We start from the raw sequence: 57,671 nt of genomic DNA, 5'->3' as shown, positions 1-57,671 counted from the left end.
TAACACCAAAGGCGCCTCTAGCACCATATACAGCAGCAGCCGAAGCATCTTTCAATACGGAAATGGATTCAATATCTCTCGGATTGATGTTGTTGATGTTTCCCGGTACACCATCAATTAACACCAATGGGGCCGCATTCGCGGAGTTGATGGATGCGAAACCACGGATATTTATGGAACCTTCACCACCCGGGCGTCCATTCGAGAAATTGATGTTTAAGTTCGGAACTGCACCCTGTAATGCTTGCGTAGCATTGGATACGGAACGATCCTCTAAAATTTTGGAGTCGATTTGTGCCACAGCTCCAGTAAGATTTACTTTTTTCTGTTTACCATAACCCACGACAACCACTTCGTCCAATGACTCGTTGCTAGATTCTAGTACAATTCGGGAATACTCTTCTTGAATATTGAGGGTTTGAGGAGTATAACCCACCATAGAAAAACGTAATTGATTTCCTGTGGAGCCAGCGATCTCGAATTCGCCATTTTCATTTGTCTGGGTAGAAGCGGACGAGCTCAAATTGCGGACAGAAACTCCGGTGATAGGCTCACCTGTGGCATTTGTGATTTTACCGCGTAGAAGGTTTTGGCCTTGAATGATTTCCAAATGGTCAATAAAGGCAGGTTTTCGACCTGCTTGTACCGATGACCATGTACAGAAAGACATTCCTAAAAGGATAGGCAGAATAGCATAACTCTTTTTCATGTAGGTAGTTTTAGGATGTTTTTAAAGTTGCAAAGAAATGGTTAGAATGTTTTGATACCATTAAGGATATGTTACCAAATGGTAAAAGGTTTTAGGTAATTGTTGCTACCTAGGTGTAAGGGGTTTAAGGTTTAAGAAATATGTTTAGTTAGTATAAATTTAATATGAATTCTTTCTGCTTGTAACAAAAAATTAATATTTAACATTTCTACGGCATTTTCTATTGTTGTGATAAGGATTAATCTTATGTATCATTTATTGATGCGATAGAAATAAAAATTATTTACCTTTGTGCGATTAAAAATGTCAAATTAAATAGATGCATGTAAATTGACGCAAGTGCATCAAAACGAACGAACAATGAGTTATAACGAAAAGAAAGTAACAATTGAAATGGGTGGCGGGTTAGCTCCCATTGAATTGTCGACTGGGAAATTGGCTAAACAGGCTGATGGATCAGTAGTTTTAAAGCAAGGAGCAACGATGTTGCTAGCGACCGTGGTTTCTGCAAAGGAGCCAAAAGCGGGAACAGATTTCCTTCCTTTATCGGTAGATTACCAAGAGAAATATGCAGCCACAGGACGTATTCCAGGTGGTTTTTTACGTCGTGAAGCAAGACTTTCAGATTATGAGGTTTTGATTTCAAGATTGATCGATAGGGCTTTACGTCCATTATTCCCTGATACCTACCACGCAGATACACAAGTAATGGTTTCTTTGATCTCTGCAGATAAAGAGATCATGCCTGATGCTTTGGCAGGTTTAGCAGCTTCTGCAGCAATCGCTGTTTCTGATATTCCTTTCAATGGCCCAATCTCTGAAGTGCGTGTAGCTAAGGTAGATGGTCAATTAGTGATCAACCCTACGGTATCGGCTTTGGAAAAAGCAACATTGGAATTTATCGTAGCAGGTTCTGCACAGGATATCGTGATGGTAGAAGGTGAAGCCAATGAGATTTCTGAAGCTGAAATGGTAGAAGCAATTGCTTTTGCACATGATGCCATCAAAAAACAAGTGGCGGCACAGGTTGAATTGGCCAATTTGGTTGGATCCCACGATAAGAGAGGTTTCGATCATGAACCTTCCAACCCAGCATTGCGTGAAGCAATCTACGATGCTACTTATAGCCAAGTTTATGAAGTTGCCAAATCAGGTTCTTCGAAACATGACCGTACAGAGAAGTTCGCAGCTATCGGAGCGGCATTCTTCGAAACAATGGGTGAGGAGATCGATGATGATACGAAATTCTTATTAAAGAAATATTACCACGATGTACAGTACGATGCGGTTCGTAATCTTTTATTGGACGAAGGTATCCGTTTGGATGGCCGTGATGTTCGTAAGGTACGTCCGATCTGGACTGAAGTGGATTACTTACCGGCAGCACACGGTTCTGCGGTATTTACACGTGGTGAAACTCAGTCTTTGACATCTGTAACTTTAGGTGCTAAAGACGATGAGCAGATGATCGATGGTGCATTCTTCCATGGATACAATAAGTTTATCCTTCACTACAACTTCCCTGGTTTCTCTACTGGTGAGGTAAGACCTAACAGAGGTCCTGGTCGTCGTGAGGTAGGTCATGGTAACCTGGCCATGCGTTCATTGAAAAAAGTGCTTCCTACGGAAGATAATCCATATACCATCCGTGTTGTTTCTGATATCCTGGAATCCAATGGTTCTTCATCAATGGCAACAGTATGTGCCGGAACATTGGCGTTGATGGATGCCGGTGTAAAAATCAAAGCGCCAGTATCTGGTATCGCGATGGGATTGATCTCTGATGAGAAAACAGGTAAATACGCTATTTTATCCGACATCTTAGGTGATGAGGATCACTTAGGAGATATGGACTTCAAAGTAACCGGTACAGCAAATGGTATCGTAGGTTGTCAAATGGACTTAAAGATCAATGGTCTGAAATGGGAAGTATTGACACAAGCTTTGGATCAAGCAAAAGAAGCTCGTTTACACATCCTTGGTGAAATGGCGAAAACCATCACGGAGCCACGTGAAGATTACAAACCACATGCTCCACGCATCATCCAAATCCTTATCGATAAAGAATTTATCGGTGCGGTTATTGGCCCAGGTGGTAAGATCATCCAAGAAATGCAACGTGAAACTGGTGCAACCATCTCCATTGAAGAAGTGGATAATAAAGGTGTTGTTCAGATCTTCGCTGACAATAAAGAATCTATCGATGCTGCCTTGGCAAGAATCAAAGCGATCACTGCAAAACCAGAAATTGGTGAAGTATATGAAGGTAAGGTCAAAACCATTATGCCTTTCGGAGCTTTCGTAGAGATCATGCCAGGTAAAGACGGTTTATTACATATCTCTGAAATCGATTGGAAACGTCTTGAAACCATGGACGGTGTGTTCAAAGAAGGTGATATGGTAACTGTTAAGTTATTGGATATCGACAAACAAGGTAAATTGAAGCTTTCTAGAAAAGCGTTATTACCAAGACCTCCAAGGGAAGACAAACCTGCAAAGGATCAACCAAAAGAGGACTAATAAACGAATACCTATAGATGAAGGGAGCAACATGTTGCTCCCTTTGTTTTTTACGTAAAAAAGTTTTCCCTCATTAAAAGCCAATATTCACTCATTCAAGAACCCCCTTCCCTCATCGATGGATTTTTGTGCGGCAAAATCAAATAATTTCGACATCATAAACAATAAGTAAACGAAAAACATTATGAAAACGAATTTATTGATGATGCTCTTGGCCGTCATTATTGGCATAGGCGCATGTAAAAAAGGGGATACTGGACCGATGGGTCCCCAAGGTGAAAAGGGAGATCAGGGGATACAAGGGGTAACGGGGGTAAAGGGAGCTGATGGTTCCATGATATTTAGTGGAGCAGATGTTCCAACTGCAGCCATTGGTAAAAATGGCGATTTCTATTTCAGGACGGCAACTGGGGTGTTATATGGCCCTAAAACGGCAGCAGGCTGGGGAAATGGTACCAATCTGAAAGGTGCTAATGGTACGAATGGTACCAACGGTACAAATGGAACAAACGGTTCGAACGGAAAAGATGGGTCACAATTTTTATCAGGTACGGTCATTCCCGATGCGGGTTTAGGGAAAGTAGGCGATTTCTATTTCAATACTGCCCAGATGGTGCTTTATGGTCCAAAGACAGCTACAGGATGGGGTGTAGGCGCTAATTTAAAAGCAGATGCAAGAGTGATGTATTCTGGCTGGAAAACTAGTGTAAGGATGAAGGATTCTATCATGGATGGAACAGTCGCTCGGATTGCACACATTTATGCCCCCCAATTAACGGAAACCGTGATGGCATCTGCAGTTGTATTGATGTATTTGGATTATGGTGGTGGTCCATTTCCGTTGCCCTATACAAGTAGGGCAGGAGGTAGGATGTCTACCATCACCTTTAAATTGAAGAAAAATGAAATTGTGGTTTATCGGTATGTATATGATGGCGGGGCATTGTTGATGCTGGGCTCACAGATTCAATTTCGCTATGTCATTATCCCAGGTAATATGTATATAGGTTTGAAGGAAAGAAATATAGATTTTGGAAATCCAGCTGCCGTGCAGCAAGCTTTGGAAACAATGGACAGGTAAGAAGTGGTTTTTGAAAGATTGCTTCGTCGTGCCTCCTCGCAATGACGTTCCGATATAGGTCTAACTACTAACTACTAACTACTAACTACTGTTATAAAAAAGAGAGGGTGTCAAAATGACACCCTCTCTTTTTTATAACATCATTACATCAGGTATTTCTGCTACCTTTTTGTAATAATCGATAACCTCATCTGCATTGTTCACATAGTTCTCGATCGAGATGGAAGTGTATTTCCCGCCTGAAGAGCTTTTTTCGGAAAACTTAGCGCTGGCATGCGTAAAAATCGCTTTCACCTGCTCCGCTTTGTCTGAATCTGTTTTCACGATAAATTTAAAGGTGTAGATCGTAGGAAATTTCTCTACATCAATCAATTTCTCTTTAAAGTTTTTGTAAAAATCCTGTGGATTATTATCCTGTATATCTTTAATGTTGATGTTGTTGTTAAAATCTGTCATTTTTCAATTTCTCCTTTCCCTTAATTAACAAATTGCATACCCAATGGTTTGGTATGACAAAAGGTTAGTTTTCCATTGAAGTAGGCCAGGATTTCCTTTTTGTTCCGAATTTGAAGTTCGGTTTTTCCGACATCTGGAATTCCAATGTGCCTCCCTTGAGCATTTCCGAATGAGTGATAAACAACTTATCGTATTTCTTGCCGTTCAATTGGATGGAATGGATATACCTGTTCCTGGAAGAATTATCCTTTGCGATAATGTGGAATGTTTTTCCATTTGGCATTTGTATGCTCGCCTTATCCAATACCGGGCTTCCGAATACATATTCTCCATTGACTGGTGAAGCGGGATATAAGCCCATCATGGACCATACAGCCCAGGCACTCATTTGTCCGGCATCTTCATTACCGGCATAGCCATCTGGACGGTCATGGTACATGGAGTCTAAGATCGTGCGGACTTTTTCCTGGGTTTTCCAGGGTTTTCCAATGTAACTATACATATAAGCGATATGATGACTAGGTTCATTTCCATGAGCGTATTGGCCAATAAATCCTGAAGCATCCGGAGATTGGTTTTCCCCAGTCATAATGGATGGCGCTTTGAAAAGGGTGTCTAACATCAGCTCCAATCCATTCTTTTTAGGGAATAATTTTGCTAAACCTCTCACATCGTGAGGTACAAAAAATGAATGTTGCCAAGCATTGCCTTCAATATATTGACTTTTGTCGAAATCGTGTTCCGAATAGAATGGATCAAAAGGTTCAAAGAATTGGCCGTTTTTCAGTTTAGCGCGCATGAAACCCGTTTGTGGGTCAAAATGGTTTATATAATTCTTTGCACGCTTGCTGAAGGTTTTAAAGTCCTCTTGTTTGCCCAGTTTTTTGGCGACCAAGGAAATACAATAATCGTCAAAAGCATATTCCAATGTTTTGGTTACTGAACCTCCGTTCACATCCTGTGGGACATAGCCATATTCGATATAGGCCGGAACTTCACGGATCTTTTGATAGGCACTCGCCAACATAGCCTGATAAGCTTTTTCCTGATCGAGCCCCGGCCAATCTTTGAGGATGGCATCGGCAATAACAGGGATGGAATGGTAGCCGGTCATGGTATTGGTCTCAAAAGTACTCAAGTCCCAAACGGGTAAAAGGCCATTCTCTTCGTAAAAGGCCATCATACTCTGGAGGATATCTGTATATCTTTCCGCTTGCGTAATGGTAAATAAAGGTTTTAACGCTCGGAAAGTATCCCAAAGGGAAAATAGGGTATATCGTTGTCCAGCATTAGGCATTTTATGGGATTCTCCTTTATAATTTTTATAGGCACCATCCGCATCCGAATATAAGGTAGGAGATAGAGCGGTATGGTATAGGGCCGTGTAAAAGATGGTTTTTAGTTTTTCGTCGGCCGATTCTACTTGGATTTTGGACAATTCTTTTTCCCACTTGTTTTGGGCTGAAGTCTTAGCGGCAATGAAATCCCAATCGGGTATTTCGTTCAATGCAGCCAATGCTTTTTCTTCGTTGCTCGTGGAAAGTGCAACTTTTAAGGCAACCTGGTTTTGGTTAGGAAAGGTAAATTGTGCATTTACTGCTTTTACGGGGCCAGAAGTGCTTGTGTTGGTTTGCGAGACGCTGGAAGAGCTGGTTTTTTCCCCATTTAATAAGTAGGTGGAGAAAGGCCTTTCAAATCGGATGGCGAAATAGATATGTTGTTTATTCGCCCAACCATAGGAATATCTTTTTCCAATAATGGTATGCTTATCAATGATCTTTATTTCGGTATCCATCGGTCTATCCCAATTAAAGGCATGGGCAAGATCCAAACGGATGGTTGGCCTGCTGCCGGCAGGAAATTGGTATTGATGAAAACCTACTCGTTCTGAGGCCGTCAATTGAGCAAGGATGCCATTCTCTAGTTTTACTTGGTAAAATCCGGGGCTTGCCATTTCATCCTGATGGGAGAATCTGACCCGGGTATCCAATCTGTTCTGCTCCACTGGGTTCGCTAGGGGCATAATAGCGATATCCAACCAATCACCAATACCTGTTCCGCTGAGGTGCATATGGCTGAAGCCCGCGATGGAATCGGCAGAAATATGGTAACCGCTCACCCAGTCCCAGCCGCTCTTACCATTATCTGGTGATAACTGAACCAAGGAGAATGGAACGGTCGCTCCAGGATAGGTATGGCCATGGCCGCCGGTACCTATGAAAGGATCCACGTATTTGCTGAGCTCTTGAGCCTTTAGACCCAACGTGCCCATTAAAAGGCCAGTTAACAGTGGTAAAAATCGTTTAGAATATATGATCATAATGCAGTTTATTTCGATTTACAGCTTTTCAAATATAAGCTTTTAAATCAATTTAAACCCTTTTAGCAAATTATTTAGCGATTAATTTAGCATTTATTTGCTAAAATTTAGCTGATTTTATATATTTGGTTTGTATAACATCAACAATAACCTACAAACATGAAGAAGCGTATTTTGATCTCAGACATAGCCAAAAGCTTGGGCGTATCCGTTACGACCGTATCCTTTATCCTGAATGGGAAAGCGAAGGAAAAGCGGATCAGTGAAGGATTGACCAAGCGTGTATTGGATTATGTGAAAAAGGTCGGGTATAAACCAAATCAATTAGCACAGAGTCTGCGGACTGGCCAATCCAAGATTTTAGGATTGATCGTAGAAGATATTTCCAATCCATTTTTCTCCAATGTAGCTAAGTATATCGAAAGGATAGCGTATGATAACGGCTACCACATCATTTATTGCAGTATGGACAATGATGTAACAAAGGCTAAAGAACTTATACAGCTATTTTACGATCGTCAAGTAGATGGTTATATCATTACGCCGCCTGAGGGTTTGGAAGAAACAGTGGCTAATCTGATAAAAAATAACGTCCCAGTTGTTTTATTTGACCGTTACATCCCAAATTTGGAAACAAATTATGTGGTATTGGATAATTTCAATGGAGCTTTTACGGCCACCAAGCACCTGTTGGAAAATCCTTCCAACAAGCGGGTCGGTTTTGTTTCCCTTTTTTCGAACCAGACCCAGATGCGAGACCGTTTGGAAGGTTATATGAAAGCCATTGACGATTTCCAACAGCAGGCCTACATCAAAAAGATCAAGATTGATGAAGACGAGGCATCGTCCATCGAACAATTGCACGAATTTATCGCATCCAATAAACTGGATGCTGTATTATTTGCCACGAATTATCTGGCAATCCATGGGTTGAAGGCCATCAAGGAATATAAAATGAAATTACCCCATATGGTCGCCTATGATGACCACACTCTTTTCAGCTTATATGAGCCGGGAATTTCGGTGGTCACCCAAGATACTGCAACCATTGCCAATGAACTTATCCATACACTCTTGAATGAAATTAAAGGAAAGAACAAGGAATTGCAGAAAATTACCATTCCAAGTGAACTGTTGGTTCGCGGATCTTCCGTTATTTCTGAGGAGGCGCTGGAACAAACTTCATAGAAATAGAATTCACACAATGTCTCGTGTTTTTGGAGGTGAATCCTTCTCCTTCAAAAACATGGCCTAGGTGGGCATCACATTTCGCACATAAAATCTCCACTCTTCTTCCGTCTGCATCGACCTCCCTGCGCACAGCACCCTTGATTTCATCATCAAAACTTGGCCATCCACAATGGGATTCAAACTTATCATCTGATTTGTACAAAGGGGCATCGCAGCGTTTGCACACATAGGTACCTTTCGCTTTATTGTCCAATAGTTTTCCTGTAAAAGGTCTCTCGGTACCTTTTTGAAGGATGACGTACTCTTCTTCAGGGGTTAGTTTGTTGTATTTTGTTGTGTCGTTCATAGCGATTTTGGTTTTGGGCTGTTGCGACTGCGCACAACCGGTAAAAACAAATAAAAATAAAATGCAAATTATTATTCTCATAGTACCACTAAGTTAGGGAATAATTGGGAGTAAAAAATCAGATTAGTGTTAATTATTGGCATGTAGGACAACAAATGCAAAGCTATTTAGAATGATTATAAATTGATAAATTAAGTCATCAAATTGTCAGTGATTGCTTAATAAGTTATACTTTTGTGCATTGTTTTGTACGGTATTGTGTACCTATAGTAGAGAGTCAACAATTAATTATTACACATAAAATAGTATAAAGTGCTAAATATGAGAAATATCTCATCCGTTTTAGGAAGACTTGCGAAGTCAATATCAGTAAGTTTGGTATTGTTATTTGCCGTTACTACTGCTGCGCAAGCGCAGGATGCTGCGAATGGTGCTGCGCTATTCAAAGCGAATGCATGTCAGTCATGTCACACGTTAGGAAGGAATGGCGTTGGACCTGACTTGTTAGGGTTGTCAGAACGTCGTGAAATGGGTTGGATTGTGAAATGGATTCACAACCCACAAGGTATGATCGATGCTGGAGACCCAATTGCATTGGAGTTGAAAGGGAAGTACCCAACAGTGATGACTCCATTTGCGAGTTTATCTGAATCAGATATCGCTGACATGGTAGCTTATTTGGACGCAGAGAAGGTTAAAGCTGAAGAGAAGAAAAATTCTCCTGCTGCTGCCGGTGCTGCTGCAAGTTCGGATGCAAACACCATGATGATCATCGGATTGGTTGCCTTATTTGTGGTTGCCATTGCCGTTATCTTCGCGTTGAACAGAGTGACCAAAACTTTGGAGCGTGTTATTGCCAACAACCAAGCAGCTATTGCTGAGGCACAGGCAAGACATGAAGAGGCAGGCGAAAGCAATACAGCTAAATTTGCTCAAGCATTCCTTAAGAATAAGAAATTGGTATTCTTCGTGGTATTGATGGTGGTAGGTCTTTTAGGAGCTGCAGGATGGAACACGATGTGGAACGTAGGTGTTCACCAAGGTTACAAACCTGTTCAGCCTATTAAATTCTCGCACCAGATCCACGCTGGGGTAAACCAAATCGAATGTCAATATTGTCACGGTGGTGCATTCAAATCTAAAAATGCATCTATTCCATCTGCGAATGTTTGTATGAACTGTCACAATACGGTAACAGCATCTGACCATTACGATGGACAAACATCACCTGAGATTGCGAAACTATACCGCGCGGTAGACTGGGATCAAGAAACCAGAACTTACGGTACCAATACTAGACCGATCGAATGGGTTAGAATTCACAACCTTCCTGATTTTGCGTATTTCAACCACTCCCAGCACGTTGTTGTAGCGGGTGTTGAGTGTCAAACATGTCACGGTCCTATTCAGGATATGGAAGAAGTTTACCAATACTCACCACTAACCATGAAATGGTGTGTTGACTGTCACAAAGAGACTGAGGTTAATAAGGATAATGCTTATTACGATCAATTGATCGAAGCTCACGAGAAATTGAAAAAAGGTGAGAAGATGACAGCAGCGATGATCGGTGGGTTAGAGTGTGGTAAATGTCACTATTAATGAATTAATTTAGAAATACAGAATCTTATATATAGCTTAAATGGAAAGCAATAAAAAATATTGGAAAGGCTTAGAAGAGTTAAATCAAACACCTGCATTTGTTGAAGGAAGCAAGGGAGAGTTTGCTGAGTCTATTCCTGTAGAAGATGTGTTAAACGAAGCTGGTTTAAGTACAAAGACTCCTCGTCGTGATTTCTTAAAGGCTTTAGGTTTCGGTTTGGGAGCTGTTACATTAGCAGCTTGTAACCGTACGCCAATTCATAAGGCTGTTCCTTATGTGATCAAACCAGAGGAAATCACTCCAGGTATTCCTAACTTCTACGCTTCATCCTTCAATGGTCAGAGTGTAATCGTTAGAACACGCGAAGGACGTCCTATCTCGTTAGAAGCTAACCCAAATGCTGTTGGATTAAATCAAGGTACAGATGCGAGCACTTCGGCTTCGGTACTTGATCTATACGACATGTCTAAATTACAGGCTCCACAGATTGGTGGCAAGGATGTAAGTTGGGCACAATTGGATAAAGCGGTTGTAGACGCATTGAATAAAGCACAGGCTGCCGGAAAACAGATCACGATTGTTTCGGATACAGTAAACAGTCCGTCGACTTTGGCTGCCATTGCTGCACTTGCTGCTAAATACCCTGCAACACAACATGTTCAGGTTGATGCAGTTTCTTACAGCGGTATCATCGAAGCAAACAGAGCTTCTTTCGGTAAAGCTGTTATCCCTTCTTACCATTTTGACAATGCACAAGTTGTTGTATCCGTTGCAGCAGATTTCTTGGGTTCTTGGTTAGCTGGTGAGGAGCATACTCAAGATTATATCAAAAACCGTGACCATAAATCATTGAAAGGTGGTAAAATGTCACGCCATATCCAATTTGAATCTGGTCTTTCGATGACTGGTTCGAATGCTGACGTTCGTGCAGCGATCAAACCTTCTGAAGAAGGAGCAGTATTGATCGGCTTGTACAATGCCATCACAGGTTCTTCCATCGCGGGAGGTACTACGAATGCGAAAGCAACCACTATCCTTAAATTAGCTGCTGCTGAATTAGTAAAAGCTAGAGGAGCTGCAGTTGTTGTTGCAGGATCAAACGATATCAATACGCAAGTATTGGTCAACGCGATCAACTCGGCATTAGGTGCTTACGGATCGATCATTGATTTGGATAATTATTCTAAACAATATCAAGGTTCGGATGCCGCATTCCAACAATTCTTGACAGCAGCAAAAGCTGGACAAGTAGGAGTGGCTTTCTTCTTAAACAGTAACCCAGTATATAACTACTTCAAAGCAGAAGATGCAAAAGCAGCAATTGCGAAAGTAGATTATACGGTATCCTTCGCTGATAGAGCTGATGAAACAGCATCAGAATTGAAAGCGATCGCTCCAAACTGTACTTTCTTAGAGGCTTGGGGTGATGCATCAGCAAAAGAAGGATTATTCACGATCATCCAACCAACGATCAACCCAGTTTTCAACACCCGCCAAGCAGAGCAATCTTTATTGACTTGGGCAGGTGTGAACAAATCCATTCATGATTTCGTAAAAGAAACTTGGGAAACCACTATCCTTGCAGGTACTGGAAAAGCTTGGAAAGATGTATTACAACAAGGTTTTGTTTACAAAGGATCAACTACAGGATCTGCTTATGCATCAAACGCTGATGTAAATGCGGCTGCTGCAGCGATCGTAAATGATAGCAAACGCGTTTCTGGCGGTGTAGAATTGAAATTATACGAATCTACTACCTTAAGAGATGGTCGTTATGCAAACAATGCTTATTTACAAGAATTGCCTGATCCAGTATCCAAAGTAACTTGGGACAACTATGCTGCCATCAACCCTGTTGATGCGGAGGAATTAGGAGTTAAAGAAACAGGAAAAGTTACTGTTGAAGCGAATGGCTACAAAGTAGATCTTCCTGTGATCTTGCAACCAGGTCAAGCAAGAGGTACTGTTTCAGTAGCTGTGGGTTACGGCCGTACGAAAGTAGGTAAAGCAGGTAATGAGGTAGGGGTGAATGCTTATCCATTTGCTAGTCTGGTTAATGGAACTATCCAATTGTCTGCAAAAGCGACAGTTTCCAAAGCATCAGGCATCTACGAATTAGCTCAAACACAAACACACCACACGATTGAAGGACGTAACATCGTTCGCGAAACTTCATTCGCTAAATACTTGAAAGATCCTAACTCAGAATCTGGTCGTTTCGCAGATACGCACCAAACTTATGACTTGTGGAACAAGTTTGAACAACCGGGTCACCGTTGGGTGATGGCGATTGACTTGAACGCTTGTACAGGATGTGGATCATGTATCGTGGCATGTAACGTAGAAAACAATATCCCAGTAGTAGGACGCGATGAGGTTCGCCGTCGTCGTGAAATGCACTGGTTGCGTATCGACCGTTACTATACCCTAGAAAATGGAGAAGCTTCTTTAACAAAAGAGAAAGAGATTGCAAAAGCTGACGGCATGGATTACGAAAGTGTAACCGTTGTTCACCAGCCGATGCTATGTCAACACTGTGAGCACGCACCTTGTGAGACGGTATGTCCGGTATTAGCTACTGTACACTCATCTGAAGGTCTTAACCACATGGCTTATAACCGTTGTTTCGGAACACGTTACTGTGCGAACAACTGTCCATACAAAGTACGTCGTTTCAACTGGTTCAACTACTGGAATGATTCTCGTTTTGATAACTATCTGAACAATGAATTCACGCAATTGGTATTGAATCCTGATGTAACTACACGTTCTCGTGGGGTTATGGAGAAATGTTCAATGTGTATCCAACGTATCCAAGCTGGTAAATTACAAGCGAAGATCGAAAACCGTAAAGTAAAAGACGGAGATATTAAGATGGCTTGTCAAGCAGCATGTTCTGCCAATGCTATCATCTTTGGAGATGCTAACGATCCGGAGTCAGAAGTTTCTAAAGCATTACGTAACGAACGTGTTTATTACGTATTGGAAGAAATCAACGTTCAACCAAATATTGGTTACATGACGAAGGTTAGAAACACATTTGAAGCTTAATTTTTTTCTAGACTGAAATTAAAAAACTATGTCATCGCATAACGAATCAATATTAAGAGAACCATTAATTACCGGCAAGGATATCACCTACGCACAAATCACAGATGATATCTTACTTCCGGTTGAGAATAAGCCCAACAAAGCTTGGTGGATCGGTTTTACGGTTGCCGCATTAGGAGCAATGTTATGGGTAGTGAGTGTTGGATACACGTTTTGGACAGGTATCGGCGCTTGGGGATTGAACAAAACAGTAGGCTGGGCCTGGGATATTACCGACTTCGTATGGTGGGTAGGTATTGGTCACGCCGGAACGTTGATCTCCGCAGTATTATTATTATTCCGTCAGAACTGGCGTAACTCTATCAACAGATCGGCTGAGGCGATGACAATCTTTGCCGTTATCTGTGCCGCAACTTACGTTGTTGCTCACATGGGTCGCCCTTGGTTAGCATACTGGATTTTCCCACTTCCTAACCAATTCGGATCACTTTGGGTGAACTTTAACTCTCCATTAGTATGGGATGCTTTTGCGATCTCCACTTATTTCACGGTATCCTTAGTATTCTGGTACTGTGGTTTATTACCGGATATTGCAACTGTTCGTGACCGTGCTACGGGTTTAAAACAAAGAATCTACTCTATCCTTTCTTTCGGATGGAACGGATCAGTGAAAACTTGGCAACGTTTTGAGATCGTATCCTTGATCTTAGCCGGTATTTCCACACCACTTGTACTTTCGGTACACACCATCGTATCCATGGACTTTGCAACTTCTGTAATTCCAGGATGGCACACCACGATCTTCCCTCCATACTTCGTTGCTGGAGCGATCTTCTCGGGTTTCGCCATGGTACAGACCTTATTATTGATCTTACGTAAAGTAATGAACTTCGAGAACTACATTACCATGTTCCACATCGAATCGATGAACAAGATCATCATGGTAACAGGTTCTATCGTAGGTATTGCTTACTTGACCGAGTTATTCATTGCATGGTACTCTGGTTCAGAATATGAGATGTATGCATTCGCAAACCGTGTTGCTGGTCCTTATGCATGGGCTTACTGGGCGATGATGACCTGTAACGTAATCTCTCCACAGTTATTCTGGTTCAAAAAGATCCGTACAAGTATTCCAATCTCTTGGGTATTGTCGATCATTGTGAACATCGGTATGTGGTTTGAGCGTTTTGTAATTATCGTTACTTCTTTGCACCGTGACTACTTACCATCATCATGGGCAATGTTCTACCCAACTTGGGTTGACGTGGGTATCTTTGTTGGATCCATCGGTCTATTCTTCACGTTATTCTTACTTTTCCTTCGTTTCCTTCCAGGTATTGCGATTGCAGAGGTTAAGTTGTTGTTGAAGAGTGCGAGTTTACAACAGAAAACCAAACTTGTTCAAGAAGGTGCATTCCCTGAGGATCAAGTGGAATACTTCAGAAACTCTTTGGATAAGTACGATACAGTAACTGAAGAGGACATTAAGGCATTAAGAAAAAAATAATTTAGCAATGAGCAATACAAAATATATACTAGGAAGTTTTGCGGATCCTGATGAAATGATGCACGGGATCGATAAGTTGCAAGCGAATAACATTAGCATTTACGATTGTTTCACACCAATGCCTATCCACGGTATTGAAGCTAAATTAGGTGTAAAGCCATCACGTTTACCAATTGCAGCATTTATCTTCGGTATCACCGGAACGATATTAGGATTTAGTTTATTATTCTATACAATGGCTTATGATTGGCCGATGAACATTGGTGGTAAACCATCGATGCCGTTGCCAAATTTTGTACCCGTAACGTTTGAGGTTACCATCTTGATCTGTGCGTTGGGTATGGTAGCTACTTTCTTTTTCCGTAACCATTTGTTTCCAGGACGCGCACCACGTGTAATGGACTTGAGAGCAACGGATGACCGTTTTATTATTGCAATTGATGCTAATGAGAATACTGACCATGGTTTGATCGATAACCTATTGAAAGAAGCTGGCGCAGTAGAAGTTAAATACAATGAAAGAAAATATGTTAGTTATGAATAAGAAGAATTTTCTTGGAACTGTATGTGTAGCTGTCGCTTTGTCAGCGGTCGTTTCTGCTTGCGGGGATGGAACAACGCGTAGTGCCGGATGGGAATTCTCGCCCAATATGTATGAACCGCTTGCTTTCAACCCGGATCAGCCAAACCCGAATTTTAAAGATAACAAGACAGCTCAATTACCACCAACAGGTTCAGATCCTATCGGATTTGTACGTTTTGAATATCCAAACACCACTGAAGGATATACACAAGCTGGTTTAGAAGTTAAAAGCCCTCTAGCGATGACAGATGTAAATCTGAAACAAGGAGAAGCTTTATTCTTAACTTATTGTGCAGTATGTCATGGGAAAGATGGGAATGGAGATGGTCAATTGACAAAAGATAGAAAAGTTAATGATTCTCGTGGAGAGCGTGAATTGGAGAAATTCCCTCCGCCACCATCATTCCACAGATCCGCTGGAGCTAAATCGACTAGAGGTACGGTTATGGCTGACCTTTCGGATGGTCAAATATTCCACACCATTACTTATGGATATAACGCGATGGGTTCACACGCATCTCAATTAACTCCAGATGAGCGTTGGAAAGTGGTAATGTACGTACATGAATTACAAAAAAAATAATCTAACATCGATAATATAAATGGGAACTCACAATCATCATCACGATTATAATTTCAGCGAGCAATTTCAATTCGCAGGGATCGCTAAGGTCCTGAGTTTGGTTGCTATCGTTGTAGGAATAGCCGCTATTGCATTTGGCTTACTATCCAGTGACCATATCATGGTTGAGCGTACATATGCCAATTTATTATTGATGGGTTATTACTTTACATGTGTTTGTGCAGCAGGAGCATTCTTTGTTGCATTACAGATGGTAACTCAATCAGGTTGGTCTGCAGGTTTACTACGTATCCCTCAGGCTATGGCAAGCGTACTTCCAATCGCCTCAATCATCTTATTGGTTATTGTTGGCTTAGGCTTAACAACGCATAACCTTTACCACCACTGGCATGCTGAAGGATTAACAGATCCTAACAGCCCGCACTATGATAAATTGGTAGCCGGTAAAGCCGCTTTCTTGAACGTTCCGGGATTCTTGATCCGTCAGATCCTGTTCATGGGTAGCTACGCGATCTTCGCCTTTATCTTAGCAAAATTGTCATACAATGAAGATTTAGAAGGTGGTCTTACATCTTATAAGAAAAGCTTTAAATTATCAGCTATTTTCTTAGTAATCTTTGGTTTCACAACACCTATTTGGTCTTTCGATACCATCATGTCCTTAGAGGCACACTGGTTCTCGACCATGTTCGGTTGGTACAACTTCGCAGCAATGTGGGTAAGTGGACTAGCTGTAATCATTGTGATCTTGGTATTATTGAAGAAAGCTGGTTATATGAACTGGGTTAATGAGAACCACCTACATGATTTAGGTAAATTATTGTTCGGTTTCTCTATTTTCTGGACTTACGTTTGGTTTGCACAGTTTATGTTGATTTGGTATTCTAACATTCCAGAGGAAACAGTTTATTTCTACAAACGTTGGGAACCTGAATACAAGCCTTGGTTTTGGATAAACATTATCATTAACTTTGTGGCGCCTGTATTATTATTGGTAGACCGTGACGCAAAACGTAGATTGAACATGATGTTGTTCGTAGCGATCTTGTTATTGTTAGGACATTGGTTAGATTATTACATCATGATTATGCCAGGTACTGTTGAAAACCACCGTGGATTCGGTATTGTGGAGATCGGTACTGCCATTGGTTTTGTAGGATTGTTTACTTTCTTAGTGATGTCTAAATTGAGCAAGCATGCTCTGGCACCTAAGCATCATCCGTTCTTGGATGAGAGTTTACATCATCAGATATAATAGCGAATTACTTGAAATTACGTTCAAACGTCTTATAAGAAATGAAGTTTAAAATTAATACAAGATTTAAGTCCTTGTTTGCTGGATTATTAGCAGTTAACCTCTTCTTTGCAGCACCTGCTTTAGCATCGGTTCAAGATACTACTGCAGCGGCAGCTCCAGTTGAGCAAACTGCCGTAGCAACGGACTCTGCGGTTGTAGCGACAGATTCAACAGCAACAGCAACTACGACTGATACCGTAGCGGCTGCTGCTCCTTCGAATTCCGTTACACCTACGGCAACCACTACACCAGAAGAAGTTAAAGTTATTGATCCTCAGGTTTACAAAAACTTGACTTACTATATCCTTTTCTTCTTGGTCATCTGTGCAGTTTTTGCTGTAATTGGTAAAGTACATTCTATCTACACCCTTACAAAACGCGTAAATGGTACTTACAATCCTTTAGCTAACAATACAATCCAAGCTGTTTTGTTCTTGGTTTTCTTGGTGGCTTTCTTAGGTTTTGTTTACTATGGTTATGCAGTATGGGGAGATTGGTCTTGGAGACCAGCGGTTACCGAGCATGGTAAAGACGTAGATACCATGTTCATCATCACAACTGTAATTATTACCGTTGTTTTGGTATTGGTTCACATCCTATTATTAGGTTTCGCATTCCTTTATAGAATGCGCGCTAAACGTAAAGCCTATTTCTATCCACATAACGATGCTATCGAGCGTTTATGGACGATTGTACCAGCAGTTGTATTGACTGTTTTGGTATTGTTCGGTTTCTTTACTTGGCGTAAGATCACCAACATTCCTGAAGAGCTTAAGAAATCAGCTTTACAGGTAGAGGTGTTAGGTGAGCAGTTCCAATGGACAATTCGTTACCCAGGAACGGATGGAGTAATCGGAAAACGTAATTTCAAAATGACAACTCCTTTGAACGGTTATGGTATCGATTTCAATGATAAATCTTCATGGGATGATATCAAAGGAGATGAGATCGTAATTCCGGTTAACAGACCAGTTCGTTTCCATATTCTTTCTAAAGACATTATTCACTCGTTCTATATTCCTGATTTCCGCGTACAGATCAATGCTGTACCTGGTATGACGAACTACTTCCAGTTTACTCCAACTGTAACTACGGAAGAGATGCGTGATAAGATGAATGATCCTCAATACAACTACGTGATGCTTTGTGCTAAGATATGTGGTGCTTCACACTACAATATGCAGAAGAACGTTCGCGTGGTAACCGAGGCTGAATATAGTGAATGGTTAAGCAAGCAGGCTAAATTCTTTACAGAAGATGTACAGAAAGAGTTTGCAGAACTTCATGGTGATGATACGAAGGAAACTCGTATTGCTGCTTCAATCAATTAATAGAATAGAGAATATAAAATAGCATATGTCAACTACAGTTATATCGCACGACGCAGCTCATCACGATGATCATGGTCACCATCATGAGACGTTCTTGACGAAGTATATCTTCAGTCAAGATCACAAGATGATTGCAAAGCAGTTTTTGATCACAGGTATTATTATGGCCGTTTTCGCCATGGTACTGTCGATTTTATTTCGTATCCAACTAGCATGGCCTGACAAAGAATTCCCTATTCTAGAAGTATTCTTAGGTAAATGGGCTGAAGGTGGACGTATTAAACCAGATTTCTTCCTATCGTTAGTAACGATCCATGGTACCATGATGGTATTCTTCGTATTAACAGCAGGTCTTTCTGGAACATTCAGTAACTTATTAATTCCTTACCAATTAGGTGCACGTGATATGGCATCTCCATTGATGAACATGTTATCATACTGGTTCTTCTTTGTAGCTTGTGTTATCATGGTTGCTTCTTTCTTTATCGAAAGTGGGCCTGCATCTGCCGGTTGGACCATCTATCCGCCACTCTCTGCCGTACCGACCGCCATTGCAGGTTCCGGTCTTGGTATGACCTTGTGGTTAGTGAGTATGACTTTGTTCATCGCTTCACAGGTATTAGGTGGTGTTAACTACATCAGTACTGTATTGAACATGCGTACTAAAGGTATGGAACTTTGGAAGATGCCTTTGACTATCTGGTCTTTCTTCTTAACGGCAATCGTAGGTTTATTATCCTTCCCAGTATTAGTTTCTGCGGTGGTATTATTATTCTTCGACCGTTCAGTTGGTACATCTTTCTATCTATCAGACTTAGTAGTAGGTGGTACGATCCTTCCTAATGAAGGTGGTTCTCCAATCTTATTCCAACACTTATTCTGGTTCTTAGGTCACCCTGAGGTATATATCGTTGTTATGCCTGCACTAGGTTTAACTTCTGAGGTAATCTCTACAAACGCTCGTAAACCGATCTTCGGTTACCATGCGATGGTTTACTCTTTAGTTGGTATTACGGTATTATCCTTTATCGTATGGGGTCACCACATGTTCGTTACAGGTATGAGTCCTTTCTTGGGAGGTGTCTTCATGATCACCACGTTGATCATTGCGGTTCCTTCTGCGGTAAAGGCTTTCAACTATATTGCAACTCTTTGGAGAGGTAATATCCGTTTCACTCCAGCGATGATGTTTGCTATTGGTATGGTATCATTCTTCGTATCTGGTGGTTTGACAGGATTGTATTTAGGTAACGCAACATTAGATATCAACTTACACGATACGTATTTCGTAGTTGCCCACTTCCACTTGGTAATGGGTTCTGCTTCGATCTTCGGTATGCTTTCTGGAGTTTACCACTGGTATCCGAAAATGTTCGGTAGAATGATGGATGAGCGTTTAGGTTATTTCCACTTCTGGTTAACATTTATCGGTGCTTACTTGGTATTCTTCCCAATGCACTTTATGGGTATCGATGGGGTACCTCGTCGTTACTACGCATTTACCGAATTCCCTTTCATGGAGAAATGGGTATCTGTAAACTTATTGGTTACATGGGCAGCGATCGTTTCTGCTGTAGGTCAAGTAGCGTTCTTATGGAACTTCTTCGCTTCGATCTGGTGTGGAAAACGTGCGCCTCAAAACCCTTGGAAATCCAATACTTTAGAGTGGACTACTCCGGTAGAACATATCCACGGAAACTGGCCAGGAGAAATCCCTTCAGTTTACCGTTGGCCATATGACTACTCTAAGCCAGGTCATGATGAAGACTTTATTCCTCAAACAGTTCCACACTCTCAAACCATGAGCTCTAACTTGCTACATGATTGGGAAGGAAACGAAGAGGGTATAGCTGCTCAAAAAGCGTACAACCGCGAGCACGATAGAGAAATAGAAGGGTAGGTTCATACCTACCTCTTCTTTATTCGATTATAATTTGTAAAGGGAGAGATCCATGTATCCATCAGCTGAAAAGCGTTTTATTCGGATAAATAAGATCACGATTTTCGTTCTTTTTATAGTTATTGCAGCAGGAGGAATTGTTAGGAGTACAGGTTCGGGCATGGGATGTCCGGATTGGCCTAAGTGTTTTAACCGTATCATTCCACCTACCGATGTTTCGCAATTGCCAGCAGGCTATGAGCAACATTATGTAGAAGGAAGGGTTAAAAAAAACGAACGATTTGCCAAAATGATTGAATTCTTTGGATACAAGGAATTGGCCGATCAGATTCGTCACGATGAATCGATATTGGTTCATGAAGAATTCAATGCCGCAAAGACCTGGACGGAATACGTTAATCGATTAGCAGGTGTGACAGCCGGATTTTTCATGCTGTTTACCGCTATTTATTCCTTTACCTATTGGAAAAAGAAAAAAGCCATAGCAATATGGAGCGTTCTTAATCTTATTGTCGTTGTGATACAAGCCTGGTTAGGCTCTATCGTTGTATCCACTAACTTAACCCCTTGGGTGATTACCATCCACATGTTACTTGCTCTAGTGATTGTCTGTATTGCCATTCACACCTATTTTTGGGCGAAAACATTACGAGATGGAACGATCCTAAAGGCAAATGTAGAACCAAGTTTAAGAATCTGGGCTTTAGTGTCCATCATTCTGTTGGTTGTACAAGTAGTTTTTGGAACCGATGTTAGGGAGATCATCGATCATCTTAACCAACAAGCCATTCAACGGGAGAACTGGATAGATTCTATTGGATCTGCTTATCATATACATCGTATTTTGGGCTATATAACCTTAGCCATTACGTTGTATCTGTATTTTAAGATAAAATCCACAGGTTTATTCCAAACGGTTCAATATCGTTATGCCTTGATTGCAGTGGTATTGGTTTGTATTCAAATGTTGTCAGGGATTATTTTAGCAAGGTTTCATGTTCCTGCTTTTGCACAAACAACGCATTTAGTGGTGGCGAGTCTGTTCGTCGGAGCTCAATATTATCTTTTGTTATTATTGAGTAAGCCAAAGCCCGTGCTTGCCAGTGCTTAGTTGGGAATTATTTTGATTATGAAAGAGTTTATTTCAGATTTTAACAAACTTGTGAAGCTACGTCTTACACTGACCGTAGTTTTTTCGGCCTCTATCTCCTTTTTGATAGGAGCTACCCAGCAAGGAGATATCATCTGGTATAACTGGGCATTGCTTACATTCGGTGGGTTCTTGGTTACTGGTGCTGCAAATGGATTTAACGAGATCATCGAAAAAGATCTGGATAAATTAATGAAACGCACCATGGATAGACCACTTCCTGCCGGAAGGATGACTACTGGACAAGCCTTGATCTTAAGCTTGTTCATGGGAATATTCGGAACCTTGGTTTTGGTAAATCTTAACTTTATCGCAGGTCTGATTTCCGTGTTTTCCATTTTCCTGTATGCATTTGTCTATACCCCACTGAAACAGAAATCGCCAATTGCGGTATGGGTAGGCGCAATTCCTGGAGCTTTACCTCCATTAATTGGGTATTATGCAGCGTTTAAATCGGCGGGATTCGGATTGGCCTATGCAGAGGTGAGTGAGCAGGCTATCGTAATCACTCCTTTAGTTTTATTCGCTATTCAGTTTTTTTGGCAGTTTCCACATTTCTGGGCTATTGCTTGGGTTTCTGATGAGGATTATAAGCGAGCAGGTTTCCGGTTATTACCGACAACGAAAAAAGATAAGTTATCAGCTTGGTTTATTTTTATATCCGCGCTGTTAATGGTGCCTGTAGGACTATTGCCTATGTACTATGGGATTGGAGGCTGGGTATTCACCACAGTTTCCGTATTGGGCGGATTGCTGTTTACCTGGTATGGTTATCAGCATTTGGTTAAAATGGAAGTGAGTACAGCAAAGAAGATCATGTTTACTTCTTTCGCTTACTTACCAATAACACAGTTGTTGTTGTTGTTAGATTTTAAACCTTTTTAAAAACAATGGAATTAAATATTGCAATGGATAAGCAAGAATTGCTAAACGAAGAACTACAGAAATCAAGAAAGGCAAAGAAATTCAATCTTTACCTGGGCATGATCGGTATGTTCATGATGTTTGCTGCTTTTTCAAGTGGGTTTATCGTGTATACGAATAGTGGGGTGGATAAAGGTATCAAAACAATTCTTCCTTATGTATTTATTTATAGTACTGCCGCTATCGTCATCAGCAGTTTAACGATGTACCTAGCTTTTAAAGCAGTAAAAAACAACGACCTTGGAAAACAGAAAATCTTTTTGATTGCCACTATCCTATTAGGTGTGGTGTTCTTTTTCCTACAATTGGAAGCTTGGAGCGTTTTATTCAGCCGTGAGATTACATTCACCAATACGAATGCCTCACAGTCGTTTATTTACGTCTTTACAGGCTTCCACTTAGCGCACATCATAGCCGGAATTTTGGTGTTGACGCGTTGTCTGATAGGGGCCATGAAAAACATCCCCCTTGGCAACAATATTTTCCGGATGGAAATTGCCTCAATTTTCTGGCATTTTCTAGGCCTATTATGGATTTATATATATGTTTTCTTACTTTTGAATCAATAACAGTAAACAATGAGTACAACAGTATCGCAATTGGATAAGGTAAAAGAGGGACCTTGGAGCGGAGGTAAATCACCTTGGAATTTAGAGTATGGAAAGATCATGATGTGGTTTTTCCTAGTATCAGATGCCTTTACATTTTCTGCATTCTTGATTTATTATGGTGCTCAGAAATTTGCACAGCCTACATGGATCGATGCCGATAAGATTTTCCAATCTATCCCAGGTATCGCAGAATCAGGACAACCATTGGTTTTCGTAGGTATCATGACCTTTATCTTAATCATGTCATCCGTGACCATGGTACTAGCCGTAGAAGCTGGACACCGTAACTCGAAACAAGAGGTGGTAAAATGGATGTTATGGACTATCTTAGGAGGTTTAATGTTCGTTGGCTGTCAAGCTATCGAGTGGAGCCACTTACACCATCAAGGATTCTGGTTCGGACGTAACCCAGCTACTGGATTAACGGACGATAATGCTATCGTACAAGCATTGAGCCCTTATTTTACCAAAGAGGTTTCTTATACAGCAGCCCTTCAATTTTCTAACCTTTTCTTTACCATTACAGGTTTCCACGGATTCCACGTATCGATTGGTATCTTGTTGAACATCATCGTTCTTTCCATGACGTTGAACAATACCTTCGAAAGAAGAGGAACGTATTTAATGGTTGAGAAAGTAGGTCTTTATTGGCACTTTGTCGATCTAGTATGGGTATTCGTATTTACCTTCTTCTACTTAATCTAATTTTAGGGTTCAACATTTAAAATAACGAAAATGAGTCATCACGATCATATAGCAAGCCACGATGCGCACGCGCATGGCGAAGGAATGGATAAAAAACGTATCTGGTCCGTATTCTTTGTTCTATTAGCTTTAACTGCTTTAGAGTTCTTAATCGCATTAGGATTTGTACACCACTGGGGTATCCTTCAAAAAGGAACTTTGGTGAATGTAATCTACATCATCTTAACATTGGTGAAAGCATTTTACATTGTAGCCTTCTTTATGCACTTGAAATTTGAAAAATCAGGTTTCATCATCACTTGTAGTATTGTATTCTTATTTATCATATACTTCATTATCTTAATGTTGATTGAAGGTGGTCACTTGAATGACTCTTTCACACATCAACCAATTTTCCCTCATTAATAAGCATATTTGAAATGAGTAAACATACTCGTTCGAAGAATATATCGAAATTAATTATCCTGGCACTCGTTCTATTTGTGCCAGGATTTTTATATATACTGGTTAATAAAATGGGCTCCAATGAGTACATTAAACTACCAGTATTCGGTGAAAAACACCTTTCTGGTAAGATGAACAGGGTGATGGGTCGTGAAATTCCCGATACTGTTTTCCATCAGCTTACCGAAGTGGATTTCATCAATTATGATAATAAACCGGTTAGGTTTCTGGAATCTGATACGATTATTACCGTAGCACATCTATTCTATGGCAAGGATCAAGGACTATCGAAGCAATTGCTGCACGATGTCAATACCATTGCTACCCGTTTTAAGTACAATTCGAAGATTCAGCTGTTTTCCATTGATGTGGATTCTACCGATAGTCAACAAGTAATGGAGGAGGCAATTGCGCCTTACAGCAAGGATAGAAACCCCAATTGGTTTGTCGTTAACCAACCCAACACCGACATCTTTAAATATGCTCGTGAGCGGATGTTATTGGAGGCTATGCGCGTTGATGGGGATCCAAACAAGTTTGTCATCAGCAACCAGATCATCTTGATCGATTCTAAAAAACGGATCCGTGGTATCTACGACATTAGCCTTCGCTCTGAAATAGATCGTTTGGAAGATGAGGTAAAAGTGCAGGTGGTAGAAGAAATCAGAAACTCACCATTAAAAGTAGAAAGAAAGTAATCATGGGAATGACTGAAGAAGAAAAAAAATATAAAGGGATTATTTGGGCTTTGTCCATCATTATCCCACTTGCCGTAGCTGCCCTGTTTGGGATCAACCTTCCAAAAATGGGTTATGATGTAAAACCATTAGGTTTCTTACCTCCGATTTATGCCACTATCAACGGTCTTACTGCTATTACTTTAGTGGTTGCTGTTTCTGCAATCAAACGGGGTAACATCAAATTGCACGAGAACCTGATCAAATTATGTATGGTCTTTTCATCCTTATTCTTGGTGATGTATGTGGCCTACCATATGACCTCAGAATCTACCAAATTTGGCGGCGAGGGAACTATTAGATACATCTATTATTTCATTCTGGTGACACACATCGTGTTATCCGTGGTTATTATTCCTTTTGTATTATTTACCTTTGTAAGAGGGATTGCAGGAGCCTATGAACGCCATAAAAAATTAGCCCGTATTACCTATCCAATGTGGTTATATGTAGCTGTTACAGGTGTTATTGTTTACCTGATGATTTCCCCTTATTACGCACATTAAGGAGAATAACATGAAAAAGATATGGATTTATCAAGCTGATCGTTTCTTTACCCAACCTGAGCATGAACTGGCGCAGGAGAAGTTGGATAGATTTGTGGAGGAATGGACCGCCCATGGGAGTCAATTAGCTGGAAAGGCGGAAATCAAATACAATTTATTTATTGTTTTTACGGTTGATGAGGCAATGGCGCAAGTGACCGGATGCTCCATTGATAAATCGGTTCGGGTATTGAAGGAATTGGAAGAGGAATTGAATATCGGTCTATTCAATAGAATGTTGATCTCCTACCGTGATACAGAGGGTAATATACAACTTGTTTCACGTGAAGTTTTTGATTCCCTGTGTAAGGAAGGTGAAGTAGGGCAGGAGACCATCGTTTTCAATAACTTGATTCAATCCGCAGACGATTATTCCAGCAAATGGGAAGTCCCATTAAAGGATAGTTGGCATGCCTCTGTTTTTTTTGCTTCGGTGTAAAAGCATACTGAAAGTATGCTAAAAGTATGTAAAATGTATGTTTTATATACTTGCTTTGTACTTTAACCCTGCTTTAAGCTTACTTAAACCACGATTACACCCCTGATTCAAACATATTTTGAAGTTATAGGTGGGAAACATGCCCAAGAAAATTGATAATATACGTTAAGGTTATTTATTTCTTATCGATACTTAATTTTCCAGGCCCCATGATGGCAAAGGCAATATATACGGCCATGAATTCCAAAGCATGGGAAGCTCCGGATAGTCCATCGCCTTTCGCCAAATGATTTAGAGCGGCTACCAACATCGTAAGTGCCAAAAATATGGACGCTGGTTTGGTCCATAGTCCCAACATCAAAAAGACAGAGCCTAGACTTTCCACCAAGCCTGCTGAAAACCCAAATACGGTAGGCATGAAGTTAATGCCCAAGTTGCTCATAGATCCTCCTATCTTAGTCCATAGCTCAGGACCACCCATTAATTTCGGTAATCCGTGGAAAGCAATCATGGTTGCCCCAATGACTAACCTGATAATTAGTAAACCGATATCTATCTTTGAATTTCGCATGTATAATATGTATTAGTGCTTTTTGGTTAGGACAATATACATTTTTTTTGGCAATTTGCTGTATCTTTGCTAGCCGACAATTTTGTTGGAATTCATTAAAAACACACAAACCTTGGATATATTTAGCAAACAACGTTATACCATAACATCAGCATTACCTTATGCTAATGGTCCATTGCATATCGGTCATTTAGCCGGTGCATACATTCCCGGAGATATTTTTGTCCGTTTTCTACGTTTGAACCAAAAGGATGTGGTTTATGTCTGTGGTTCTGATGAACATGGTGCAGCCATTACCATCAAAGCCAAAAAAGAAGGCGTTACTCCACAGGAGATCATTGATAAATACAACCTGCAGATCAAAGAGAGTTTCGAGCAGTTCGGGATCTCTTTCAACATATATCACCGTACTTCGGAGCCGATCCACCATCAATTGTCGCAGGAATTCTTCTTGAATCTTTATGAAAAAGGAGAGTTCATTGAGCGTTTCTCTGAGCAATATTATGATGAGGAATTTCATCAGTTCTTGGCGGATCGCTATATCGTGGGAACCTGTCCACATTGCCACAATGAAGGCGCCTATGGCGACCAATGTGAAAAATGTGGTACTTCTTTGAACCCAACCGATCTGATCAATCCAAAGTCTACTCTAAGCGGTAAAACGCCTATATTGAAGGAAACCAAGCATTGGTACCTGCCTTTGGATAAATACCAACCCTGGTTAGAGAAATGGTTGATCGAAGGAAAGAAGAATGAACTTAAATCCAATGTGTTTGGACAATGTCAATCTTGGTTGAAGTCAGGATTGCAACCACGTTCAATGACACGCGATTTGGATTGGGGGGTTGATGTTCCTTTAGAGGAAGCCGAGGGCAAGAAATTATATGTTTGGTTGGATGCACCAATCGGTTATATTTCTGCCACCAAACAATGGGCAATCGATGAAGGTATGAATTGGGAAGACTATTGGAAAAAGCAAAGTAACCCAGAGAATGATTCCACCTTGATCCATTTTATTGGTAAGGATAATATCGTTTTCCACTGCATTATTTTCCCAGCGATTTTACATGCCCATGGGGAATATATCCTACCGGAGAATGTTCCAGCCAATGAATTCCTGAATTTAGAAGGGGATAAATTATCGACATCCAGAAACCATGCGGTATGGTTACATGAATATTTAGAAGAGTTCCCTGGCAAACAGGATGAACTGCGTTATATGCTGACTTCTATTCTTCCTGAAACCTCCGATAGTGAGTTTACATGGAAGGATTTCCAGGCACGCGTGAACAATGAATTGGTAGCCATCTTTGGAAATTTTGTGAACCGGGTTATGGTTCTTTCCCATAAATATTTTGATGGTAAGGTTTTGATGGGTTCTCCATTGACTGCAGCTGATCAGGAGGTGTTGGATGAGTTGGCAAAAATTCCTGCGCAGATCAAACAATCCCTATCGCAATACCGTTTCCGCGAAGCTTTGGCAACCTTTATGAATGCGGCGCGCTTAGGAAATAAATACCTGGCTGATGAAGAGCCTTGGAAGGTTATTAAAACCGATGAAGAGCGTGTTAAGACTGTGCTTTTTGTAGCTGCTCAGATTGTTGGAAACCTAGCGGTGATGGGACAGCCATTTTTACCTTTTACCAGTACAAAGGTTTTTGAAATGTTGAACCTGTCTGCAAAATCTTGGGAAGATGCAGGTAAAGCTGATTTATTAGCCAATGGTCATTTATTGGGAGAGACACAATTGTTGTTTGAGAAGATTACGGATGAGCAGGTGGAATTTCAATTGACGAAATTGGCGAATGCAAAAGCGCAAAATGCTTTAGCAGCTCCTAAGGCACCACAAAAGCCAAATATCAGTTTTGATGATTTTGGGAAATTGGATATTCGGGTAGGAAGGATTTTGACCGCTGAGAAGGTGGCGAAGACGAAGAAGTTGTTGAAGTTGACGATTGATACGGGGATAGATAAGAGGACGGTGGTATCTGGGATCGCGGAGCACTTTACGCCAGAGGAGATAGTTGGTAAACAGGTGAGTATTTTGGTGAATTTGGAGCCAAGAGAGATAAAAGGAATACAATCCCAAGGGATGATTCTGATGGCAGAAGATGCGGATGGAAGATTAGATTTTGTAAATCCAATATCGGAGGTATCTGCTGGAAGTATTGTGAGATAGGGGGGTATTGTCATGCTGAGCGTAGTCGAAGCATCTGTTCGTTAATGGCGTACAGATGCTTCGACTACGCTCAGCATGACATTTTTTATGGGGCAATGTGGGTTAGAGATTGTATTGTTAAGATTGCTTCGTCGTGCCTCCTCGCAATGACGGGTAACCTCCCTACGATGACGGGTTGCCTCCTCGCAATGACGGGTTACGTCCTTACGATGACGGGTTACTTCCTCGCGATGACGGGGTGGCTATCAAGATCCCAATCACAAAACCGATCAAAGAAGGGACAACCCAACCCAGATCATACGCAAAAAACGGGATATGATTCAATTTATCAATCATCCCATCTCCCAAGAGGTTAAATTGCTTCAGCAAACCAATTATAGCCATCAGCGTTGATGCGGCCAATGCCAACCTATAAGGCAATTTACTCTTCACAAAAGGTCCAAAAAACACATAATAAATAACCAGTGTAATCACAATTGGATACACAAAACTCAATATCGGATAAGCAAAACTGATGATATTATCCACGCCGGTAATAGACAGTACACAAGAAAGCACACAACAAATCGTCACCAACAATTTATACCCCAATTTATTCCCGGTCAGTTCCGAAAAGAAGGTTCCAATGGCAGAGGTCAAGGCAATAGCAGTGGTCAAACAGGCCAATGCAATACTAATTGCAATGGCAATGGTGCCATATTCGCCCAATATCGACCTGGAAATATAGATCAGCAATTCAGAGCGTTTGATACCCGTATCCGAAATCCCAGAGGTCGCACCCAAATAGATCAATCCACCATAGATAATGAACAGGCAAACAGCAGCCAGAGCACCTGCAGCAATCACCACATAATTCTTCGATTTAATATCCTTATAACCTTTTGCTTTAGAAGCCATGATTATTATTCCTGCAAAGATCACAGACGCCAATACATCCAAGGTCTGGTAACCATCAATAAAACCTAGGGTAAACGACTCGGCAGTGCTCAATGCAGAAGTACTGTAATCTGCTATTGGATTCATCACGCCCACTACAATCAAACCTATTAACAAAACCAATAACAAAGGGGTTAGGAAATTCCCAATGATATCAACCACTTTTGAGGGAGCAATCGTCAACAGCCATGTTACGGCAAAAAAAGCGATGGAAGTCCAAATGGGTTGTGCATTCGGAAAGGAGGGGAGTATCCCCACTTCAAAGGTCGTGGCGGCGGTTCTTGGAATAGCGATCATTGGACCAATACATAACATGATGATCGATCCGAGGATTGGAGCCAAGTTCTTATGCACCCTTCCACCGAGGTCATTAAAGTCTTCACCGGAATTTACGATGGAAAGGATTCCAAAAAAAGGCAATAGTATTCCGGTCAAACCAAATGCTAATATGGTTATCCCAACATGATCTCCAATCTGAAGTCCGATATAGGGTGGCAAAAGTAAATTTCCGGCGCCAAAAAACATGGCAAATAAGGCAAAACCAATGGTGATAATGTCTCTAGTTCTTTTCAAAATATAGGGGTTTAGTAAAAATAATCAATCAAATAAAGGTTCTTCAGAAAAATAAATCAATAAGTTGTTTAGCTTCTTTCACATCGTGTACACGAAGGAGTTGAACACCTCTTTCCAATAATAAGGTATTCAATGCGATGGTACTTGGTAAAACATCCTCCGGTTTCAGGTCCAATTTTTTATAGATCATGGACTTCCTCGAAATACCACCTAAGATCGGTAAACCAAAATAATGAAGCTGGTCCACCCGCATCAAAAGTTCATAATTCTGTTCAACGGTTTTGGCAAAACCATATCCTGGATCCAAAATAATATCTTTCACACCAAGCGCACGTAATTGAGCCACCGCATTTCCCAAATGCACTGCCACATCATTGACCACATCTTCATACGACGTTAGTTGTTGCATGGTGGAAGGTGTTCCACGCATATGCATCAAAATATAAGGAACCTGCAATTCCGCTACCGTTTCGAACATCAAGGGATCTAAAGTCCCGCCGCCAATATCATTGATGATATGGCCTCCCGCTTGTACACTAGCTCTTGCTACTTCTGCACGAAAGGTATCCACCGAAATAAATGCATCTGGAAATTCGCTCCTAATAGCTTCAATAACAGGGATGGCCCTGTCCATCTCTTCCTGCGCAGATATATCCTTTGCTCCAGGCCGGCTCGAATACGCACCTAGATCGATGATATCTGCACCTTCGGAAAGCAAACGCTCCGTATGTCGCAAAGCTTCATCTAAACCATTATGCTTCCCACCATCAAAAAAAGAATCTGGCGTAACATTCAATATCCCCATGATCTTGGGCCTACTGAAATCCATCAATTGACCATTGATCTGAATCGTTTGACAGCTAGAAGTTTGGAAAATAGACATTAATGCCGGGATTTTAAAAATAAATAAGGCTGTAAATTTTCATTTACAGCCTCCAAAATAAGGTTTTTAGGTTTACTTTACAACTAAAACACCATCTGCAACGACAGAGATGTCTTTACGTGGCTTAGTAATCTTCGCAATCTCTTCCTTGCTTTTTCCCATATCTTCGGCATAGTGTTTTTGCCACTCTACCGTTGTTTCTTTAACTTTTGCTTTCCCTTCAACAACTACGGTCTTTCCAACCAAGTCCTCAGGTACAAAATAAGCATAATCCGTAAAACGAACCATGATTGGCTCTTGATCTCCTGCACGTTTGATGGTCAGGAAACATCCTTTTTTCTTACATACCTGAACCACTTCGCCTTCGATCTTTCCATTGAAAGATTCGGCCTTAGCAAAGGATTGCTCTAATTGTTTTACAGAAATAGCTCCTTTTTTATCGATTTTCTTTCCGTAGTTCACACCGACTTTGGCAGGTGTAATGGCTTGTTGCGCTTGGCTGATACTGATCATCGCGAATACAGCAACAAAAATGGCTAGTAATTTTTTCATATTATTTTCTAATAAATTCAAATTTACCACTTGGATCAAGCTTCATGATGGTCGATGCTTTACCTTCCGCATGGTTGTCTTGTCCAAATTTAACAACATAATCGACAGCTTTTCTAATTTCAGGGTCAATTTCATCAAAAGTTCCTGCGGATGGTTTTCCGCTGATGTTAGCCGAGGTAGAAACGATAGGCTTCCGGAACCGTTGGATCAACTGCTCACAGAAAGGATGGTTGACGATGCGTATACCAATACTCCCATCTTCTGCGATCACATTTTCAGCCAGATTCTTTGCGTCAGAATAGATGATCGTCAATGGCTTATCGCTCGCCTCGATCAATTCATAAGCAACTTCCGGTACTTCCTTCACATAACTTTGCAACTGATTATCATTGGCCAACAACACAATCATGCTCTTTCCCTTATCCCTGCCCTTTAAGGCGAAGATCTTTTCGACCGCTTCCGGATTTGTTGCATCACAGCCTAAACCCCAGATCGTATCCGTAGGATATAAGATGATCCCGCCAGCTTTTAAGGTTTCTAAAGCCTGATGAAGATCCTCTCTATCGATAAATGCTCTGTTCATGAATAAATTAAACCGCTACGTTATGCTCACGTAAGGCATCATTCAACGATGTTTTCTTATCTGTAGATTCTTTACGTTGTCCGATGATCAAGGCACAAGGTACCTGATATTCTCCCGCAGGGAATTTCTTGGTATAAGAACCTGGAATCACGACTGAACGTGCAGGAACATAACCTTTATATTCTACTGGCTCAGGACCAGAAACATCAATAATCTTAGTAGATGCCGTCAATACCACGTTTGCACCCAATACTGCTTCCTCTTCCACACGGATACCTTCTACCACAATAGCTCTAGAACCAACGAACACATTGTCTTCTATGATTACTGGAGCAGCTTGAACAGGTTCTAGAACACCACCGATACCAACACCACCACTTAGATGAACGTTTTTACCGATCTGCGCACAGGAACCTACCGTAGCCCAGGTGTCCACCATAGTCCCCTCATCTACATAAGCACCAATATTTACATAAGAAGGCATCATGATTACCCCTTTAGCCAAGAATGCACCGTATCTTGCCGAAGCACCAGGTACTACACGAACACCAAGATCCTTGTAATTGGTTTTCAATTTCATTTTATCGTGGTAAACAAAAGGATCGTTCTTGATCTCTTTCATCGCACGGATTGGAAAATAAAGGATTACCGCTTTTTTGATCCAATCGTTCACATGCCAACGCTCACCAACAGGTTCCGCTACACGTAGATCACCTTCATCCAACATTTGGATCACAAAAGCGATCGCTTCAAAGTATTCTTTATATTCTAATAATTGTCTGTTTTCCCAAGCTTCTTCAACTAGTTTCTTCAGGTTGCTTATTTCTGTCATAATGATTGCTGAACTTATAATAATTAGGCACAAATATAAGAAACTATCCCTATTTTTGTTATTATGGCGGAAGAGAAAGAGAAATTAAGAATAGATAAATATTTGTGGGCAATTCGCTTATTTAAGACCAGGAGTTTGGCTACGGAAGCCTGCAAAGCAGGACGTGTCAAATTGAAAGGGCAGAACGTAAAACCATCTGCGGTGGTGAAAATAGGCGATCAATACAGCATACAAAAAGGGATCGAAAGAAAGGTTATCTTAGTTACCGGCCTTTTGGAGCGCAGGGTAGATGCCAAGACTGCGGTTCAATTTTACGAAGATCACACACCGGTAGAAGAAACCTATGGTTTCAAATCCGTATTCCATGCACCGGTCCTCAAAAGAGATCGAGGTACTGGGCGACCAACCAAAAAAGACCGTCGGGAGATCGATGATCTGAAAAGTGATTGGTGGGAGAACGAAGAAGAAGATAAATAGACAATTATTACCTGATGTTATTACGAATATTCATTTTATGGGTTATGTTATCCATGGGCAAGCTATTGTTTGCCGATGATACTGCCGTATCCGTATCTACCGATTCGGTGGAAAGGGAATTGCAGAATACCCTTGCCCGGAAAATGGAATTTGAACGCGTCAAATTGAAGGATATCTTTCAGATCAAAGAGGCTTTGCGCAATACCAAAAGTATCAATACCCGCTATGATCTCCATCTGAAGTTATATAAGGCTTTCCTTACCTATCAGATGGATTCGGCGATCTATTATGTCAATCAGAATCTGCAGTTGGCCAATGAATTGAATGATGTATTTAAGCAGAACCAATCCCATATCCAATTGGCGGGGCTTTATTCATCGGCCGGTCGGTTTATTGAATCCAATGATATCCTAAAGCAGATCCACCGAAATGGATTAGCCGACGAATTGTTGGCCGATTATTATCGTACCTATTCCGACTTTTATTCCCATTACGGTCAGAGTACTAATTATAATCATTATTTCACCTTAAGCGAGATCTACCGGGACTCTTTATTATCCGTGATTCCCGAAAATTCATTGGATCATCGCTTGATCATGGCGACTAGGGATCTATTTCGCAATAACCTGGATAGCGCAGAGTCTACTTTTCTAAAATTACTGAGTGAGTATGAAGAGCCCCAACATGAAAGGGCCGTAATTGCCTATCTTTTGGGGCTGGTACATAAGATGCGCTCAAATCGTGAAAAGCAGATCTATTATTTTGGGCTTTCAGCGATTACCGACATCAAGAATTCCGTGAAGGATAATGCCTCTTTACAGAGTCTTGCCTTGGTTTATTTTGAAAAAAATGATATTGATAAGGCCTATCTATTTATACAAGAGGCCATGGAAGATGCCCTCTTCTGTAATGTGAGGTACCGAACCATTGAAAACTCCTCCTTTTATCCGATCATCAATTCGGCCTTTCAGGAAAAGGAACAAGCTAGGAAAAAACAGCTTACTACTTTCCTATATACCATCAGTATCATGTCTGCCTTGTTGTTATTGGTGCTGATCGTGGTTTATTTGCAGATGAAGCGTTTGAAGGAAGCTCGAAAAAACCTGAATAAAGTAAATAACGAACTCCAATTACTGAATGCCGAGTTATTGAAGGTTAATGATGATCTTCAGGAAGCCAACCTGGTCAAGGAAGAATATATGGCGCAGTTTTTTGAACTGTGCTCCTCCTATATTGAAAAACTGGATCATAATCGGAAAAGTATGCTCAAAAAGCTTTCCAGCAAACAATACGATGAGCTGACCAAAGAATTGAAATCCCAGGATAACATCAAAACGGAATTGGAAGATCTTTACCATCATTTCGATGTGATCTTTTTGAGTCTTTATCCAACCTTCATACAAGAGTTCAATAAACTATTGAAACCTGAGGAACAGATCATCCTCAAACCTGACGAATTGTTGAATTCCGAGCTTCGGATCTTTGCCTTGATTCGTTTGGGAATTTCTGATTCCACCAAGATTGCCCAGTTCCTCCGGTACTCCTTAAGAACGGTTTATAACTACCGCGTGAAAGTGAAAAATAAGGTCATTGGTTCCAAAGAAGACTTCGATGAACGCATCAAAGAGATCGGAAACATGACGATTCAACCTTAAAATGGGTTACTTTTTTTCTCTGTAAAAACATCTATTTTGTTGACTGATAGTGGTTTTTGCTTTACTTCGTTTACTTTTTTAAAATTAGCCTTAACCATTTCGTAATATCAGCTTATTCCTTGCTTAACTTTGGTAACAAGGATTAAGGTTCTACCTGAATTATTTTAAATTATAAACTAGTTATACACCCATGAAACTTTTTACTAAAGTTAAGCAAGGTCTATTACTTTTTCTTTTTACGGTTTTTTTCAGCATGTCATATGCCCAAACCAATCTAACGGTAAACGGAAGAGTAATCGATGAATCCACAAACGAACCCATAGCTGGAGCTACGGTTTCCGTAATTGGCGGATCCAATTCAACCTCAACCAACAATGAGGGATCATTTACATTGACAAATGTTCCTGCCAATTCCAAGTTGAGGATTTCATTTATCGGCTATGTTAGCCAAGAGGTCATTTCCAAGGCCGATCTGACGGTTTCCTTAAAAAGTGCCACCAACACCCTAGAGGATGTCGTTGTAATCGGGTATGGTTCTGTTAAGCGAAAAGACGTAACGACGGCGATTTCATCCGTTTCTTTGGATGATATCAACGAAAGGCCGATTGTATCTGCAGAACAAGCGATCCAAGGTCGTGCGGCTGGGGTTTCTGTTACCCAAACTTCGGGTGCACCAGACGCTGGGTTATCGATTCGTGTTCGTGGTACTAACTCCTTTAATGGAAGTAATAACCCTTTATACGTCGTTGATAATGTGCCTGTAGATAACATCAACTTTTTGTCACCAACCGATATCGCCGATATTCAGATCATGAAAGACGCTTCTTCGGCAGCCATCTACGGTTCACGCGGTGCCAACGGGGTAATTTTGATTACGACCAAAAAAGGTAAAACGGGTGCTCCGAAGATTACCTTCAACATGTTGGCTACCCAAAACAAAATCACAAACAAGATCACACCATTAAATACGGCTCAATACAAAGAGCTACAGGACGAAATCGGCATGATCAATCTTCCAAGCAATTTGACGGATCAGACCAACTGGTTTGATGAAACATTCCGTACAGGGGTGATTCAGGATTATCAAGTGTCGGTTTCGGACGGTAGCGAGCGATTGAAGTATATGATTTCTGGTGGATATGTAAATAACAAAGGGATTATTAATGAAGCATTTTTCAAGCGGTATAACTTCCGCGGAAATATCGAGAATAATATCCGCGAATGGTTGACCTTCAATGCAAATCTTTCCTACTCCGATTATGCTGGAAATGGCATTATCCAAGGTACGGGAGCTAACCGTGGTGGTGTAATCATGTCGACCATCAATACGCCAACGTATGCCCCTGTTTGGGATCCGTTCATGCCAGGACAATATTACAATAATTTCTATGGTGTGAATATCAATAGCCCATTGGAAAACATTGCCCGTACCAGCAATAATAAGAATAGAGAGAACAGGTTTATCGGTTCCGGTTCTGCGATCATTAAGTTTATGCCAGAGTTGAATCTACGTACGACTTTTGCTTTGGATCGTAGGAACGCCATCTCTACTACTTTCTTAGATCCTTTAACTACCTCTTGGGGTAGAAACCAATTTGGTGAAGGTGCCGATTCGAGAAACATGAATACGGTGACTACATTCGATAATGTGTTGACCTATAATAAGAATGTGGAAAAACATGGTTTTGAAGCGATGTTGGGATCATCTTATACCAAATCAGACTATACCAATAGTTATATCAATGCCTCTCATTACAGACCGGGGATGATCCAGACCTTGAATGCTGCCAATAAAATTTCTTGGACAGCAACAGGTTCTGGTGCATCCGATTGGGCGATCATGTCCTACTTCGGCCGTTTGACCTACAATTTTGATGGTAAATACATTATTACCGGTAATATGCGTGCGGATGGATCTTCTAAACTTCATCCTGACAGCCGTTGGGGTTATTTCCCATCCTTCTCTGCAGCATGGCGACTTTCTTCAGAAGATTTTATGAAGGATGTAGCCTGGATCAACGACTTTAAAATTCGTGGAGGTTGGGGTCTTACAGGTAACCAAGATGGAATTGGCGATTACGCTTACCTTCAACGCTATTATATCACCAGAGAACCATGGTTTGAAGAGACAAAAGAAAATGCCTTGGTCACTGTGACCCCTGCGAACCTGAGGACACCTGATTTGCATTGGGAAAATATGAAACAGGTGAATGTTGGTTTGGATTTCACTGGCTTTAACCAACGGTTGACTGTGAACTTGGATTATTATAACAAGACCACCAACGATATGTTGATGTATGTTTCCATTCCGGAAGGTCAAATTGCAAATAATATTCTGCGTAATGAGGGTGAAATGAGCAATAAAGGTTTTGAGGCAAATATCCTTAGCGAAAACCTAATTGGGGAATTCAAATGGAATACAGCGTTTAATATTTCGTTCAACAAAAACAAATTAGTTAGCTTGGATCTACAACAGATCTATCCAGCAGCCAGAACGGTAGAAGTGGTCAACGATTATGTAGTTCGCAACATGCCAGGCAAACCTATGGGCAGTTTCTTTGGCTACATCAGCCAAGGCGTAAACCCTGAGACTGGAGATATGATCTATCAGGATATCAATGGCGATGGTAGGATTTCATCTTCTGACCGTACGTTTATCGGTGATCCAAATGCAAACTTTACCTTCGGTTTGACCAATAATTTCGCCTATAAAGGATTCAACCTGAGTATCTTCTTACAAGGTTCACAAGGAAATGATATTTTCAATGCTTCCCGCATGGAAACCGAAGGGATGTATGATGGAAAGAACCAATCTACCCGCGTGTTGCAACGTTGGAGAGTTCCTGGTCAGATTACTGAAGTACCTAAGGCAGGATATAATATGTTGAACTCTACCTACTTTATCGAGGATGGTAGCTATTTAAGGGTTAAGAATGTATCCTTATCCTATAATATCAAAGGAGAGGTGTTGAACCGCATCGGAATTAACAGATTGCAGCCATTTGTTTCCGCTTCTAATCTATTCACTTTCACAAAATACACAGGTTTAGATCCCGAGGTGAATCAGTTTGGCAATAGTGGAGCAGTACAAGGAATTGATTGGGGAACATATCCACAGAGCAAATCATTTGTGGTGGGTCTGAACTTGGAGTTTTAGGTAATAAAAATTGAAAGCAATGAAAAGAAATTTTATATATCAATTAGCAGCACTGGCAATCATAGGATTGTTGGGTAGTTGTTCTTTAGATAAAGATCCAATCGATACGTTTTCCGATGTAACCGAAGGTGTTTCTGAGACAGGTGAAAAGGTGGTATTTAAGGATAGAGCAGCTGTGGAATCCCATATGTTGACCATCTATAACCAAATGCGCGACCGTCAGGAACATTGGTACCTGGATGTTTTATTGATCGCAGAATCCCATTCGGATAATGCGTATGCCGGAACTACCGGAGCAGAAGTGGTACCCTTTGAAAACAATTCGATCGAAGGATCCAATTCGGTGGTTGAACGTGATTGGAAAAGGTACATGGAAGATATTGCAAGGGCGAATATCCTGATCCAATACATCGATTCTGTACAGGACAACACGCTTACGGAAGCAATTCGTAGAAGAATGAAAGGAGAAGCGAAAATATTCCGTGGTATGGTGATGTTCGATATGGTTCGTTTGTTCGGTGATATTCCAGTGGTTACTACCATCGCGGGTGATATCACTGCTGAGACCATCAAGGATGTTTACAAAGACTATTTTCCTGAGCAAAAAACGGAGAAAGAAGCCTATCAACAGATTGAAAAGGATTTGTTAGAAGCGTTGGTGGATGCACCAGCAAATGATAATGCCAATAAAACGAGGTTCAGTAAATCAGTAGCGAAAGCGTTATTGGCGAAAGTATATGCCGAAAAACCTTTGCGCGACTATAACAAAGTCATCCAATATGTGGATGAATTAGCAGCGGATGGGTTTGACCTGGAAGCTGATTTTACAGATCTGTTCGGCGTGGTGGAAGGAACCGCAGATGCAAAGAAAAGAAATTCGAAAGAAAGTATTCTGGAGGCTCAATTCTTTGTTGGGAATGGAAACTGGGTAACCTGGATGTTCGGAAGGGATCTTTCCAATTATAATAATGCTTTTGACTGGGCAAAATGGGTAACCCCATCACGTGATCTGATCAAAGCTTTTACCAATGAGGCAGATCAGATCCGTTATACCGAATCGATCGTTTATTACGAAGCCAAATGGAGTAATTACTATCCATCCAATAACTATCCTTTTATGTATAAAACTCGTTCAGCATATAGCAATATCATTAAATTCAGATATGCGGATTTATTGTTGCTGAAAGCAGAAGCATTGATTCAGAAGGATGGACCAAACCTAGCTGCTGCTGCAGATATCATCGATAAAGTTCGTACGCGGGTAAAACTACCTCGCCTAAGCAGCGCGACCAAAGCGAGCAAGGATGCCATGTTGGATGCTTTAATGAAAGAAAGAAGATTGGAATTGGCATTTGAAGGCCAAAGATGGTTCGATTTAGTGCGAAACAATAAGGTAGAAGCTGTGATGAATGCCGTTTTTGCCAAGGATTCAGGAAGAAAAACACAAGTTTATCAGTTTAATGAGAATTCGTATAGACTTCCAATTCCACAGGCGATCATCGATCAAAACCCAAATATCAAACAAAACTTAGGTTATTAATTTAGAACATGATGAATTTCAAGAAATATATTTTAGCTGTTAGCGTCCTGACCACAGGAATGATTGCCTGTGGAAATGACAACTTTAACGGTGGCGATCCGATCAAGCCGACCAATCCAACTTCTGGCGATGTAAAGATCTATACAACGACCTCCTCCATGAGCCAGGATTTCGAGCGAACTTTTGTTAATTTCAATAAAACGGCAAGCATGTCGCCAAAAACCATCAAGATCGACGAGTCTAAGACTTTTCAGACCATGGATGGTTTCGGTTCTGCAATTACTGGTTCAACAGCTTACAACCTGCTGAAGATGAGTGAAACAGATCGTGCTAAGTTTTTGAAGGAAACCTTTTCTCCGACCGAAGGGATGGGCCAGAGCTATATCCGTATAGCTATCGGCTGTTCCGATTTCTCTTTGAGTGAATATACCTTGGCAGATAAACCAGGAATCGAAAACTTTGCCCTTCAAGAAGAGGAATTGAAATATGTAATTCCGGTTTTAAAGGAGATTTTAGCGATCAATCCAGACATTAAGATCATGGGTTCGCCTTGGACACCGCCAACTTGGATGAAGGTGAACAACTTGACCGATCTTAAACCGCATGAGTCATGGACCGGTGGCCACTTAAATCCTAAATATTACCAGGATTATGCCACCTACTTCGTAAAATGGATTCAGGCGATGGCCGCTCAAGGCATCAATATCTATTCCATTACGCCTCAAAATGAGCCATTGAATGCGGGCAACTCCGCTTCCTTGTTGATGTTCTGGCCAGAACAACAGGCATTTGTGAAAACGGCCTTAGGTCCAAAAATCAAAGCTGCTGGTTTGACCACTAAAATCTATGCTTTTGACCATAACTATAATTACGATGATATGCCAGAGCAAGAGGATTATCCGGTAAAAATCTTCCAGGATCCTGCAGCAGCAGCCTTTTTTGCTGGTTCAGCTTTCCATAATTATGGGGGTAACAAAGATGAATTATTGGACATTCATGCCAAAGCACCTAATAAGGATATCGTTTTTACAGAAACATCCATTGGAACCTGGAATGATGGCAATGTATTGGGCAAACGTCTTACCGAAGATATGCGTGAAGTGGCGCTAGGGACCGTAAATAATTTCAGTAAAGCAGTTATAGTATGGAACCTGATGTTGGATTCTGACAAAGGACCAAACCGTGAAGGTGGATGTCAAACTTGTTATGGAGCTGTGGATATCAGTAAAGCGGATTATAAAACCATCCGTAGAAATTCCCATTATTATATCATTGGCCACATGTCTTCGGTGGTTAAACCTGGAGCTGTTCGTATTGGTACAACAGGATATACCGACAGTAATTTGACCTATGCAGCATTTAAAAACACTGATGGATCCTATGCTTTCGTGATTACCAATCATTCTGGAGCTGATTCATTCATCGTGTTGGAGGATGGTAAGAACAATTTTGGCTATACCGTTCCTGCTAGTTCGGTAGTTTCTTATACTTGGAAAAAATGAAAAAACTAATCAATTATACCGCAATATTATGCCTTTTTACCTTGCTGTTCTCGTGTAAAGAGGATGAATTTATCGTTCCAATTGGTGGAGGTTCACCAAGCATGGAGATCACGAACCTGCCAAAAACAGCTTTCTTCGGAGATAGTGTTGCTTTCTCGCTCAATGTTAAAGACCAAGGTGTCGCTTTGTCCACGTTGAAAGCTCAGCTTTTATTCAGTGGGGAAGTGGTAGCCGAGAAGATTATCCGTACGAAAGATTATGGCGAATATGCTGGAAAATTATTTGTGCCTTTTCTTAAGGATATTCCAAATGGTGCCGCAGAATTGAAATTTACCTTGGAAAACGTGGAATTGGTGAAAGCCGATACCAGCCAGTCCATCACGATCAGTAGACCTGATTTTCCTCATATCAATTTGGTGACACCTACCAAGACCTATAAAATGAACAGGGTAGCTCTGAATAAGTATGAATTAACAGAAAACCTACCATTCAAAGTGAACGGTTATTTAGAGGCACCAGCATTTGGTGCTGCTGGAAACCCGATTCAATTTGGTTGGGAAAATGATATGATAACCCAAGGGATCACACAGAATATTCCTTTCTCCAATTCGGTATCTGGTGTTTATACCATTTCGTTCAATACCCTTACTTATGAAGCAGCACCTTTTATTATTGGTTATGCGTTCAATGGAGAGGGCATGAAAATGGTAAACGACAACCTGTACAGTGTTGATCTGACCATTGAAAATGGGCAGGAGATTACGATTGATGGTATTGAGGGATTGTCGGCTTGGGGCATCAGTTCCGATTATATCCGTGAGGATGGGGGTAAATATTACTTCAACGCCATGAGCGGTAAATACCGTTTCTATGCGAATTTCGATAAAGAATATATTTACGCGGAAGCGATGTCCGGAAGTAACCTAGCGAGCTTAAATGCAGACGGAACCGGCGCTATTTGGATTATCGGTGAAGGAATCGGTAAACCAACGGTAGCATCGAATGAAGTAGGCTGGAACCCAGATAATGCGATCTGTATGGCGCCAATTGGTGGCAAGAAATACCGTGTAACGGTGATCGCTGGAAAATCCATCAAAACGGATAACATCAACTTTAAATTCTTCCATCAAAAAGGATGGGGCGGTGAATTCAAGAATGAATTGACCACGACAAGTGATGTGGTATTTGTTGGAAATGGAAGTAACGGTAGAGATCCGGGTAACTTAGGATTATTGGCGGGCAAGACTTTGACGGCGGATGCAACCTATGAATTTGTGGTCGATCTATCGGAAGGCAATGCCAAACCAAAATTGACAGTGACAAAGAAATAACCTAACTATTAATACACAAGCACCCAAAGGCTGGATATCACTCGATATCCAGCCTCTTTTTTTTGTGGCAATATTTGGTTAATTTGTGGAAATGATTAGTTAATGATGAAAAAGATTCTATATACGCTACTAACTTGTTTAATGATGGTGGGAAGTCAGGATAATAGCCAAGCGCAGGCTAAAAAAGAAGTAAAATATGTGATGGCCATCCATGGGGGTGCCGGAACGATTCTGAAGAAGAACATGACCGACTCTTTGGAGAAGGCTTATATTGCTGCTTTAACGGAAGCCTTGGAAAAGGGGTATGCCAAGATAAAGAACGGTGAATCCAGTCAGGATGCGGTCATTGCCGCGATAGAAGTCATGGAGAATTCGCCTTTGTTCAATGCTGGAAAAGGTGCGGTATTTACCAATCAGGGAAAGAACGAATTGGATGCTTCCATCATGGATGGAAAAACCTTGAAGGCTGGTGCTGTTGCAGGAGTTACCATTGTGAAAAATCCTATCAAGGCAGCAAGAGCGGTGATGGATAAATCGGAGCATGTGATGATGATTGCTAAGGGGGCGGAGGAATTTGCTAAAAAACAGGGCTTGGAGATCGTTGATCCCCAATATTTCTGGACACAGCAACGATGGGATGGATTGCAGCGGGCATTGGAACGTGATAAGGAAAGAATGGAATTGGATCATGATGGACAGCAGAGTAATTTGCCGCCTGTTATTAAGGATGAAAAGTTTGGAACGGTAGGTTGCGTGGCATTGGATAAAGCTGGGAATCTTGCGGCCGGAACCTCCACCGGCGGAATGACCAATAAGAAATTTGGAAGGGTAGGAGATTCTCCGATTATCGGCGCAGGGAATTATGCGAATAATGAAACAGCAGCAATTTCTTGTACAGGATGGGGAGAGTATTATATTCGGACTTCCGCAGCTTTTAATGTTTCAGCAAGGATGAAATATGGAAAGGAAAATGTGGCATCGGCAAGTAAGGCGGTAATCGATGAAATCGGTAAGCTAGGCGGTGATGGGGGGATGATCGCTTTGGATGCAAATGGAAATGTGGCTATGCCTTTTAATACTGAGGGTATGTATCGCGGAACTGTAACGGAGGATGGAGAGATAAAGGTGGAGATTTATAAGTAGTTTTTTTGCTCTTCGTCCGGCCTGCAGTCATTGGATGCACTGCCTTATTTCGTGCACTGCCTTATTGCGTGCACTGATTCATTGAGGTCACTGCGTCATTTCGTACTATGCGTCATTGCGAGGAGGCCCTGCGTCATTGCGAGGAGGCACGACGAAGCAATCTTTCGATTAATGTCATCCTGAGCAGCGTCAAAGGATCTGTAATGGTACCAAATGTAGATGCTTCGACTTCGCTCAGCATGACATGGGTAAAGATTGCTTCGTTCCTCGCAATGACGGCAAAGTCTATCATCTATCTACTCCGGTATCTCATAAACATGCATATACCTCACAATAGCATTTGCCCGTCTATTCACCCAATTAGATGGCCTTCGTGCGTCCCATTTCTGCGGGCTAGGCAGCACCGCAATAATCAATGCCGCTTCCTTCTTCGTCAAACTCTTCCCCGATTTATGGAAATAATATTGTGAAGCCGCTTCCGCCCCATACACCCCTTGTCCCATCTCTATCACATTCAAATACACCTCCAATATCCTTTTCTTACTCCATAAACCCTCAATCAACAACGTAAAATAAGTCTCCAATCCTTTCCGGAACCAAGATCTTCCAGGCCAAAGAAACACATTCTTCGCCGTTTGCTGACTGATCGTACTTCCTCCCCTCAATTTCTTCCCTGCCTTATTCTTTTCAAAAGCCTGCTTTATCGCTTCCGTATCAAAACCATTATGCGTCAAAAAATGGGCATCTTCACCCGCAATAGCCGCTCTTTTCAAATTATCCGAGATATCCTCGTAATCCAACCACTTCTTGTCGATCTTCCATTCCTTCCCAGCAGCCTTCCTTTCAAAGCCCCTAGTCAACATCAGATACGTAATGGGAGGATTGATAAAACGCAGGGCGATCACCCAAAGAATAGATAGCACAAAAAATGCAATAAGTCCCCTTAATGCATAGTAACCCACCTTCCTCCACAAAGTGGATTTTCCTTTGCTGTTGTTTTGTTTGATCTTATTCTTTTTGGTACTGCGCTTAATGGCCATAACCTTGAATTTTTATGCAAACATAAGAGGTATTTTTTAATAATTCTGCTATTTTTACATCTTATTCAAAATTGGCATATCTTGGCAAAAGAGAAGAAACAAACCCCTTTAATGCAGCAATATAATACCATCAAGGCGAAATATCCTGGTGCCCTTTTGTTGTTTAGAGTGGGGGATTTTTACGAGACGTTTGGGGAGGATGCGGTGAAGGCCGCCAAAATTTTAGGGATTGTTCTAACAAAAAGAGGTAATGGCACCGAATCGGAAACGGCATTGGCAGGATTTCCGCACCATTCCTTAGAGACTTATCTACCAAAACTGGTGCGTGCCGGACAACGTGTGGCGATATGCGACCAATTGGAAGATCCCAAACAGACCAAAACCATCGTGAAACGCGGGGTGACCGAATTGGTAACTCCAGGTGTTTCTTACAATGAAAACATCGTTCATCAGAAATCAAACAATTACCTGGCGTCCATTTATACCGAAAAATTGGTCGTTGGAGTTTCCTTTTTGGATATTTCAACCGGCGAATTTTTGGTCGCCCAAGGGAATGTGGGGTATATCGATAAATTGTTGCAGGGTTTCAAGCCAACGGAGATCATTCTTCCTAAGAAACAGTATAAAGAGTTTCTGGAACAGTTTGGTTCCGGATACTATACCTATACCTTGGATGAATGGCCATATTCTGGAGATTATGCCGAGGAACAGTTATTGAAGCATTTTGAGGTGAAATCCATGAAAGGCTTTGGGGTAGATCGGATGAACATCGGCATCATTGCTGCTGGTGTTGCGCTGCATTACCTGAATGAAACCGAACACCGAAATCTACAGCATATCTCCAATATTTCCCGTATCGAGGAAGATCGTTACATGTGGTTGGATCGTTTTACCATCCGTAACCTGGAGTTGATCGGTTCTGCCAATGAAAATGCTAGTACCCTTTCAGATGTCCTGGATGAAACATCATCGCCTATGGGTGCACGATTGTTGAAACGCTGGATCATCATGCCTTTGAAGGATGAAAAGGCTATTCAGGAGCGACTACAGGTCGTGGAATATTTCCATAACCACCGCGATGTACGTGACGAGCTTATCCGTGAGATCAAGCAGGTGGGTGATCTGGAACGTCTGATCAGTAAAATCGGACTTCAGAAGGCCAATCCTCGTGAGATTATCCAATTGAAGCGGGCTTTATATGCAGTGGAAAAACTGAAGGAGATGACCAATGCTTCAGATACCGAATCGCTAAGGATGATAGCCGAACAGTTGAACCCTTGTTTCCTTATTCGGGAAAAGATCGAAAAAACGGTTAAAGCCGAGCCTCCAGTGGCATTGAACAAAGGAAATGTGATCGAAGATGGGGTGGATGCGGACCTGGATAAGCTAAGAAAGGTGGCATTCGGTGGGAAGGATTACCTTTTGGAAATCCAACGTCGGGAATCGGAGGCGACTGGTATCCCTTCGCTTAAAATAGCATTCAATAATGTCTTTGGTTATTATTTGGAAGTCACCAATACCCATAAAGATAAAGTTCCGGATAGTTGGATCCGCAAACAGACCTTGGTCAATGCTGAACGCTACATCACCGAAGAACTTAAAGAATACGAAGAACAGATTTTAGGTGCCGAGGAGAAAATACAGGTCATCGAAAATAGGATCTATGCCGAATTATTGCAGGATATCGCGGCTTACATCAAGCCCATTCAGCTCAATGCGCAATTGATCGCCAAGTTGGATGTGCTGTTGAACTTTGCCGTGATCGCGGAAAAGAACTATTACATAAAACCCGAGATCAATAATTCTCGTGTATTGGATATTAAGGGTGGTAGACATCCTGTGATCGAAAAGAAACTTCCGATAGGGGAGGATTACATCACGAACGATACCTTTTTGGATCCAGAAACGCAACAGATCATTATTATTACCGGTCCGAATATGGCAGGTAAATCTGCCTTGCTCCGACAAACGGGTCTGATTGTATTGATGGCGCAGATCGGAAGTTTTGTTCCGGCGAAGGAAGCAAGTATTGGTATTGTCGACAAGATCTTTACCCGTGTTGGGGCTTCGGATAATCTATCCTCTGGAGAATCAACCTTTATGGTGGAGATGAATGAAACGGCAAGCATCATGAATAACCTGTCTGACCGCAGTTTGATCCTCTTGGATGAGATCGGTCGTGGTACGAGTACCTATGATGGTATTTCTATTGCTTGGGCCATTGCAGAATACCTACACGGGCATCCGAGCTGTCAGGCCAAGACGCTTTTTGCCACCCATTACCATGAATTGAACGAGCTCTGTAATTCCATGCCGCGCATCAAGAATTACAATGTAAGTGTGAAAGAGGTGAATAATAAGGTTATCTTTTTAAGGAAATTGGTTCCTGGAGGATCTGAACATAGCTTTGGTATACATGTCGCGAAATTGGCAGGTATGCCGCCGAAATTGATCGGCCGTGCGAATGATATTCTGAAACGTTTGGAGCAGGAACGCACCGGCGGAGAAAAGATCAAGGATAGCATGCGGAAGATCCAAAAGCAGGCCTATCAATTGCAGATGTTCGCTATTGATGATCCGGTGCTGGAGAAGATCAGGGATATGTTGAACAACCTGGACGTGAATACTTTAACGCCTGTGGAAGCCTTGATGAAATTGGATGAGATCCAACGTTTGCTAAAGAATTAGTATTTCGTGTTTAAATTAGAAACTCGTATTTAATATTGGGATAGGATGGGACAGGTCTTTCAATTCAAACAATTTGCTGTAGATCAGAATAATGTACCGATGCGGATCAACACCGATGGGGTCTTATTGGGCGCAACAGCGGGATTTCATCAGGAAGAGGCTGTGGATGGATCAGCTGTTAATCCGGGCACCATGGATATCTTGGATATCGGAACAGGTACCGGTGTCATTGCCTTGATGCTTGCCCAACGTTTTGAGCAGGCGAACGTATGGGGGGTGGAAATTGATGAACTGGCCGCTGAAACCGCAGACATGAATTATAAACAATCGCCCTTCATGGATAGGATGCAGCTTGTTCATGGCGATATCTTTCATTGGCAAGCGGAACTGCAGTTCGACTTGATTGTGTCCAATCCACCATTCTATTTAAATTCCCTCCATAATCCTGATCAACGGAAAAAAGTTGCAAAACACACGGATGATACCTTTTTCAAAGGGATGATCAAATTTGCTTCGGAAAGATTGAAGGCGGATGGGCAGATTCAGCTTATTGTTCCCATCGAGATGGAACAGTTTTTAATAGATGAGGCTGTTGCGCATGGCTTGGAATGGAACGGACAATGCAATATCCGATCTTTTGAAGATTCGGATAGTTTTCGTTGTATCATCAGTTTTGCCCGTAAGGCCCATCAGCCAAAAACAGAAGAATTTATTATCTATAAGGGCCGAGGGATTTATTCAGATGCCTATAATCATTTATTGGAACCTTTCTTTTTAGCTTTTTAATATGAAAATCGGACTGATTTCGGACACGCATAGTTATTTGGACGATGCGGTCTTTGAATATTTCAAGGACTGTGATGAGGTCTGGCATGCTGGAGATTTTGGTTCCATGGAGGTTGTTGAAAGGTTGCAGTCTTTTAAACCACTAAAAGGGGTTTTTGGGAATATCGATGCAAAGGATATTCGGATGATCTATCCGGAAAATCTGCGTTTTCAATGTGAAGGAGTGGATGTTTGGATGACGCATATTGGAGGTTATCCCGGGAAATATAGTCCACTGGTTCGGGAGGAGATCCGTAAGAATCCCCCAAAGTTATTTATCTGTGGGCATTCGCATATTTTAAAGGTGCAGTTTGATCAGAAACTGGGATTACTACATTTAAATCCCGGAGCTGCCGGAAAACAGGGTTGGCATAAGCAAAGAACGCTAATGCGCTTTGAGATCAATCAGGATCGGATAGAAAATCTGGAAGTGATCGAGTTGAACCCGAGATGGTGATGGAAAATAAATGGTATATCCGTTTATAAACTATATTCCGATTATAAACTATCCCTAACTTCCAGCAAGAAACTTTTCAGTTTTTCCAAGGAATCTACGACCCGTTGATTTTCCTTAGCTTCATTTTTATTGTTTCTAAGAAAGTCGCGAGCTCCTTGAAGGGTGTACCCTTTATCTTTGACAAGATTAAAGATGATCTTTAGGTTAGCGATATCATCTGGAGTGAATAATCGATTTCCTTTTTTGTTTTTCTTTGGTTGCAGGATATCAAATTCACGCTCATAAAAACGGATTTGTGAGGCATTTACATCGAACATTTCGGTAACTTCCCCCATTGTATAGTACAATTTATTGATTTCGCGTTCTTTATATGGCATGAATTAATGCTTTTGGTGATTATAACAAATATACAATCAATTTTGAAATTAAAAAAAAGCTATATTTTTATAGCGAAAAACATAATTATTGTGCAAATTCTATAAAAAGGATATTCTTATCGATGAAAGGGAAAATTATAGTGAGTAAGTTTTGGACGCGTTTTTTTTCTGCCGGAAAAGCGCAGGCCATCACGATATTTCCATTTATCTTTTTGCGGGAACTGGCGAATCGATCAGATAAAGTATTGATCAACCATGAGAGGATTCATCTTTCTCAAGCATTGGAATTATTGATTCTGCCCTTTTATTTCCTCTACCTTTTGGAGTTTCTATTCCGCTTTGTTCAGTACCGAAATTTTCTTCAAGCCTATGTGCATATCTCCTTTGAAAGGGAAGCCTTTGAAAATGAGGAAAACCTGTATTATATTAAGAAGAGACGCCCTTTTAGTTTTCTAAAGTATTTGAAAAAGTAATGTTTTCTTTAGAGGCTTATTTGTACAAATAGGATTAAAGCAAAAAAAGCGATCAATATTGATCGCCTTATGTTGTTAAAGGTATTTAAACCAATAATATTTATACCTACTTCACTAATTTCAAGAAAGTAGCTACTTTATCTTTCAGTTGTCTTCTATCGACGATAAAATCTAAGAAACCATGCTCCAATACAAATTCCGAAGTTTGGAATCCTTTTGGAAGATCTTTTTTGATAGTTTCTTTAATTACACGAGGACCTGCAAAACCGATCAACGCACCTGGTTCTGCGATATTAATATCACCTAACATCGCATAAGATGCCGTAACACCTCCAGTTGTAGGATCTGTTAATAAGCAAACATAAGGTAGTTTTGCTTGCGCAAGAAGAGCCAGTTTAGCCGATGTTTTTGCCATTTGCATCAATGAAAAAGCGGCTTCCATCATACGTGCACCTCCGGATTTGGAGATCAGCATAAAAGGCAGTTTATGTTCGATACAATAATCGATTGATCTTGCGATCTTTTCACCCACAACAGAACCCATGGAACCTCCAATGAAAGAGAAATCCATACAAGCGATTACAATTTCTTGTCCGTCAAGCTTTCCTACAGCAGAGCGCAAAGCATCGTTCAATCCTGTTTTTGCCTGACTTTCTACCAATCGATCCTTATAAGGCTTGCTATCGATAAAATTTAAGGGGTCTCCAGCTTTTAGGTTAGGGAATAGTTCGGTGTATTCGTTATTGTCAAATAATACAGAAAAATAAGCCGTAGAGCCAATTCTAATGTGGTAATCGCAATAATGACAAACGTATTTATTTTCTACCTGCTCAACATTCAAAAGTGGTTTTTTACAGTTCGGACATTTATTCCACATCCCATCTGGTGCCTCCTTTTTATGTTCGGTCGCAGTTTGTATTCCTGCTTTGTTTCTTTTAAACCAACTCATAGATTCGTGTTAATTCGGATTACAAATAAACGAAAAATATCTAATATGTGATTAGAATTCTTTGCGGATTGCTGTTTCTGGTTTCTTGGAAGATTCTTATACTATATATTTTTCGATTACGTATTTTCGCCATGCCCCTTTTTCACGGCCGCCAATAGAAAACAGTTTTTCTTCTGCTTTAATGCCATCTACATTTAGCTGTAAACCTACCTTATCAATTTCGTTGCAGAACTGTTCATATATATGGGCATCATTCTCATCTGTTACCCAACTTGATTTATTTATTTTTATAAATGGATTCTCCGTAATCAAATTAATGGATTTTGCTACCCATTGATCCATAATATATCCATTTAAATTTGGGGCTAAGAAACAAATTAGTTTTGTGAAATACCCGATTCCCAAACCAGGTAGTGAGCCTTCTTTTCTCTTTGATTGAATATATAGAAAAGCGTCCTGGCGGTTTTTAAATTCTCCATTTCTAAGTTTTCCTATAATATCTAGAATTGGTTCAGGATTTGCTAATAACCTTTTTCCATTTCTTCTGTTCATGCCTCCCCAAGATAATACAGCTAATAAGGTATGAAAATCTGAGTTATTTCGATCCTTGCAATAGCTTAACAAATCATCTCTATAAAAATTGATGTTGAATGAATTCGGAAGATTTGCAGATTCTTCCAAAACATATTTACACCAAGACATGGTATTAGGGCCAGTAAATTTTTTACTGTCCCAAGGAAGTTCCAAAAAGTGGGTTAAATGTGTTTTTGTTAATTTATCTTTTTTAATACCTATCCATGAAGAAATAAACTCCTGATCGATAACCTCGTTTTCATCATTAAAAATTTCCAAATATCTTCCATCTTGCGAACCAACAGACCAAATAGCATTAGCTGAACCTTCTTTATCAGAAATTCCACTTTCTTTAATGAATTGATCAAAAGTATATTGATCAGCTGGATAATTGGACTTGTAAAAAAGGATCAAATAGACACATAAAGGATGGACACCTAATTTGTTTCCGTCAAGTTCCAATATATGGTTTCTAACCAATGATTTTCTTTCCAGATTAGAAGCAGATTTTAATTTGGCTTTAATACTTTCCAGTTTATATGCCTTGTAAATTGGTTTTTCCCAGTTTTTTAAAGCTTTTTCATCCCAGTCATGTGCATCAAGACTTTTAAAAAGATTGGTTAGCGTATTGACGGTAGGAATAACTTTCGTGAAAATATCTCTTCCTCTTAATTGTTTTGGTAGGGTTTTAATCTGATTCATGGTCTAATATATATGTTATTGTTCAAATATTTGATCCAAAATTACTTTACGGAACGACAAAATGTGACGTTACAAAATATTATACTTGCAAAAAGAAATTTATATGGGATATCAGCATAAATTTTTGCGACACTTTTATATCATCGAACAATTGTCTATTAAACCGCAAAGTTGGGATAGTATTCATAGAAGGCTTTTAAATAAACTTTCCGATCAACTTGGAGACTATAGCATAAGAACATTTCAGCGAGATATCAAAGCAATCAATAATATCTTTGGGATCGAAATAAAATACAGCCCAAGATTATTAGCCTACCATGTTTCCTCAAAAAATGATTTAAAAATGAAATTGAATGCATGGAGTCAATTAAACATGAATATGGAAAGCTCTGAAGTGCAACGTAATATTATTCAAGATAAAATAGACGGGTTGGGATCCATGTATTTATCAGATATTAACGAGGCAATGGAGGGCAATTTCTTTCTGGAATTTGAATATCACAAATACCATGATTTATCTTCTAAAAAAAGAAGGGTAATACCATTGGTTCTAAAGGAGGTCAATAAGCGGTGGTATTTATTAGCAGAGGACTTAAATAAGGGAGCTTTAAGAATTTTTGCTTTAGATCGAATACTGGATTTAAATATCCATTATAAAACCATTAAAGGAAAGTTTGATAGTAATAACTATCAATCAATTTGGGAAAATACCATGGGAATTGAGATTGGTGGTTTCGGACAATCAGTAGAGAAAATAATAATCAAAGTTGATGAAATAATGGCTCCCTATTTTAAGTCATTACCTTGGCACCAAACACAGAAAATTGTAAAAGAAGAAAACACTGGAATATTATTAGAGATGGAACTTATGGTCACTAATGATTTGATCAATAAAATCATGTCAATTGTTCAACATACTGAAATTATTGAACCGAACCATCTCAAAGAAAAAATCAAACTTAATTTAATTAAAGCCTTAAGAACTTATGAAAAGGAATTATAGAGAAACCGTAATTGATACGTTGGAAGCATTGATCGAACATAGATGTCATCTTTTTGCGAATGTCTTAAATTTAGCTAGCGTTGGAGAGATGGAAGAAATTATGTCGGCTTTTGAGGAAGGAGATGTTTTTGATTTTGAATTATTACATTTTGAATCCTGTAAGGATAAAAATATACAACTGATGATTTCTTTATTGAAAAATATGGAGGATACTTTTTTTCTAATGAAACAGGAGAACAATATTTTGACGGAGGAAATTAGAAATGCGGATGAGATTTAACCATATACTTTAGTAGGTTAAATTTGGAATTAATATTGAAAATGATAATTAGGTAGTTATTTCTGTATTTTTATAGGATTGCTATTAATATTTTAAATTTTTCAATATCAACTCCTGAACCATTGATAATTTTCTAATTTTTATACCTTTAGACTTATCAATTATTCGTTTAATTTAAATCCAAATCTAGGTTTAAATGTGATTGAATAAGGTATTGATTTAGAACTTTATGAAAGAATGGTGTTTCTAATATAAAAGTAAGTGAACAGTATGCTTGATATACATTTTACATACTTTCAGTATACTTTCACCTTGCTTTCAGTGCGATGCCAGCTGGATCAATTCAAATTTCTCCATAAATAGTTTATAAAATATATCTCTAATGGTCTGGCACATAAGTATGATGATTATGTTGAGAATGCCATTAGGCTAGGATTCGCATCTTCTAATGAAGATGATCTAAAGACTGCGATTCAAATAATAAAAAAGGTATTGATCAAAAATTTTTAATTGAAGGATCCAATAAAGATTTTTATAAAAAAACTACTCCGCTTTCAATATTTCCGCCCCAATCAAATTAACCTCCTCATCCATACCAAACATCGGCAAGCCCGTCTCCGGATTTAATTTCAACCAGCTAGTCTCTGTATCCTTAATAATCTGCACATACTCCTTCCCATCCTTAAAAATCGTATAAGTATCCTTTTCATCTGGGAAAACCGAATATTCCACACCATTAATTTCTATATCAAAAGGTTCTTGCATTTCCATAATCGCTGAATTTATCCCTGCAAAGTTAAGCATTTAAGTTTTACAGATGTTGCAGAAAGCACATCGAATCCTTATATTTAATACCAGCTAACCGAAATAATGAATGCAATAGAGCAAATTGCGATTACCAAAATAAAGGGAATCGGACCTAAATCCTGCAAGTTGTTATTGGCCTATTTTGGCTCCCTTCATGCTATGTTTCAAAGTTCCAGATCTCAATTGAACGCTATTCCGGGCATCAGCAAACAGGTGGTAGAAACCATTCTTTCCAAAAAATATATGCAAGAGGCGGAATCCGAATACCGATTCGCTGAAAAACATGGGATCGATGTTTTATGGTTCGAAGATGAACGCTATCCCCGTAGACTTCGCAATTGCGATGATGCACCTTTACTCTTGTTCAGCAAAGGCAAGGTGGATTATAATAAACAGAAAGTGGTCAGCGTGGTCGGGACGAGAAATGCAACGAACTATGGCCGGAAACTGACCGAAGAGCTCCTGGGAGGAATCGGAAGGGCCGAGGTATTGGTATGCAGTGGATTAGCATTTGGGATCGATATTATAGCCCATAAAGCCGCGAATAGCCATAACATTCCGAATGTTGGGGTATTGGGGCATGGATTGGACCGGATCTATCCCTATGAACATCGGGAGGTGGCATTAAAGATTATGGAAAATGGCAGTCTATTATCTGAGTTTACCTCCGGAACGAAACCTGATAAGACCAATTTCCCTATGCGCAACCGCATTATTGCAGGTTTGGCCGATGTAACCGTGGTCGTGGAGGCGGCCGATAAGGGCGGCGCATTGATCACAGCCGATATTGCCAATAGCTATAACCGCGATGTATGTGCCTATCCCGGCAATGTGGATCAGCCGTATTCCAATGGTTGCAACCAGCTTATTCAGATGCACCAGGCACATCTGATCAGAAATTCCAGGGATCTGTTGCAATTGATGCGTTGGGAAATTCCATCTGAACCAAAAAAGGATTCGGGTGTTCAATTAAGCATGCTCCAGGATTTGAATGCCGATGAAGAAAAAGTGTTTGGTTACCTGAAGGATGCAGGACAGGCATTGATCGATGAATTGGCAAATTACTGCGATTGGCCGCAGAGCAAACTCGCCATCGTGCTGCTGGAATTGGAGCTGAAAGGCCTCATACAATCCCTACCAGGAAAAATATACAAACTACTTTAAATTTAAATAATTCAAAATACCTTAAATTTAAATAACACAAATTACCTAAAATCTGAATAACATAAATTACCTAAAACCTAATACATCTATGCAAGAACAAGTAAGTAAGAAAGGGATCTGGAAAGTGATCGGGGCTTCCTCGCTGGGAACCCTGATCGAATGGTACGATTTCTTTATTTTCGGGAGTCTTTCTGTCGTTATCTCCACCAAGTTTTTCCCGGCAGATAATCCAACTGCAGCATTTTTATCCACTTTGGCCACCTTTGCAGCGGGATTTGTGGTCAGACCTTTCGGCGCATTATTCTTTGGCCGTTTGGGCGATCTCATCGGTCGAAAATATACCTTCATGGTCACTCTGATGTTGATGGGAGGAGCTACATTCCTCATTGGATGTATTCCAAGTTATGAACAGATTGGATTTATGGCGCCATTGATCGTATTGATATTGCGTTTGCTGCAGGGATTGGCACTTGGAGGAGAATATGGAGGTGCTGCAACTTATGTTGCAGAACATGCGCCAAAAGGGGAACGGGGCTATTGGACCTCCTGGATTCAGACCACCGCGACCTTTGGCTTGTTCATTTCATTGGTGGTGATCCTATTGACCAAATTCTTCCTCACGGAAAGCCAATTTGATCAATGGGGCTGGCGTGTTCCATTCCTGTTATCTATTCTGATGGTTTATGTTTCTTACCTGATCCGGAAGAATATGGATGAATCGCCGGAATTTAAAAAGGCAAAGGCGGAAGGGAAAACTTCTACCAATCCATTGAAGGAAAGTTTTGGTAATAAATATAATCTGAAGTTCGTATTGTTGGCCTTATTTGGTGCGACAATGGGGCAGGGGGTGGTCTGGTATACCGGACAATTCTATTCCATGAGCTATATGAAAACCGTGATGATGCTGGAATCCAATCAGGCGGATACCATCCTTGGGATCGCCTTATTGTTCGGCACTCCGTTTTTTGTGGTCTTTGGAAGATTGTCGGATAGACTGGGCAGGAAATGGGTAATGTTGCTGGGGATGTTATTGGCGGTGCTTACCTACAGACCGATCTACCAAGCCATGTATAGCATTACCAACCCTGTGCTAAAAGAAGAGGTCGTAGCGTCAAGAACCGAACATTACTCGGAAAGCCAGCAAGGGGAGGATGTGTATGAGGTGCATACCATCAATAAGGTATTTTCTGATGGAACGACCTTAAAGGAAGAACATAAAAGTTTGATCAGTAGGGAAGGGAAAGCTGTTCAGGGAGAGGTAAAAGCTCTGGATAAAACAACGGTACATATCAATGGGGGGAATTATATCAAACTGATCTTGTTGATCTTTATTCAGATTATCTATATCACACTGGTTTATGGGCCTATCGCCGCTTTCTTGGTGGAGATATTTCCAGTTAAGATCCGTTATACGTCTATGTCGTTGCCTTATCATATCGGTAATGGGATTTTCGGGGGATTATTGCCTGCAGTTTCTACCTATTTGGCGACCAATGCCAAGACCATTGGGGATCCTACCTTTTATTTGGAAGGGCTCTGGTACCCGATCATTATTTCGGCGGTGAGTTTCATCATCGGCGCGCTTTATATCAATAAAAATATGGTTGCAAAAGATTTGAGTTAATTATGGAAGGATTAAAAAAAATATTAGGATGGTTGTGGATCGGGCTGGCATTGCTGACCGCCTATTTCTGTATCGCAAAATTTGGATTGCCAAAAATCATGTCCGGTCATCAGGAAGATGTGGTGTTTGGGATTATTATTCTGTTTATCCTTACGCCTATTATTAGTATTGGGCTGGGAGTTTTTGGATATTTCGCGCTAAAAGGGGAATATCATGAAGAGAAGATGTAATTTTTTGACTGAGATTCAGGTGGATAGCAGGATAATGCTATTTTCTTTTCGGAAACATTAAAAATTTGTTAATTTTGCCGTGGGTAAGTCCTTTACGACCAGCTCCCATTGACTCCCCCAGGTTGGGAACAAAGCAAGGGTATTTGGTTGAGCGGTGCGATAAAGGGGGCTTACCCATTTTTTATGGATAATTTTTAGTTTTAAAAATATTAGTAATATATATTTCCGAACAAAGAAGGTGTCTAAAAAGGCACCTTCTTCTGTTTTATAGCTTTCTGGAGCTCCATTATAATTTCATGAGCAATATTAGGCTGCAAGTCGATGTTTTGTACTTTTCAGCATGTTGATGGCTTGATTTATCGCAAATAGGGAGTTTTTGCCACCTGGTTTACCGATAAAAGCTTTGTCTTTCCACTTTTTTGCCCATTTTCTGAGGTTATGGGCAATGGCCATCAAACCGAATTCCACAGCGACTTTATCCAGTCCTTTCATTGTGAACCGGGTAAACCTGTTGTTGCTTTTCATCTGA

General features: G+C 40.6%; 52 protein-coding genes and 1 other RNA gene (1 of these 53 running past the window's edge). 37 read left to right on the top strand and 16 right to left on the bottom strand.

All coding sequences use genetic code 11. The features are described 5' to 3' along the window. Window positions 1-709 carry the 5' portion of a SusC/RagA family TonB-linked outer membrane protein gene (locus CRJ00_RS15900; protein ID WP_099367733.1) on the bottom strand. It extends 2,558 nt beyond the left edge of the window, so 709 of the gene's 3,267 nt are visible here — the first part of the coding sequence; the start codon lies at window positions 707-709; its stop codon lies beyond the left edge, outside the window. Between the two features lie 360 nt (window positions 710-1,069). On the opposite strand from CRJ00_RS15900, the gene pnp reads away from it, so the two are divergent. Both pnp and CRJ00_RS15890 read left to right on the top strand, forming a co-directional pair. Then, a complete protein-coding gene (pnp, locus tag CRJ00_RS15895) occupies window positions 1,070-3,229 on the top strand; it encodes a polyribonucleotide nucleotidyltransferase (protein WP_099367732.1) in 2,160 nt (719 codons plus the stop codon). Window positions 3,230-3,413: 184 nt separating this feature from the next. Continuing rightward, entirely contained in the window at window positions 3,414-4,310 is an 897-nt protein-coding gene (locus CRJ00_RS15890) for a hypothetical protein (protein WP_099367731.1), read from the top strand. A gap of 132 nt (window positions 4,311-4,442) precedes the next feature. Here CRJ00_RS15890 and CRJ00_RS15885 read toward each other — a convergent pair whose 3' ends face one another. Beyond that, window positions 4,443-4,766, bottom strand: a complete 324-nt coding sequence (locus CRJ00_RS15885; RefSeq protein ID WP_099367730.1) for a DUF493 domain-containing protein — start codon at window positions 4,764-4,766, stop codon at window positions 4,443-4,445. 64 nt (window positions 4,767-4,830) lie between these two features. Continuing rightward, complete coding sequence (locus CRJ00_RS15880) at window positions 4,831-7,086, bottom strand: GH92 family glycosyl hydrolase (protein ID WP_099367729.1); 2,256 nt, start codon at window positions 7,084-7,086, stop codon at window positions 4,831-4,833. Window positions 7,087-7,245: 159 nt separating this feature from the next. Between CRJ00_RS15880 and CRJ00_RS15875 the strand changes: the two genes are divergently transcribed. After that, window positions 7,246-8,274: a LacI family DNA-binding transcriptional regulator gene (locus CRJ00_RS15875; protein ID WP_099367728.1), complete on the top strand. Its 1,029-nt coding sequence runs from the start codon at window positions 7,246-7,248 to the stop codon at window positions 8,272-8,274. Here the strand turns inward: CRJ00_RS15875 and CRJ00_RS15870 are convergent. Continuing rightward, window positions 8,240-8,704: a methionine-R-sulfoxide reductase gene (locus tag CRJ00_RS15870; protein ID WP_099367727.1), complete on the bottom strand. Its 465-nt coding sequence runs from the start codon at window positions 8,702-8,704 to the stop codon at window positions 8,240-8,242. The two genes, CRJ00_RS15875 and CRJ00_RS15870, sit on opposite strands and share 35 nt — an antisense overlap. A gap of 240 nt (window positions 8,705-8,944) precedes the next feature. On the opposite strand from CRJ00_RS15870, the gene CRJ00_RS15865 reads away from it, so the two are divergent. Genes CRJ00_RS15865 through CRJ00_RS15790 form a run of 16 tightly spaced genes read left to right on the top strand, consistent with a single transcriptional unit; the run spans window position 8,945 to window position 26,036 of the window. Continuing rightward, window positions 8,945-10,225 carry a cytochrome c3 family protein gene (locus CRJ00_RS15865; protein WP_099367726.1) on the top strand — a complete coding sequence of 427 codons (1,281 nt, stop codon included), beginning with the start codon at window positions 8,945-8,947 and terminating at the stop codon, window positions 10,223-10,225. A gap of 40 nt (window positions 10,226-10,265) precedes the next feature. Continuing rightward, window positions 10,266-13,277: a TAT-variant-translocated molybdopterin oxidoreductase gene (locus CRJ00_RS15860; RefSeq protein ID WP_099367725.1), complete on the top strand. Its 3,012-nt coding sequence runs from the start codon at window positions 10,266-10,268 to the stop codon at window positions 13,275-13,277. Window positions 13,278-13,305: 28 nt separating this feature from the next. Next, on the top strand, window positions 13,306-14,787 hold the full coding sequence (gene nrfD, locus CRJ00_RS15855) for an NrfD/PsrC family molybdoenzyme membrane anchor subunit (protein WP_099367724.1): 1,482 nt from the start codon (window positions 13,306-13,308) through the stop codon (window positions 14,785-14,787). 7 nt (window positions 14,788-14,794) lie between these two features. Continuing rightward, window positions 14,795-15,331, top strand: a complete 537-nt coding sequence (locus tag CRJ00_RS15850; protein ID WP_099367723.1) for a DUF3341 domain-containing protein — start codon at window positions 14,795-14,797, stop codon at window positions 15,329-15,331. Beyond that, a complete protein-coding gene (locus CRJ00_RS15845; RefSeq protein WP_099367722.1) occupies window positions 15,303-15,953 on the top strand; it encodes a c-type cytochrome in 651 nt (216 codons plus the stop codon). The genes CRJ00_RS15850 and CRJ00_RS15845 overlap by 29 nt, the downstream gene beginning before the upstream one ends. Before the next feature lie 19 nt (window positions 15,954-15,972). After that, window positions 15,973-17,208 (top strand): quinol:cytochrome C oxidoreductase, encoded by a 1,236-nt coding sequence (locus CRJ00_RS15840; RefSeq protein WP_099367721.1) that lies wholly within the window; start codon window positions 15,973-15,975, stop codon window positions 17,206-17,208. Between the two features lie 41 nt (window positions 17,209-17,249). Further along, window positions 17,250-18,581, top strand: coding sequence for a cytochrome c oxidase subunit II (locus tag CRJ00_RS15835; RefSeq protein ID WP_099367720.1), 1,332 nt, complete (start codon window positions 17,250-17,252; stop codon window positions 18,579-18,581). Between the two features lie 25 nt (window positions 18,582-18,606). Next, complete coding sequence (locus CRJ00_RS15830) at window positions 18,607-20,481, top strand: cytochrome c oxidase subunit I (protein ID WP_180268513.1); 1,875 nt, start codon at window positions 18,607-18,609, stop codon at window positions 20,479-20,481. Window positions 20,482-20,533: 52 nt separating this feature from the next. Further along, complete coding sequence (locus CRJ00_RS15825) at window positions 20,534-21,592, top strand: COX15/CtaA family protein (RefSeq protein ID WP_099367718.1); 1,059 nt, start codon at window positions 20,534-20,536, stop codon at window positions 21,590-21,592. Between the two features lie 18 nt (window positions 21,593-21,610). Next, on the top strand, window positions 21,611-22,516 hold the full coding sequence (gene cyoE, locus CRJ00_RS15820) for a heme o synthase (protein ID WP_099367717.1): 906 nt from the start codon (window positions 21,611-21,613) through the stop codon (window positions 22,514-22,516). Between the two features lie 5 nt (window positions 22,517-22,521). Further along, window positions 22,522-23,124: a cytochrome c oxidase subunit 3 gene (locus tag CRJ00_RS15815; protein WP_245153317.1), complete on the top strand. Its 603-nt coding sequence runs from the start codon at window positions 22,522-22,524 to the stop codon at window positions 23,122-23,124. A 9-nt stretch (window positions 23,125-23,133) separates the two neighbouring features. After that, window positions 23,134-23,871 carry a cytochrome c oxidase subunit 3 gene (locus CRJ00_RS15810; protein ID WP_099367716.1) on the top strand — a complete coding sequence of 246 codons (738 nt, stop codon included), beginning with the start codon at window positions 23,134-23,136 and terminating at the stop codon, window positions 23,869-23,871. Between the two features lie 30 nt (window positions 23,872-23,901). After that, window positions 23,902-24,276, top strand: coding sequence for a cytochrome C oxidase subunit IV family protein (locus CRJ00_RS15805; RefSeq protein WP_099367715.1), 375 nt, complete (start codon window positions 23,902-23,904; stop codon window positions 24,274-24,276). A 14-nt stretch (window positions 24,277-24,290) separates the two neighbouring features. Continuing rightward, window positions 24,291-25,013: a photosynthetic protein synthase I gene (locus CRJ00_RS15800; RefSeq protein WP_144038184.1), complete on the top strand. Its 723-nt coding sequence runs from the start codon at window positions 24,291-24,293 to the stop codon at window positions 25,011-25,013. Between the two features lie 2 nt (window positions 25,014-25,015). After that, window positions 25,016-25,558, top strand: coding sequence for a DUF420 domain-containing protein (locus CRJ00_RS15795; protein ID WP_099367713.1), 543 nt, complete (start codon window positions 25,016-25,018; stop codon window positions 25,556-25,558). A 10-nt stretch (window positions 25,559-25,568) separates the two neighbouring features. Beyond that, window positions 25,569-26,036 (top strand): ABC transporter ATPase, encoded by a 468-nt coding sequence (locus CRJ00_RS15790; RefSeq protein ID WP_099367712.1) that lies wholly within the window; start codon window positions 25,569-25,571, stop codon window positions 26,034-26,036. A gap of 175 nt (window positions 26,037-26,211) precedes the next feature. Here CRJ00_RS15790 and CRJ00_RS15785 read toward each other — a convergent pair whose 3' ends face one another. Then, window positions 26,212-26,607 carry a DoxX family protein gene (locus tag CRJ00_RS15785; protein ID WP_099367711.1) on the bottom strand — a complete coding sequence of 132 codons (396 nt, stop codon included), beginning with the start codon at window positions 26,605-26,607 and terminating at the stop codon, window positions 26,212-26,214. A 112-nt stretch (window positions 26,608-26,719) separates the two neighbouring features. Here CRJ00_RS15785 and metG point away from each other — a divergent pair, with 112 nt between their 5' ends. Beyond that, on the top strand, window positions 26,720-28,786 hold the full coding sequence (metG, locus tag CRJ00_RS15780; RefSeq protein ID WP_099367810.1) for a methionine--tRNA ligase: 2,067 nt from the start codon (window positions 26,720-26,722) through the stop codon (window positions 28,784-28,786). Between the two features lie 204 nt (window positions 28,787-28,990). Here the strand turns inward: metG and brnQ are convergent, their stop codons facing one another. From brnQ to CRJ00_RS15755, 5 genes are all read right to left on the bottom strand, one after another. After that, window positions 28,991-30,295 carry a branched-chain amino acid transport system II carrier protein gene (brnQ, locus tag CRJ00_RS15775; protein WP_099367710.1) on the bottom strand — a complete coding sequence of 435 codons (1,305 nt, stop codon included), beginning with the start codon at window positions 30,293-30,295 and terminating at the stop codon, window positions 28,991-28,993. A 43-nt stretch (window positions 30,296-30,338) separates the two neighbouring features. Beyond that, entirely contained in the window at window positions 30,339-31,178 is an 840-nt protein-coding gene (folP, locus tag CRJ00_RS15770; RefSeq protein WP_099367709.1) for a dihydropteroate synthase, read from the bottom strand. A gap of 72 nt (window positions 31,179-31,250) precedes the next feature. Further along, the gene (locus CRJ00_RS15765) at window positions 31,251-31,730 is read right to left on the bottom strand and encodes a DUF4920 domain-containing protein (RefSeq protein WP_099367708.1); all 480 of its coding nucleotides are present in this window, start codon (window positions 31,728-31,730) and stop codon (window positions 31,251-31,253) included. A gap of 1 nt (window position 31,731) precedes the next feature. Next, window positions 31,732-32,313, bottom strand: a complete 582-nt coding sequence (locus CRJ00_RS15760; protein WP_099367707.1) for an L-threonylcarbamoyladenylate synthase — start codon at window positions 32,311-32,313, stop codon at window positions 31,732-31,734. A 7-nt stretch (window positions 32,314-32,320) separates the two neighbouring features. Then, window positions 32,321-33,145, bottom strand: a complete 825-nt coding sequence (locus CRJ00_RS15755) for a 2,3,4,5-tetrahydropyridine-2,6-dicarboxylate N-succinyltransferase (RefSeq protein ID WP_099367706.1) — start codon at window positions 33,143-33,145, stop codon at window positions 32,321-32,323. A gap of 63 nt (window positions 33,146-33,208) precedes the next feature. Between CRJ00_RS15755 and CRJ00_RS15750 the strand changes: the two genes are divergently transcribed. From CRJ00_RS15750 to CRJ00_RS15720, 7 genes are all read left to right on the top strand, one after another. Continuing rightward, window positions 33,209-33,622 (top strand): RNA-binding S4 domain-containing protein, encoded by a 414-nt coding sequence (locus CRJ00_RS15750; protein ID WP_099367705.1) that lies wholly within the window; start codon window positions 33,209-33,211, stop codon window positions 33,620-33,622. Window positions 33,623-33,675: 53 nt separating this feature from the next. Beyond that, window positions 33,676-35,277 (top strand): DUF6377 domain-containing protein, encoded by a 1,602-nt coding sequence (locus CRJ00_RS15745; RefSeq protein WP_099367704.1) that lies wholly within the window; start codon window positions 33,676-33,678, stop codon window positions 35,275-35,277. Between the two features lie 253 nt (window positions 35,278-35,530). Then, on the top strand, window positions 35,531-38,434 hold the full coding sequence (locus CRJ00_RS15740) for a SusC/RagA family TonB-linked outer membrane protein (protein ID WP_257213820.1): 2,904 nt from the start codon (window positions 35,531-35,533) through the stop codon (window positions 38,432-38,434). A 19-nt stretch (window positions 38,435-38,453) separates the two neighbouring features. Then, window positions 38,454-39,974: a RagB/SusD family nutrient uptake outer membrane protein gene (locus CRJ00_RS15735; RefSeq protein ID WP_099367702.1), complete on the top strand. Its 1,521-nt coding sequence runs from the start codon at window positions 38,454-38,456 to the stop codon at window positions 39,972-39,974. Between the two features lie 8 nt (window positions 39,975-39,982). Then, window positions 39,983-41,476: a glycoside hydrolase family 30 protein gene (locus CRJ00_RS15730; protein WP_218962238.1), complete on the top strand. Its 1,494-nt coding sequence runs from the start codon at window positions 39,983-39,985 to the stop codon at window positions 41,474-41,476. Continuing rightward, complete coding sequence (locus tag CRJ00_RS15725; RefSeq protein ID WP_099367701.1) at window positions 41,473-42,807, top strand: DUF5121 domain-containing protein; 1,335 nt, start codon at window positions 41,473-41,475, stop codon at window positions 42,805-42,807. Before CRJ00_RS15730 ends, CRJ00_RS15725 begins: the two co-directional genes overlap by 4 nt. 141 nt (window positions 42,808-42,948) lie before the next feature. Beyond that, window positions 42,949-43,950 (top strand): isoaspartyl peptidase/L-asparaginase family protein, encoded by a 1,002-nt coding sequence (locus tag CRJ00_RS15720; RefSeq protein ID WP_257213819.1) that lies wholly within the window; start codon window positions 42,949-42,951, stop codon window positions 43,948-43,950. A gap of 296 nt (window positions 43,951-44,246) precedes the next feature. Here CRJ00_RS15720 and mtgA read toward each other — a convergent pair whose 3' ends face one another. Then, entirely contained in the window at window positions 44,247-44,990 is a 744-nt protein-coding gene (gene mtgA / locus CRJ00_RS15715; RefSeq protein WP_099367700.1) for a monofunctional biosynthetic peptidoglycan transglycosylase, read from the bottom strand. A 111-nt stretch (window positions 44,991-45,101) separates the two neighbouring features. Between mtgA and mutS the strand changes: the two genes are divergently transcribed. The 3 genes from mutS to CRJ00_RS15700 are packed head-to-tail and all read left to right on the top strand — an operon-like array spanning window position 45,102 to window position 48,960. Further along, window positions 45,102-47,678, top strand: coding sequence for a DNA mismatch repair protein MutS (mutS, locus tag CRJ00_RS15710; protein ID WP_180268512.1), 2,577 nt, complete (start codon window positions 45,102-45,104; stop codon window positions 47,676-47,678). A 45-nt stretch (window positions 47,679-47,723) separates the two neighbouring features. Then, a complete protein-coding gene (locus tag CRJ00_RS15705) occupies window positions 47,724-48,464 on the top strand; it encodes a tRNA1(Val) (adenine(37)-N6)-methyltransferase (protein ID WP_099367698.1) in 741 nt (246 codons plus the stop codon). A gap of 1 nt (window position 48,465) precedes the next feature. After that, window positions 48,466-48,960 (top strand): metallophosphoesterase family protein, encoded by a 495-nt coding sequence (locus CRJ00_RS15700; RefSeq protein ID WP_099367697.1) that lies wholly within the window; start codon window positions 48,466-48,468, stop codon window positions 48,958-48,960. Between the two features lie 41 nt (window positions 48,961-49,001). Here CRJ00_RS15700 and CRJ00_RS15695 read toward each other — a convergent pair whose 3' ends face one another. Further along, complete coding sequence (locus CRJ00_RS15695; RefSeq protein WP_099367696.1) at window positions 49,002-49,337, bottom strand: MerR family transcriptional regulator; 336 nt, start codon at window positions 49,335-49,337, stop codon at window positions 49,002-49,004. Window positions 49,338-49,459: 122 nt separating this feature from the next. Here CRJ00_RS15695 and CRJ00_RS15690 point away from each other — a divergent pair, with 122 nt between their 5' ends. Further along, the gene (locus CRJ00_RS15690; RefSeq protein ID WP_218962236.1) at window positions 49,460-49,810 is read left to right on the top strand and encodes a hypothetical protein; all 351 of its coding nucleotides are present in this window, start codon (window positions 49,460-49,462) and stop codon (window positions 49,808-49,810) included. 106 nt (window positions 49,811-49,916) lie between these two features. On the opposite strand, the gene accD is transcribed toward CRJ00_RS15690, so the two are convergent. Together accD and CRJ00_RS15680 are read right to left on the bottom strand one after the other, a co-directional pair. Continuing rightward, window positions 49,917-50,759: an acetyl-CoA carboxylase, carboxyltransferase subunit beta gene (accD, locus tag CRJ00_RS15685; RefSeq protein ID WP_099367695.1), complete on the bottom strand. Its 843-nt coding sequence runs from the start codon at window positions 50,757-50,759 to the stop codon at window positions 49,917-49,919. 96 nt (window positions 50,760-50,855) lie between these two features. Continuing rightward, the gene (locus CRJ00_RS15680) at window positions 50,856-52,034 is read right to left on the bottom strand and encodes an 8-oxoguanine DNA glycosylase OGG fold protein (RefSeq protein ID WP_099367694.1); all 1,179 of its coding nucleotides are present in this window, start codon (window positions 52,032-52,034) and stop codon (window positions 50,856-50,858) included. 103 nt (window positions 52,035-52,137) lie between these two features. On the opposite strand from CRJ00_RS15680, the gene CRJ00_RS15675 reads away from it, so the two are divergent. Then, window positions 52,138-53,037, top strand: a complete 900-nt coding sequence (locus CRJ00_RS15675; RefSeq protein ID WP_099367693.1) for a helix-turn-helix transcriptional regulator — start codon at window positions 52,138-52,140, stop codon at window positions 53,035-53,037. Next, on the top strand, window positions 53,021-53,317 hold the full coding sequence (locus tag CRJ00_RS15670) for a hypothetical protein (protein WP_099367692.1): 297 nt from the start codon (window positions 53,021-53,023) through the stop codon (window positions 53,315-53,317). Before CRJ00_RS15675 ends, CRJ00_RS15670 begins: the two co-directional genes overlap by 17 nt. A 543-nt stretch (window positions 53,318-53,860) precedes the next feature. Here the strand turns inward: CRJ00_RS15670 and CRJ00_RS15665 are convergent. Then, window positions 53,861-54,121 carry a hypothetical protein gene (locus CRJ00_RS15665; RefSeq protein WP_373560883.1) on the bottom strand — a complete coding sequence of 87 codons (261 nt, stop codon included), beginning with the start codon at window positions 54,119-54,121 and terminating at the stop codon, window positions 53,861-53,863. Window positions 54,122-54,187: 66 nt separating this feature from the next. Here CRJ00_RS15665 and dprA point away from each other — a divergent pair, with 66 nt between their 5' ends. The 4 genes from dprA to ffs all read left to right on the top strand — a co-directional run bounded on the left by dprA (window position 54,188) and on the right by ffs (window position 57,321). Next, window positions 54,188-55,288: a DNA-processing protein DprA gene (dprA, locus tag CRJ00_RS15660; protein WP_099367690.1), complete on the top strand. Its 1,101-nt coding sequence runs from the start codon at window positions 54,188-54,190 to the stop codon at window positions 55,286-55,288. Between the two features lie 88 nt (window positions 55,289-55,376). Beyond that, window positions 55,377-56,912, top strand: coding sequence for an MFS transporter (locus CRJ00_RS15655; RefSeq protein WP_099367689.1), 1,536 nt, complete (start codon window positions 55,377-55,379; stop codon window positions 56,910-56,912). A 2-nt stretch (window positions 56,913-56,914) separates the two neighbouring features. Further along, complete coding sequence (locus CRJ00_RS15650; RefSeq protein ID WP_099367688.1) at window positions 56,915-57,142, top strand: DUF6814 family protein; 228 nt, start codon at window positions 56,915-56,917, stop codon at window positions 57,140-57,142. An 81-nt stretch (window positions 57,143-57,223) separates the two neighbouring features. After that, window positions 57,224-57,321, top strand: an RNA gene (gene ffs, locus CRJ00_RS15645) — signal recognition particle sRNA small type. 127 nt (window positions 57,322-57,448) lie between these two features. Here ffs and CRJ00_RS19400 read toward each other — a convergent pair. Next, window positions 57,449-57,671: transposase (locus CRJ00_RS19400; protein ID WP_218962196.1), on the bottom strand; the 223-nt coding region annotated here is incomplete at its 5' end.

This window comes from Sphingobacterium sp. 1.A.4, assembly GCF_002734245.1.
Lineage (GTDB): Bacteria > Bacteroidota > Bacteroidia > Sphingobacteriales > Sphingobacteriaceae > Sphingobacterium > Sphingobacterium tenebrionis.
This window is presented reverse-complemented; position numbering and strand designations above follow the sequence as displayed.

Excerpts from the sequence above, each read along its gene's own strand:
- pnp (WP_099367732.1), top strand. The coding sequence starts at position 1,070 with ATGAGTTATAACGAAAAGAAAGTAACAATTGAAATGGGTGGCGGGTTA.
- CRJ00_RS15890 (WP_099367731.1), top strand. The coding sequence starts at position 3,414 with ATGAAAACGAATTTATTGATGATGCTCTTGGCCGTCATTATTGGCATA.
- CRJ00_RS15885 (WP_099367730.1), bottom strand. The coding sequence starts at position 4,766 with ATGACAGATTTTAACAACAACATCAACATTAAAGATATACAGGATAAT.
- CRJ00_RS15880 (WP_099367729.1), bottom strand. The coding sequence starts at position 7,086 with ATGATCATATATTCTAAACGATTTTTACCACTGTTAACTGGCCTTTTA.
- CRJ00_RS15875 (WP_099367728.1), top strand. The coding sequence starts at position 7,246 with ATGAAGAAGCGTATTTTGATCTCAGACATAGCCAAAAGCTTGGGCGTA.
- CRJ00_RS15870 (WP_099367727.1), bottom strand. The coding sequence starts at position 8,704 with ATGAGAATAATAATTTGCATTTTATTTTTATTTGTTTTTACCGGTTGT.
- CRJ00_RS15865 (WP_099367726.1), top strand. The coding sequence starts at position 8,945 with ATGAGAAATATCTCATCCGTTTTAGGAAGACTTGCGAAGTCAATATCA.
- CRJ00_RS15860 (WP_099367725.1), top strand. The coding sequence starts at position 10,266 with ATGGAAAGCAATAAAAAATATTGGAAAGGCTTAGAAGAGTTAAATCAA.
- nrfD (WP_099367724.1), top strand. The coding sequence starts at position 13,306 with ATGTCATCGCATAACGAATCAATATTAAGAGAACCATTAATTACCGGC.
- CRJ00_RS15850 (WP_099367723.1), top strand. The coding sequence starts at position 14,795 with ATGAGCAATACAAAATATATACTAGGAAGTTTTGCGGATCCTGATGAA.
- CRJ00_RS15845 (WP_099367722.1), top strand. The coding sequence starts at position 15,303 with ATGAAAGAAAATATGTTAGTTATGAATAAGAAGAATTTTCTTGGAACT.
- CRJ00_RS15840 (WP_099367721.1), top strand. The coding sequence starts at position 15,973 with ATGGGAACTCACAATCATCATCACGATTATAATTTCAGCGAGCAATTT.
- CRJ00_RS15835 (WP_099367720.1), top strand. The coding sequence starts at position 17,250 with ATGAAGTTTAAAATTAATACAAGATTTAAGTCCTTGTTTGCTGGATTA.
- CRJ00_RS15830 (WP_180268513.1), top strand. The coding sequence starts at position 18,607 with ATGTCAACTACAGTTATATCGCACGACGCAGCTCATCACGATGATCAT.
- CRJ00_RS15825 (WP_099367718.1), top strand. The coding sequence starts at position 20,534 with ATGTATCCATCAGCTGAAAAGCGTTTTATTCGGATAAATAAGATCACG.
- cyoE (WP_099367717.1), top strand. The coding sequence starts at position 21,611 with ATGAAAGAGTTTATTTCAGATTTTAACAAACTTGTGAAGCTACGTCTT.
- CRJ00_RS15815 (WP_245153317.1), top strand. The coding sequence starts at position 22,522 with ATGGAATTAAATATTGCAATGGATAAGCAAGAATTGCTAAACGAAGAA.
- CRJ00_RS15810 (WP_099367716.1), top strand. The coding sequence starts at position 23,134 with ATGAGTACAACAGTATCGCAATTGGATAAGGTAAAAGAGGGACCTTGG.
- CRJ00_RS15805 (WP_099367715.1), top strand. The coding sequence starts at position 23,902 with ATGAGTCATCACGATCATATAGCAAGCCACGATGCGCACGCGCATGGC.
- CRJ00_RS15800 (WP_144038184.1), top strand. The coding sequence starts at position 24,291 with ATGAGTAAACATACTCGTTCGAAGAATATATCGAAATTAATTATCCTG.
- CRJ00_RS15795 (WP_099367713.1), top strand. The coding sequence starts at position 25,016 with ATGGGAATGACTGAAGAAGAAAAAAAATATAAAGGGATTATTTGGGCT.
- CRJ00_RS15790 (WP_099367712.1), top strand. The coding sequence starts at position 25,569 with ATGAAAAAGATATGGATTTATCAAGCTGATCGTTTCTTTACCCAACCT.
- CRJ00_RS15785 (WP_099367711.1), bottom strand. The coding sequence starts at position 26,607 with ATGCGAAATTCAAAGATAGATATCGGTTTACTAATTATCAGGTTAGTC.
- folP (WP_099367709.1), bottom strand. The coding sequence starts at position 31,178 with ATGTCTATTTTCCAAACTTCTAGCTGTCAAACGATTCAGATCAATGGT.
- CRJ00_RS15765 (WP_099367708.1), bottom strand. The coding sequence starts at position 31,730 with ATGAAAAAATTACTAGCCATTTTTGTTGCTGTATTCGCGATGATCAGT.
- CRJ00_RS15760 (WP_099367707.1), bottom strand. The coding sequence starts at position 32,313 with ATGAACAGAGCATTTATCGATAGAGAGGATCTTCATCAGGCTTTAGAA.
- CRJ00_RS15755 (WP_099367706.1), bottom strand. The coding sequence starts at position 33,145 with ATGACAGAAATAAGCAACCTGAAGAAACTAGTTGAAGAAGCTTGGGAA.
- CRJ00_RS15750 (WP_099367705.1), top strand. The coding sequence starts at position 33,209 with ATGGCGGAAGAGAAAGAGAAATTAAGAATAGATAAATATTTGTGGGCA.
- CRJ00_RS15745 (WP_099367704.1), top strand. The coding sequence starts at position 33,676 with ATGGGCAAGCTATTGTTTGCCGATGATACTGCCGTATCCGTATCTACC.
- CRJ00_RS15740 (WP_257213820.1), top strand. The coding sequence starts at position 35,531 with ATGTCATATGCCCAAACCAATCTAACGGTAAACGGAAGAGTAATCGAT.
- CRJ00_RS15735 (WP_099367702.1), top strand. The coding sequence starts at position 38,454 with ATGAAAAGAAATTTTATATATCAATTAGCAGCACTGGCAATCATAGGA.
- CRJ00_RS15730 (WP_218962238.1), top strand. The coding sequence starts at position 39,983 with ATGATGAATTTCAAGAAATATATTTTAGCTGTTAGCGTCCTGACCACA.
- CRJ00_RS15725 (WP_099367701.1), top strand. The coding sequence starts at position 41,473 with ATGAAAAAACTAATCAATTATACCGCAATATTATGCCTTTTTACCTTG.
- CRJ00_RS15720 (WP_257213819.1), top strand. The coding sequence starts at position 42,949 with ATGATGGTGGGAAGTCAGGATAATAGCCAAGCGCAGGCTAAAAAAGAA.
- mtgA (WP_099367700.1), bottom strand. The coding sequence starts at position 44,990 with ATGGCCATTAAGCGCAGTACCAAAAAGAATAAGATCAAACAAAACAAC.
- mutS (WP_180268512.1), top strand. The coding sequence starts at position 45,102 with ATGCAGCAATATAATACCATCAAGGCGAAATATCCTGGTGCCCTTTTG.
- CRJ00_RS15705 (WP_099367698.1), top strand. The coding sequence starts at position 47,724 with ATGGGACAGGTCTTTCAATTCAAACAATTTGCTGTAGATCAGAATAAT.
- CRJ00_RS15700 (WP_099367697.1), top strand. The coding sequence starts at position 48,466 with ATGAAAATCGGACTGATTTCGGACACGCATAGTTATTTGGACGATGCG.
- CRJ00_RS15695 (WP_099367696.1), bottom strand. The coding sequence starts at position 49,337 with ATGCCATATAAAGAACGCGAAATCAATAAATTGTACTATACAATGGGG.
- CRJ00_RS15690 (WP_218962236.1), top strand. The coding sequence starts at position 49,460 with ATGAAAGGGAAAATTATAGTGAGTAAGTTTTGGACGCGTTTTTTTTCT.
- accD (WP_099367695.1), bottom strand. The coding sequence starts at position 50,759 with ATGAGTTGGTTTAAAAGAAACAAAGCAGGAATACAAACTGCGACCGAA.
- CRJ00_RS15680 (WP_099367694.1), bottom strand. The coding sequence starts at position 52,034 with ATGAATCAGATTAAAACCCTACCAAAACAATTAAGAGGAAGAGATATT.
- CRJ00_RS15675 (WP_099367693.1), top strand. The coding sequence starts at position 52,138 with ATGGGATATCAGCATAAATTTTTGCGACACTTTTATATCATCGAACAA.
- CRJ00_RS15670 (WP_099367692.1), top strand. The coding sequence starts at position 53,021 with ATGAAAAGGAATTATAGAGAAACCGTAATTGATACGTTGGAAGCATTG.
- CRJ00_RS15665 (WP_373560883.1), bottom strand. The coding sequence starts at position 54,121 with ATGCTTAACTTTGCAGGGATAAATTCAGCGATTATGGAAATGCAAGAA.
- dprA (WP_099367690.1), top strand. The coding sequence starts at position 54,188 with ATGAATGCAATAGAGCAAATTGCGATTACCAAAATAAAGGGAATCGGA.
- CRJ00_RS15655 (WP_099367689.1), top strand. The coding sequence starts at position 55,377 with ATGCAAGAACAAGTAAGTAAGAAAGGGATCTGGAAAGTGATCGGGGCT.
- CRJ00_RS15650 (WP_099367688.1), top strand. The coding sequence starts at position 56,915 with ATGGAAGGATTAAAAAAAATATTAGGATGGTTGTGGATCGGGCTGGCA.